At 40.6% G+C, this 57671-nt stretch carries 59 protein-coding genes (1 of these 59 cut by a window edge); 42 read left to right on the top strand and 17 right to left on the bottom strand.

The window, feature by feature from the left end; genetic code table 11:
• Positions 1 to 51: 51 nt before the first annotated feature.
• From IGK63_RS08300 to IGK63_RS08275, 6 genes are all read left to right on the top strand, one after another.
• Entirely contained in the window at positions 52 to 747 is a 696-nt protein-coding gene (locus IGK63_RS08300; RefSeq protein WP_034872664.1) for a tRNA (adenine(22)-N(1))-methyltransferase, read from the top strand.
• Positions 744 to 1862 carry a Nif3-like dinuclear metal center hexameric protein gene (locus IGK63_RS08295; RefSeq protein WP_301280254.1) on the top strand — a complete coding sequence of 373 codons (1119 nt, stop codon included), beginning with the start codon at positions 744 to 746 and terminating at the stop codon, positions 1860 to 1862. Before IGK63_RS08300 ends, IGK63_RS08295 begins: the two co-directional genes overlap by 4 nt.
• Positions 1863 to 1873: 11 nt before the next feature.
• Entirely contained in the window at positions 1874 to 3106 is a 1233-nt protein-coding gene (pepT, locus tag IGK63_RS08290; RefSeq protein ID WP_016611839.1) for a peptidase T, read from the top strand.
• Between the two features lie 101 nt (positions 3107 to 3207).
• Positions 3208 to 4116: a diacylglycerol/lipid kinase family protein gene (locus IGK63_RS08285; protein WP_016611838.1), complete on the top strand. Its 909-nt coding sequence runs from the start codon at positions 3208 to 3210 to the stop codon at positions 4114 to 4116.
• 33 nt (positions 4117 to 4149) lie between these two features.
• The gene (locus tag IGK63_RS08280; RefSeq protein ID WP_005235800.1) at positions 4150 to 4422 is read left to right on the top strand and encodes a DUF1294 domain-containing protein; all 273 of its coding nucleotides are present in this window, start codon (positions 4150 to 4152) and stop codon (positions 4420 to 4422) included.
• 27 nt (positions 4423 to 4449) lie between these two features.
• Positions 4450 to 5481 (top strand): lysylphosphatidylglycerol synthase transmembrane domain-containing protein, encoded by a 1032-nt coding sequence (locus tag IGK63_RS08275; protein WP_016611837.1) that lies wholly within the window; start codon positions 4450 to 4452, stop codon positions 5479 to 5481.
• Positions 5482 to 5521: 40 nt separating this feature from the next.
• On the opposite strand, the gene IGK63_RS08270 is transcribed toward IGK63_RS08275, so the two are convergent.
• Positions 5522 to 7048 (bottom strand): ABC-F family ATP-binding cassette domain-containing protein, encoded by a 1527-nt coding sequence (locus tag IGK63_RS08270; protein WP_034872663.1) that lies wholly within the window; start codon positions 7046 to 7048, stop codon positions 5522 to 5524.
• A 308-nt stretch (positions 7049 to 7356) separates the two neighbouring features.
• Between IGK63_RS08270 and clpB the strand changes: the two genes are divergently transcribed.
• The 4 genes from clpB (at position 7357) to lepB (ending at position 13355) form a co-directional block, all read left to right on the top strand.
• A complete protein-coding gene (gene clpB / locus IGK63_RS08265) occupies positions 7357 to 9963 on the top strand; it encodes an ATP-dependent chaperone ClpB (protein WP_016611833.1) in 2607 nt (868 codons plus the stop codon).
• Positions 9964 to 10126: 163 nt separating this feature from the next.
• Positions 10127 to 11668 carry an ABC transporter permease/substrate-binding protein gene (locus IGK63_RS08260; protein WP_016611832.1) on the top strand — a complete coding sequence of 514 codons (1542 nt, stop codon included), beginning with the start codon at positions 10127 to 10129 and terminating at the stop codon, positions 11666 to 11668.
• On the top strand, positions 11665 to 12618 hold the full coding sequence (locus tag IGK63_RS08255) for an ABC transporter ATP-binding protein (RefSeq protein ID WP_005235811.1): 954 nt from the start codon (positions 11665 to 11667) through the stop codon (positions 12616 to 12618). The genes IGK63_RS08260 and IGK63_RS08255 overlap by 4 nt, the downstream gene beginning before the upstream one ends.
• Before the next feature lie 167 nt (positions 12619 to 12785).
• On the top strand, positions 12786 to 13355 hold the full coding sequence (gene lepB, locus IGK63_RS08250) for a signal peptidase I (protein WP_016611831.1): 570 nt from the start codon (positions 12786 to 12788) through the stop codon (positions 13353 to 13355).
• Between the two features lie 59 nt (positions 13356 to 13414).
• Here the strand turns inward: lepB and IGK63_RS08245 are convergent, their stop codons facing one another.
• The 4 genes from IGK63_RS08245 to IGK63_RS08230 form a co-directional block, all read right to left on the bottom strand.
• Complete coding sequence (locus tag IGK63_RS08245; RefSeq protein ID WP_005226019.1) at positions 13415 to 13600, bottom strand: hypothetical protein; 186 nt, start codon at positions 13598 to 13600, stop codon at positions 13415 to 13417.
• 276 nt (positions 13601 to 13876) lie between these two features.
• Positions 13877 to 14542, bottom strand: a complete 666-nt coding sequence (locus tag IGK63_RS08240; protein WP_008380055.1) for a hypothetical protein — start codon at positions 14540 to 14542, stop codon at positions 13877 to 13879.
• Positions 14543 to 15028: a nucleoside 2-deoxyribosyltransferase gene (locus IGK63_RS08235; RefSeq protein ID WP_010748216.1), complete on the bottom strand. Its 486-nt coding sequence runs from the start codon at positions 15026 to 15028 to the stop codon at positions 14543 to 14545.
• Between the two features lie 51 nt (positions 15029 to 15079).
• A complete protein-coding gene (locus IGK63_RS08230; RefSeq protein WP_016611829.1) occupies positions 15080 to 16294 on the bottom strand; it encodes a GNAT family N-acetyltransferase in 1215 nt (404 codons plus the stop codon).
• Between the two features lie 145 nt (positions 16295 to 16439).
• Between IGK63_RS08230 and lepA the strand changes: the two genes are divergently transcribed.
• On the top strand, positions 16440 to 18275 hold the full coding sequence (gene lepA / locus IGK63_RS08225) for a translation elongation factor 4 (protein WP_429972474.1): 1836 nt from the start codon (positions 16440 to 16442) through the stop codon (positions 18273 to 18275).
• A 1109-nt stretch (positions 18276 to 19384) separates the two neighbouring features.
• Here the strand turns inward: lepA and IGK63_RS08220 are convergent.
• Positions 19385 to 19852, bottom strand: coding sequence for an Rrf2 family transcriptional regulator (locus IGK63_RS08220; RefSeq protein WP_008380035.1), 468 nt, complete (start codon positions 19850 to 19852; stop codon positions 19385 to 19387).
• Between the two features lie 115 nt (positions 19853 to 19967).
• Here IGK63_RS08220 and IGK63_RS08215 point away from each other — a divergent pair, with 115 nt between their 5' ends.
• The 7 genes from IGK63_RS08215 (at position 19968) to IGK63_RS08185 (ending at position 25541) form a co-directional block, all read left to right on the top strand.
• A complete protein-coding gene (locus tag IGK63_RS08215; RefSeq protein ID WP_016611828.1) occupies positions 19968 to 20813 on the top strand; it encodes an SDR family oxidoreductase in 846 nt (281 codons plus the stop codon).
• Positions 20814 to 20873: 60 nt separating this feature from the next.
• Complete coding sequence (locus tag IGK63_RS08210; RefSeq protein WP_016611826.1) at positions 20874 to 21683, top strand: protein-ADP-ribose hydrolase; 810 nt, start codon at positions 20874 to 20876, stop codon at positions 21681 to 21683.
• Positions 21637 to 22482, top strand: a complete 846-nt coding sequence (locus tag IGK63_RS08205; RefSeq protein ID WP_086332399.1) for an SIR2 family NAD-dependent protein deacylase — start codon at positions 21637 to 21639, stop codon at positions 22480 to 22482. Before IGK63_RS08210 ends, IGK63_RS08205 begins: the two co-directional genes overlap by 47 nt.
• Before the next feature lie 10 nt (positions 22483 to 22492).
• On the top strand, positions 22493 to 22942 hold the full coding sequence (locus IGK63_RS08200) for a pyridoxamine 5'-phosphate oxidase family protein (protein ID WP_275626677.1): 450 nt from the start codon (positions 22493 to 22495) through the stop codon (positions 22940 to 22942).
• Positions 22943 to 22966: 24 nt separating this feature from the next.
• Complete coding sequence (locus tag IGK63_RS08195) at positions 22967 to 23536, top strand: NUDIX domain-containing protein (RefSeq protein ID WP_016611823.1); 570 nt, start codon at positions 22967 to 22969, stop codon at positions 23534 to 23536.
• A gap of 529 nt (positions 23537 to 24065) precedes the next feature.
• Positions 24066 to 25016: a zinc-binding dehydrogenase gene (locus tag IGK63_RS08190; RefSeq protein WP_016611822.1), complete on the top strand. Its 951-nt coding sequence runs from the start codon at positions 24066 to 24068 to the stop codon at positions 25014 to 25016.
• Positions 25017 to 25289: 273 nt separating this feature from the next.
• Complete coding sequence (locus tag IGK63_RS08185) at positions 25290 to 25541, top strand: hypothetical protein (RefSeq protein WP_015509648.1); 252 nt, start codon at positions 25290 to 25292, stop codon at positions 25539 to 25541.
• A gap of 92 nt (positions 25542 to 25633) precedes the next feature.
• Here the strand turns inward: IGK63_RS08185 and IGK63_RS08180 are convergent, their stop codons facing one another.
• Complete coding sequence (locus IGK63_RS08180) at positions 25634 to 26146, bottom strand: GNAT family N-acetyltransferase (RefSeq protein ID WP_016611821.1); 513 nt, start codon at positions 26144 to 26146, stop codon at positions 25634 to 25636.
• 345 nt (positions 26147 to 26491) lie between these two features.
• Between IGK63_RS08180 and IGK63_RS08175 the strand changes: the two genes are divergently transcribed.
• The 11 genes from IGK63_RS08175 (at position 26492) to IGK63_RS08125 (ending at position 37776) form a co-directional block, all read left to right on the top strand.
• Positions 26492 to 27199 carry a flavodoxin gene (locus tag IGK63_RS08175; RefSeq protein WP_176256997.1) on the top strand — a complete coding sequence of 236 codons (708 nt, stop codon included), beginning with the start codon at positions 26492 to 26494 and terminating at the stop codon, positions 27197 to 27199.
• Between the two features lie 287 nt (positions 27200 to 27486).
• A complete protein-coding gene (locus IGK63_RS08170; protein WP_016611818.1) occupies positions 27487 to 28248 on the top strand; it encodes a GntR family transcriptional regulator in 762 nt (253 codons plus the stop codon).
• 156 nt (positions 28249 to 28404) lie between these two features.
• Positions 28405 to 29592, top strand: coding sequence for a glycoside hydrolase family 88 protein (locus IGK63_RS08165; protein WP_086332397.1), 1188 nt, complete (start codon positions 28405 to 28407; stop codon positions 29590 to 29592).
• Between the two features lie 22 nt (positions 29593 to 29614).
• Positions 29615 to 30112 carry a PTS system mannose/fructose/N-acetylgalactosamine-transporter subunit IIB gene (locus IGK63_RS08160; RefSeq protein WP_086372990.1) on the top strand — a complete coding sequence of 166 codons (498 nt, stop codon included), beginning with the start codon at positions 29615 to 29617 and terminating at the stop codon, positions 30110 to 30112.
• Positions 30113 to 30123: 11 nt separating this feature from the next.
• A complete protein-coding gene (locus IGK63_RS08155) occupies positions 30124 to 30918 on the top strand; it encodes a PTS mannose/fructose/sorbose/N-acetylgalactosamine transporter subunit IIC (RefSeq protein ID WP_016611815.1) in 795 nt (264 codons plus the stop codon).
• Positions 30908 to 31720: a PTS system mannose/fructose/sorbose family transporter subunit IID gene (locus IGK63_RS08150; RefSeq protein ID WP_016611814.1), complete on the top strand. Its 813-nt coding sequence runs from the start codon at positions 30908 to 30910 to the stop codon at positions 31718 to 31720. The genes IGK63_RS08155 and IGK63_RS08150 overlap by 11 nt, the downstream gene beginning before the upstream one ends.
• Positions 31721 to 31847: 127 nt before the next feature.
• Positions 31848 to 35165: a polysaccharide lyase family 8 super-sandwich domain-containing protein gene (locus IGK63_RS08145; protein WP_429972473.1), complete on the top strand. Its 3318-nt coding sequence runs from the start codon at positions 31848 to 31850 to the stop codon at positions 35163 to 35165.
• A 265-nt stretch (positions 35166 to 35430) separates the two neighbouring features.
• A complete protein-coding gene (locus IGK63_RS08140) occupies positions 35431 to 36312 on the top strand; it encodes a LysR family transcriptional regulator (RefSeq protein ID WP_034872660.1) in 882 nt (293 codons plus the stop codon).
• Between the two features lie 164 nt (positions 36313 to 36476).
• Positions 36477 to 37043, top strand: coding sequence for a flavodoxin (locus IGK63_RS08135; RefSeq protein WP_016611811.1), 567 nt, complete (start codon positions 36477 to 36479; stop codon positions 37041 to 37043).
• On the top strand, positions 37012 to 37356 hold the full coding sequence (locus IGK63_RS08130; RefSeq protein WP_016611809.1) for a carboxymuconolactone decarboxylase family protein: 345 nt from the start codon (positions 37012 to 37014) through the stop codon (positions 37354 to 37356). The genes IGK63_RS08135 and IGK63_RS08130 overlap by 32 nt, the downstream gene beginning before the upstream one ends.
• Positions 37357 to 37776, top strand: a complete 420-nt coding sequence (locus tag IGK63_RS08125) for a cupin domain-containing protein (protein WP_008379994.1) — start codon at positions 37357 to 37359, stop codon at positions 37774 to 37776.
• A gap of 209 nt (positions 37777 to 37985) precedes the next feature.
• On the opposite strand, the gene IGK63_RS08120 is transcribed toward IGK63_RS08125, so the two are convergent.
• A complete protein-coding gene (locus IGK63_RS08120) occupies positions 37986 to 38840 on the bottom strand; it encodes a LysR family transcriptional regulator (RefSeq protein ID WP_034872658.1) in 855 nt (284 codons plus the stop codon).
• Between the two features lie 117 nt (positions 38841 to 38957).
• On the opposite strand from IGK63_RS08120, the gene IGK63_RS08115 reads away from it, so the two are divergent.
• From IGK63_RS08115 to IGK63_RS08080, 8 genes are all read left to right on the top strand, one after another.
• Positions 38958 to 39872: an ACP S-malonyltransferase gene (locus IGK63_RS08115; protein WP_016611807.1), complete on the top strand. Its 915-nt coding sequence runs from the start codon at positions 38958 to 38960 to the stop codon at positions 39870 to 39872.
• A 5-nt stretch (positions 39873 to 39877) separates the two neighbouring features.
• The gene (mdcA, locus tag IGK63_RS08110; RefSeq protein WP_008379988.1) at positions 39878 to 41524 is read left to right on the top strand and encodes a malonate decarboxylase subunit alpha; all 1647 of its coding nucleotides are present in this window, start codon (positions 39878 to 39880) and stop codon (positions 41522 to 41524) included.
• 25 nt (positions 41525 to 41549) lie between these two features.
• Positions 41550 to 41849 (top strand): malonate decarboxylase subunit delta, encoded by a 300-nt coding sequence (locus IGK63_RS08105; protein WP_005226050.1) that lies wholly within the window; start codon positions 41550 to 41552, stop codon positions 41847 to 41849.
• Positions 41839 to 43521, top strand: a complete 1683-nt coding sequence (mdcD, locus tag IGK63_RS08100; RefSeq protein WP_016611805.1) for a biotin-independent malonate decarboxylase subunit beta — start codon at positions 41839 to 41841, stop codon at positions 43519 to 43521. The genes IGK63_RS08105 and mdcD overlap by 11 nt, the downstream gene beginning before the upstream one ends.
• Positions 43522 to 43524: 3 nt before the next feature.
• A complete protein-coding gene (locus IGK63_RS08095; protein WP_016611804.1) occupies positions 43525 to 44118 on the top strand; it encodes a malonate decarboxylase holo-ACP synthase in 594 nt (197 codons plus the stop codon).
• Positions 44119 to 44142: 24 nt separating this feature from the next.
• Positions 44143 to 45228, top strand: a complete 1086-nt coding sequence (locus IGK63_RS08090) for an acyltransferase family protein (RefSeq protein ID WP_016611803.1) — start codon at positions 44143 to 44145, stop codon at positions 45226 to 45228.
• 12 nt (positions 45229 to 45240) lie between these two features.
• Entirely contained in the window at positions 45241 to 46098 is an 858-nt protein-coding gene (locus tag IGK63_RS08085) for a triphosphoribosyl-dephospho-CoA synthase (protein ID WP_016611802.1), read from the top strand.
• Between the two features lie 172 nt (positions 46099 to 46270).
• A complete protein-coding gene (locus IGK63_RS08080; protein ID WP_008379977.1) occupies positions 46271 to 47314 on the top strand; it encodes an AI-2E family transporter in 1044 nt (347 codons plus the stop codon).
• A gap of 69 nt (positions 47315 to 47383) precedes the next feature.
• Here the strand turns inward: IGK63_RS08080 and IGK63_RS08075 are convergent, their stop codons facing one another.
• The 4 genes from IGK63_RS08075 to IGK63_RS08060 form a co-directional block, all read right to left on the bottom strand.
• Complete coding sequence (locus IGK63_RS08075) at positions 47384 to 47860, bottom strand: GNAT family N-acetyltransferase (RefSeq protein WP_016611801.1); 477 nt, start codon at positions 47858 to 47860, stop codon at positions 47384 to 47386.
• 176 nt (positions 47861 to 48036) lie between these two features.
• Positions 48037 to 48261 (bottom strand): hypothetical protein, encoded by a 225-nt coding sequence (locus tag IGK63_RS08070; protein WP_005235901.1) that lies wholly within the window; start codon positions 48259 to 48261, stop codon positions 48037 to 48039.
• A gap of 159 nt (positions 48262 to 48420) precedes the next feature.
• Positions 48421 to 49386, bottom strand: coding sequence for a Gfo/Idh/MocA family protein (locus tag IGK63_RS08065; RefSeq protein ID WP_008379972.1), 966 nt, complete (start codon positions 49384 to 49386; stop codon positions 48421 to 48423).
• Positions 49383 to 50276 (bottom strand): MurR/RpiR family transcriptional regulator, encoded by an 894-nt coding sequence (locus tag IGK63_RS08060; RefSeq protein WP_016611800.1) that lies wholly within the window; start codon positions 50274 to 50276, stop codon positions 49383 to 49385. Before IGK63_RS08060 ends, IGK63_RS08065 begins: the two co-directional genes overlap by 4 nt.
• 204 nt (positions 50277 to 50480) lie before the next feature.
• Here IGK63_RS08060 and IGK63_RS08055 point away from each other — a divergent pair, with 204 nt between their 5' ends.
• From IGK63_RS08055 to IGK63_RS08045, 3 genes are all read left to right on the top strand, one after another.
• Positions 50481 to 51506: a Gfo/Idh/MocA family oxidoreductase gene (locus IGK63_RS08055; RefSeq protein ID WP_016611799.1), complete on the top strand. Its 1026-nt coding sequence runs from the start codon at positions 50481 to 50483 to the stop codon at positions 51504 to 51506.
• 72 nt (positions 51507 to 51578) lie between these two features.
• The gene (locus tag IGK63_RS08050; RefSeq protein WP_315042034.1) at positions 51579 to 52019 is read left to right on the top strand and encodes a heme-binding protein; all 441 of its coding nucleotides are present in this window, start codon (positions 51579 to 51581) and stop codon (positions 52017 to 52019) included.
• A gap of 23 nt (positions 52020 to 52042) precedes the next feature.
• A complete protein-coding gene (locus IGK63_RS08045) occupies positions 52043 to 53020 on the top strand; it encodes a Gfo/Idh/MocA family protein (RefSeq protein ID WP_008379967.1) in 978 nt (325 codons plus the stop codon).
• A 62-nt stretch (positions 53021 to 53082) separates the two neighbouring features.
• Here IGK63_RS08045 and IGK63_RS08040 read toward each other — a convergent pair whose 3' ends face one another.
• Positions 53083 to 53271: a hypothetical protein gene (locus IGK63_RS08040; RefSeq protein ID WP_005226063.1), complete on the bottom strand. Its 189-nt coding sequence runs from the start codon at positions 53269 to 53271 to the stop codon at positions 53083 to 53085.
• Between the two features lie 180 nt (positions 53272 to 53451).
• On the opposite strand from IGK63_RS08040, the gene IGK63_RS08035 reads away from it, so the two are divergent.
• Complete coding sequence (locus IGK63_RS08035) at positions 53452 to 54777, top strand: dihydrolipoyl dehydrogenase family protein (protein WP_008379964.1); 1326 nt, start codon at positions 53452 to 53454, stop codon at positions 54775 to 54777.
• 242 nt (positions 54778 to 55019) lie between these two features.
• Here the strand turns inward: IGK63_RS08035 and IGK63_RS08030 are convergent, their stop codons facing one another.
• From IGK63_RS08030 to IGK63_RS08015, 4 genes are all read right to left on the bottom strand, one after another.
• Positions 55020 to 55187 (bottom strand): hypothetical protein, encoded by a 168-nt coding sequence (locus IGK63_RS08030; RefSeq protein WP_170920176.1) that lies wholly within the window; start codon positions 55185 to 55187, stop codon positions 55020 to 55022.
• Between the two features lie 307 nt (positions 55188 to 55494).
• On the bottom strand, positions 55495 to 56289 hold the full coding sequence (locus IGK63_RS08025) for a hypothetical protein (RefSeq protein ID WP_005235915.1): 795 nt from the start codon (positions 56287 to 56289) through the stop codon (positions 55495 to 55497).
• On the bottom strand, positions 56279 to 56818 hold the full coding sequence (locus IGK63_RS08020; RefSeq protein ID WP_016611795.1) for a sigma-70 family RNA polymerase sigma factor: 540 nt from the start codon (positions 56816 to 56818) through the stop codon (positions 56279 to 56281). Before IGK63_RS08020 ends, IGK63_RS08025 begins: the two co-directional genes overlap by 11 nt.
• A gap of 61 nt (positions 56819 to 56879) precedes the next feature.
• The gene (locus IGK63_RS08015; RefSeq protein ID WP_016611794.1) at positions 56880 to 57272 is read right to left on the bottom strand and encodes a hypothetical protein; all 393 of its coding nucleotides are present in this window, start codon (positions 57270 to 57272) and stop codon (positions 56880 to 56882) included.
• Between the two features lie 161 nt (positions 57273 to 57433).
• On the opposite strand from IGK63_RS08015, the gene IGK63_RS08010 reads away from it, so the two are divergent.
• Positions 57434 to 57671 carry the start of a glycosyl transferase gene (locus IGK63_RS08010; RefSeq protein ID WP_034872653.1) on the top strand. 1007 nt of this gene lie beyond the right edge of the window, so the window shows 238 of its 1245 coding nt (coding positions 1–238); the start codon lies at positions 57434 to 57436; its stop codon lies beyond the right edge, outside the window.

The raw sequence follows: 57671 nt of genomic DNA, 5'->3' as shown, positions 1-57671 counted from the left end.
TTTTTTCTATTTTTGGAAAGCGTGATATACTACGAGAGAAGGAGTGACAATATGAACGAACATGCATTATCGGATCGTTTGGCTTGTGTGGGCGCACAAATTCCCGACCAAGCACGTTTCGCCGACATCGGTTCCGACCATGCTTACTTGCCTGTTGCATTGATGCTGCAGAACAAAATCTCTTATGCTGTAGCCGGAGAAGTTGTTCAAGGACCTTATGATTCTGCTAGCAAACAAGTGCGTAAGAACGGGTTAGCTGATAAAATCGTGGTTCGTTTGGCAGACGGACTGGACGCGATTCAACCTGAAGACAACATCGACACCGTTGTCATTGCTGGAATGGGTGGCACACTGATACGTTCGATTTTAGAAGAAGGTAGCCGGAAAAATCGCTTAGCCGGAGTCAAACGCTTGGTTTTACAACCGAATGTTGGGGAACGGACTTTGCGAGAATGGCTCGTTAGCAACAACTTTATAATCATTCATGAAGTACTTTTAGAAGAAAACGACAAAAACTATGAAATTATCGTTGCCGAAACTGGAAAAACGACGTATACGTCCCAGCAATTATTTTTTGGTCCTTTTTTATTAAAAGAAAAAAATCCAGTTTTCCTTAAAAAATGGCAACATGAATTAAAGCAACGACAACGCGTCATTAAAGAGTTAGAGAAAGCCAAAGAACCACCTGCTGAAAAAATCAATGAATTAAAGGATCAGATCGAATGGATCAAGGAGGTGTTGGCATGATTTCTGGTCAAGAATTTATCAAACGCTTTGAAGCATACTGCCCTTTGTGGTTGGCAGAAGAAGGCGATCCTGTTGGTCTACATGTTGGCACATTAAACAAACCGCTCGAGCGAGTCATGATGACTCTTGATGTACGTCCAGAAGTGGTTGCAGAAGCCATCGAGAAAAAGATCGACTTGATCATTGCCAAACACCCACCGATCTTTCGGCCTTTGAACCGCTTGCTGACAGATGATCCACAACAAAAGATGCTAATGGATCTCGTCAAGCATGATATTGCCGTTTACGCCGCCCACACCAATATGGATATTATTGAAGATGGTTTGAACGATTGGTTTTGTGAACTATTAGAAGTTGAACCCGACACGTATTTGAAGCAAACCCATCAAGTAAAAATGAAGAAGCTAGCTGTTTTTACCCCTGTTGAATCGGCACCAGCGTTACGAAAGGCATTAGGTAAAGCAGGTGCTGGTCAGCAAGGTAATTACCAAAATACCAGCTATTCCTTGATTGGTACCGGTCGCTTTACGCCACAGCAAGCGGCACATCCTGCCATTGGTGAGATTGGAAAAGAAGAACAGGTGCAAGAAGCGAAGATCGAAGTCATTTTTCCAGAAACGATCGAGAATAAAGTGCTTTCGGCAATGATCGCTGCTCATCCTTACGAAGAGCCAGCTTATGATCTGTATGCCTTAGACAATTTGCCGAAAACCTATGGAATCGGACGGGTTGGCAACCTCGCTGAGCCTCTTTCCCTTGATCAGTTTGTCGAACGTGTCAAAGAGCGCTTTGGTTTGACTGCTTTACGCCTCGTCAGCTTTCCTGGTGCACCTGAAAAAATTCAGCGAATCGCCATTTGCGGCGGCAGTGGCCAATCGTTTTATTCGGATGCCTTACGCCATCAAGCGGATGTGTACATCACTGGCGATATCAGTTACCATTTCGCCCATGACATGCAAGCCAATGGGTTGATTGGGATCGATCCAGGGCACAACATCGAAAAGGAATGTATTCCTCGGTTTATTGAGAAATTCAACCAGTGGAAAGCAGAAGAGAACTGGGCTGTGACCTTTGTTCCTTCCACCACTTCAACAAATCCATTTGACTATAGATAGGAGAATCTTTTATGTACGAAAATTTATTGCCTCGCTTTTTGAATTATGTAAAAACAGAAACTCGCTCTGATGCGACAAGCACGACAACACCTTCTACCCAAACACAGGTCGCGTTTGCCAAAGAACTGCAAAAAGAACTTGAAGAATTAGGATTAAGCGATGTTCATTACAATGAATCAAATGGTTTTGTGATCGCAACATTACCAAGTAACGTGGATCATGACGTACGCTCCATCGGTTTTATCGCCCATATGGATACCGCCGATTTTAATGCAGAGAATGTTGATCCGCAGATCATCGAAAATTACGATGGCGAATCAACCATTAAATTAGATAAAGAAGGAAAATACACATTAAACACAAAAGATTTTCCGAATTTAAAAAATTATGCTGGGGAAACCTTGATCACTACTGATGGTACTACTTTATTAGGTTCTGATGATAAGTCAGGTATTGCAGAAATCATGACAGCCATGGAAATTTTACTTAAAAACCCAACGATCAAACATGGGGAAATCAAAGTCGCATTTGGCCCTGATGAAGAAATTGGGGTTGGTGCAGATAAATTCGATGTTGAAGATTTCAATGTTGATTTTGCGTATACAATGGATGGCGGTCCAGTAGGAGAATTGCAATACGAGACCTTTAATGCGGCGCAAGCTGAAATTACGATCCAAGGAAAAAATGTCCACCCAGGAACTGCTAAAGACACCATGATCAACGCTTTGCAACTAGCAGTCGATTTTCAAAATGCGCTACCGGCTGATGAAGTTCCTGAGAAAACCGAAGGGACAGAAGGGTTCTTCCATTTGATGAGTCTCAGCGGCTCAGTAGAAGAAGCGAAAATGGCATACATTATTCGAGACCATGACCGGACCCGTTTTGAAGAAAGAAAAGCACAATTATTAGTGGTTCAAGAAAGCTTGAATGCCCGCTTTGATGAACCGAGAGTACACGTTCATCTATATGATCAATACTACAACATGAAAGAAATCATCGAAAAAGATATGAGTATCATTGATCTAGCAAAAGATGCGATGGAAGCAGTGGGAATCACTCCGATCACAGAACCTGTTCGTGGTGGAACCGATGGCTCGAAAATCTCCTATTTAGGGATTCCAACACCGAATATCTTTGCTGGTGGAGAAAATATGCACGGACGTTATGAGTTCGTCTCACTACAATCAATGATGAAAGCGACCGATGTGATTGTGAAAATCGCCGAACTGAATGCTCAAGCATAAACGTTGATTTTTGATTTGTTGGAATAAATGAAAAACTCTTGGGCTGGGAACTCTTCACGCAGGTCTTGCGTAAGACCCGGCCTTTTTAGGATGTGAATAGGATGAAAATTCTCGTTTTATACAATGATACAGCGGGGAAAAGTGAAGCAAAAGAAACAGCAGAAAAATTCCAAGCCTATGTGAAAGAACAAGGCGAAGAGCATCAAGCGTTCTTGCAGGCCTCAAATCCAGACGTGGATCCCAAAGACGTTCGAGAGGCTGCCGAAAAACACGCAGTCGATACGATTGTGATCATTGGTGGAGATGGGACGATCCATCATGGATTGCAAACCTTTAAAGAAAAGTTAGATGTGTTGAAGGTCGGCATCATTCCTGGTGGAACCGTAAATAATTTTGCCAGAATGTTGGGGATACCGGTGAAGCCCGAAGAGGCCTTCGAGACGATCTTAACGGGGGTTGAGCGATCAATCGACTACGGGACGGTCAATGATCAAGTCATGATCTCGACCATGACCATTGGTCTTCTGGCAGATACCGCCGCAGCCACTTCCCAAGAAGAAAAACAGCAATATGGGCCGTTAGCGTTTATGAAACGGTTCATTCATCTGTTGATCAAAAAGAAACAATACAAATTAGAAGTCATTGCTGACGAACGGAAATGGCAGGGGAAAACTCAATTACTGACGATCGTCATGTCGAATTCAGCAGGTGGGTTTAAGAACTTCGATGAAGAAGCAAAGCCTGATGACGGATTGTTTCATATCATTCTTTTGCCAAAACTGAATATTTTACGATTTATTTTGTATTTACCAAGAATTATTCGTGGTAGAATTGCCAAAGTACCAAGTGTTGAATATTTCACTGCCGCAAAGGTCTCAATAAAGGCCAAAGAAAAAACGGTTCATACTCGAACCGATGGCGACCCAACGGATGATCTACCGATTGAGATGAAAGTTATCAAACATGGTTTGACGATGCTGGTACCTGAAGAAGCACAAGAATCAAAATAATGATCCCTACGATCAATCATATGGAGGAAATGGATGAATGCACTGATTTACAATCCATTGTGGTTTTATTTAATTGCAGTCAATCTTTATCTTTTCTGTCTGATGGGGTATGATAAATATCAGGCAGTGAAACAAGGTTGGCGGGTTCCCGAAGCAAATCTCCTTTTTATGGGGGCGATTGGCGGAGGATTAGGCGGTTTAATTGCGCAACGCGTATTTCGCCACAAAACAAGAAAGAAGAAGTTTCACCTCTTTTTTGCTTTTGGCACCGTTTTTGCTATCCTGCTGATGGTCTTTTTTGCATAAATTCGGTATAACAAGCAAGGAGTTAATATGAAAACTAAAGTGAAGTTCGCCCTTAATTTACTTTTACTAGTAGGGATTCTGGGTGTGATGTATTTTTTTGTCCGTAACTCGATGATGGATATTTTGGCGGGGCTAAGAGAGACCAGCTTTCTCGTCGTCTTACTGGTTATGGGGCTTGGCACATTGTACCTAGTGATTGAAGGACGAACAGTCAAAGAGATTGCCGTGACTTTCCAACCGGAATTCACAACCAAGGCGGGGTTTCTGACCGTCTGTTACAGTGGTTTTTATCGGATTGTGACGTTTGGGGCAGGCACCTTAATCTCAGAGGTGAATTTTTACCGTAAAAATGGCTTGCAGTTGTCACAGGGCGTTGGGGTCACCACCTTACACATGGTGATGTATAAGTTCGCCATATTGACTTATGCAATCGCTGGGTTGATCATTCAATTTTCGCTATTCTATGACAATGCACCCAATATGATTTGGGTAATTTTAGCGGGGATCGTACTCGTTTTTTTGATCATTGCCGCTTTGTTAGCACTTTCGGTCAGCATCAACATCCAAGTCTTTTTCGTGATCGTCAGCAATAAGCTGTTCAAAAGTGCGACATTAAGAGGATTGGTTGACAAATGCAACACCCAAATTTATTCTTTACGAGAAACAGTCAATGCGATTATTACCGACCGCACCGCTTTCTTGCGCATCTATTTGTGGAATCTTTTGAAGATGCTGCCTTGGTATTTGATTCCTTATGTGATTCTTGTTGTGCAGCATCCAGAGATCGATTTCTTGTTGACGTTATCCTTCATCAGTTTTGCCGTCGTCTTGTCCGGGGTGATTCCAACACCGGCAGGGATCGGATCATTTGAATTTATTTATATGCTGCTTTTTGGTCCATTAGTTGGCACGGTCGATGCTGCGTCTTCCATGCTACTGTACCGTTTAGCAACATTCATTTGGCCCTTCATAATTGGTTTTGCTTATGTAATGAAAGAAAAACGCAAAGATATTAGCCAAGAGTTGACTGAATTAAGAAAAGAAAAAGTGGAAAGTTAAAAACACGCTTATCTTCGAATAGAGGATAAGCGTGTTTTTTTCAGTCTTTCAAATCAATGATCCGATCAACAAAGGATTCATAAAACTCGCCTTCATGGGAAACGATCAAAACTGTTCCAGGAAAGGCCGCTAGGGTTTCTTCCAAATTGTTTTTCGTATCTTGATCGATATGGTTGGTCGGTTCATCAAGAATCAAGAAGTTACTTTTGATCAACATCATTTCGGCTAGTTTGACTTTTGTCTGTTCACCACCACTTAATAGCTTCAATTCTTCCTGGGCTAATTGGCTAGGTAAACCTGCCCGAGAAAGTTGCCGTCGCAATTCTTTGTTGGTGGCCTTCGGAAAAAGATCCTCAAGGTATTGAAGAGGGGTCTGCAATGGATATTCCCAGTCAAGGTCTTGAGAAAAGTAATTGAATTTTGTATGCTGTGGGTAAGAAACGGATCCCTCAATTGCTGGGATCACACCAAGAATCGTTTTGATCAATGTTGATTTACCGATCCCATTAAATCCCCGTATAGCAATTTTTTCGCCATAGCGGATCGTTAGGTTGATCGGGGAGAGTAAGGGCTTTTGGTCGTATCCAATGACTAGATTGGTGGTTTCTAAGGCCAAGGTGGTAACGATTGGTGCCAAATCAAATCCTAAATGGGGTTTAGGGACATCTTGCGGTGGGGTCAAACGATCAATTTTTGCCAACTGCTTTTCACGACTCTTTGCCATCGTTGAACGAGAACCAGCTTTGTATTTACGAATATAGCTTTCGGTTTTCTTGATATGCTCTTGTTGTGCTTCGTATTGCTTCATATAGCTTTCATTTTGCAGCGTTTTTAGTTTTAATGCTTTGTCTAAATTCCCCGTATACTTAGAAAGCTTGCCAAATTCGATATCAATGATATGGGTCGTGATTTCGTTAAGGAATTGACGATCATGAGAAACGACTAAATAGGTACCAGTAAAGTCCTGTAAAAACTCAACTAGCCATTTGATGTGCTCATCATCTAAGTGGTTGGTCGGTTCATCTAAAATCAGCATGTCGGGTTTTTCTAGCAGCATTTTTGCCAAGATCAGTTTTGAGCGTTGACCACCACTTAAAGAAGCGAGGGGGGTATCCATTCCGAGAACCGAAATACCTAACCCTTCTGCTAAATCATCGATCAATGTATCCATTTGGTAGAAATTTCCTTGATCCAATTGATTTTGCAATTCGCCCGCTTTTTCTAAAAGCTTATCGTCGAGGCTTTCGCCATAAGAAGTATAAAGATCGGCAATCTGTTGCTCTTTTTCAAAGTCTTCTGCAAAGGCAGAGCGCAAAAAATCACGGATCGATTGCGTTTCATCAACATTGACGTATTGATCCAAATAGCCCATTTTCAAATTTTTCGGAAATTGGACGAAGCCATCATCGGGGAGAATTTCTCCTGTAATGATTTTGATTAAAGTACTTTTGCCAGCGCCGTTCCGTCCAATCAAACCGACTTTTTCACCACGGTTGATTTGAACGGAAACGTCTTCGTAAAGCAATTTGTCGCCAAATTGTTGGCTAATATTCGTTAATGTTAACATCATTTCCTCCATATAAAAAAGCTGTAAACAGTAGACGTTACAGCTAAGTAGATAATCTTACTGAATAAAAATCGCCAAAGAGCGATCAAAACGATCAGGAAAATCGATTGTTCCTGACCAATCATGACCTAGCATACCATTGCTGCTTCCCATCTGTCAATTTTCATGAAAGAATACTGAAAAAAATCTTGATGTTCGAGGGAAATATTTTGACCATTACTGACCAACGTTGTATAATAAAAGAGTAGAAAAAAGGATACTGCTTGCAGTGTACTTATTTTCTGACTACCATTTTGGGAGGGAAAAGTATGAACCCAGAAAAAATGACGACTACAATACAAAGTGCTATCGCTGAAGCCCAGCAGATTGCCATGACCCGTCACCATCAAGAAATTGATATTCCACATTTATGGAAGATTTTATTGCAAGCCAATCAATTCGGCCGCAATTTTTACACGGACACAGGTCTCGATGTCGATGCTTTTGAAAAAGAAGTTGACCGACTATTAGATGAACTTCCTTCGGTTGAAGGAGGAAATGTTCGTTATGGTCAATCTATGAGTCAAAATCTGTTTCATCTTTTGTCTGAGGCAGATCAATTAAAAAATGAATTTCAAGACGAGTATCTTTCCACAGAAATCGTCCTTTATGCGTTGATGAAATTGAAAAATCATCCATTGACGGTGTATTTAAAGAAACAAGGAATCAGCGCGAAAGAAATCAAGCAAACGATCGAAACATTAAGAGGAGGGGATCGTGTGACCTCACAAAATCAAGAAGAACAATACAAAGCTTTAGAAAAATACGGCGTTGACCTGGTGCAACAAGTCCGCAGCGGAAAAATGGACCCAATTATCGGACGAGACGAAGAAATTCGCGATGTGATTCGCATCCTTTCTCGGAAGACAAAAAACAATCCCGTTTTGATTGGTGAACCAGGGGTTGGTAAAACAGCCATCGTTGAAGGATTGGCACAACGGATCGTGCGAAAAGACGTCCCAGAAAACCTAAAAGACAAAACGATCTTTTCTCTGGATATGGGTGCCTTGATCGCAGGTGCTAAATTCAGAGGTGAATTTGAAGAGCGTTTGAAAGCTGTCTTACAAGAAGTGAAAAAAGCCGATGGACGGATCATTCTCTTTATTGATGAGATCCACAATATTGTAGGTGCTGGTAAGACGGAAGGCAGCATGGATGCTGGAAACTTACTAAAACCAATGCTGGCACGGGGAGAATTGCATACGATTGGCGCAACCACCCTTGATGAATACCGTCAATACATGGAAAAGGATAAAGCTTTGGAACGTCGTTTCCAAAAAGTGCTGGTACAGGAACCAACCGTTCAAGACACGATTTCGATTTTACGTGGCTTGAAAGAACGGTTCGAGATCCATCATGGCGTCAACATCCATGACAACGCGCTTGTTGCTGCGGCGACCTTATCTGATCGGTATATCACGGACCGCTTTTTACCAGATAAAGCCATTGACTTGATCGATGAGGCGAGTGCCACAATTCGGGTGGAAATGAATTCGATGCCTACTGAGCTCGACCAAGTTACCCGTCGTTTGATGCAACTTGAGATCGAAGAAGCCGCATTGAAAAAGGAATCCGATGATGCATCGAAAAAACGCTTAGGCATTTTACAAGAAGAATTGGCGGAATTGCGTGAAGAAGTCAATACCATGAAAATGCAGTGGGAAACGGAAAAAGAAGAAGTCAATGCAGTTTCCAACAAACGGGCAGAGATCGATAAAGCCAAGCATGAGTTGGAAGATGCTGAAAATAACTATGATTTGGAACGGGCAGCTGTTCTTCGTCATGGGACGATTCCACAACTGGAAAAAGAACTAGCTGAACTGGAAGAAAAAAATCAAGATGAAGGCATTCGGATGGTCCAAGAATCAGTGACCGAAAATGAGATTGCCCTAGTCGTTGGACGTTTGACAGGGATTCCTGTTGCGAAATTAGTGGAAGGCGAACGGGAAAAACTGTTGAAATTAAATGAGACCTTGCATCAACGAGTGATCGGACAAGACGAAGCCGTCGATGCCGTCAGTGATGCCGTCATTCGTTCACGAGCTGGCCTGCAAGATCCAAATCGACCATTAGGTTCCTTCTTATTCTTAGGTCCGACCGGCGTCGGTAAGACCGAATTAGCGAAAGCGTTGGCGGTCAATCTCTTTGATTCAGAAGAGCATATGGTTCGGATCGATATGAGCGAATACATGGAAAAACATTCGGTGTCTCGCTTAGTCGGTGCCCCTCCAGGCTATGTAGGGTTTGAAGAAGGTGGCCAATTGACTGAAGCTGTTCGACGCAATCCATACACGATCGTCTTATTGGATGAGATCGAAAAAGCCCATCCTGATGTTTTCAATATCTTATTACAAGTGCTTGATGATGGCCGTTTGACAGATTCAAAAGGGCGAGTCGTTGATTTCAAAAATACAGTCTTGATCATGACTAGCAATATCGGCTCTCAAGTCTTGCTAGATGGCGTGACCGCAGAAGGGACGATCCCAGAAAACGTTGCTGAAAATGTCCGTAATCTCTTGAGAGGGCATTTTAAACCAGAATTCTTAAATCGGATCGACGACACGATTTTGTTCACACCGCTTAGTCTAAACGATGTGACAGGCATCGTCGACAAGATCATCGCACAGCTTTCACAACGACTGGAAGTCCAAGATATTCTGCTGACGATCACTGAAGAAGCCAAACGTTGGATTGCTGAAAATGCTTATGAGCCAGCATATGGTGCGCGACCTCTCCGTCGGTTTATTACGAGAGAAGTCGAAACCCCATTGGCAAAAGAAATCGTTGCCGGCAGAGTCTTACCAAAGACCCAAGTTACGATCGAATTATTGAACGATCAGCTGGTTTTTGAAAATACGCCAATTACCGAGGAATAAAAAGATAAAAAAAGGATAAATGCAAAACGATGGTTGCCGTTTCATTGGTAGCCATCGTTTTTTTGTCGCTCAACATAAGACAAAAAAATCCCCTTGCTTGTTGTTTGGAGGAAATTCGTACTTCGATTATACTGTTCTTATGGAGTAGGAGAGGAATGAAAAGATGAATACTTTTTTTGAAACGTTAAATGAGCGAAAAGGGGAATTGCTGACAGCTGTCTTTGAGCATTTGTCATTGTCGATCATTGCGCTGCTGGTGGCGATCGTTATTGCTGTCCCGTTAGCCATTTGGCTGGTTAATCATAAACGGGCAGCGGAAGTCGGCCTACAAATAACGAGTGTGCTACAAACGATTCCATCACTGGCACTGTTAGGTTTATTGATTCCATTTGTGGGGATCGGAACGCCGCCTGCGTTGATCGCACTAGTTATTTATGCGTTATTGCCGATCTTTCAAAATACCTATATTGGCCTTTCGGAGATCGATCCATCAATCGAAGAAGCTGCGGCGGCATTTGGTATGTCTCGGATGCGCCGATTGATCAAAGTCGAATTGCCGATTGCCTTGCCTGTCATAATTTCTGGGATTCGCACGGCGTTGGTCTTGATCATCGGAACAGCGACTTTAGCCGCTCTGATTGGCGCTGGTGGGCTAGGTTCCTTTATTTTGTTGGGGATCGATCGGAATGCCCCTGAATTAACCTTGATCGGCGCGATCGGGTCTGCTTTACTGGCTATTATTTTCAGTACGTTGATCCGTTATCTACAACACCTGAAACCGCGCTATACCTTGATTACGCTGGCAGCGATCATCTTGCTGATTGGCGGCGTTTCTTTTTCACAGAGCGGATTTTTCGCGCCGAAAACCATTACCATCGCTGGGAAGTTAGGGTCTGAGCCTGATATCTTGATCAACATGTACAAAGAATTAATTGAACAAGAAGATCCTGATGCACAGGTTGAATTGGAACCTAACTTTGGGAAAACTTCTTTCTTATTCAGTGCTTTAGACAATGACCAAGTCGACATTTATCCAGAGTTTACTGGAACTGTGTTGGAGAGTTTAGTGGATGTACCGGAAAAAACCGCTAGTCAAAAACTTGACTCTGACGAAACCTATACCGAAGCAGTCAATCTGTTACAGGATCAGTTTGAGATGACCTTGCTTCAGCCGATGGCGTATCAAAATACCTATGCGTTGGCTGTGAAAAAAGAATTTGCTGAGGAAAATGGACTAACCACGATCTCTGATTTGAAGAAAATCGAAAATCAAATCAAAGCCGGCTTTACCCTCGAATTCATTGATCGGACGGACGGTTATGCGGGCATCCAAGAACTCTATGGGCTAGATTTTCCAAGTGTCCAAAGTATGGAACCAGCATTGCGTTATCAAGCCATCAATAATGGCGACATCAATCTACTGGATGCCTATTCCACGGACAGTGAATTGCGTCAATATGGCTTAGTTATTCTAGAAGACGATCAAGAACTATTTCCACCTTATCAAGGAGCGCCTTTGATGAAAGAAGCCTTTGCCAAGGAACATCCAGAAGTCGTCCGTGCATTGGAAAAGCTGGCAGGTAAAATCACCGAAGAACAAATGAGTGAAATGAATTATCAGGTCAATGTCGAAGGAAAAAATCCAGCAGAAGTCGCGCGTACCTTCCTGATAGATGAAGGATTAATTAAGGAGGGACAAGAATGACACCAATTATTGAATTTAAAAACGTCAGTAAAAAGTTTGATCAAAAAATAGTGATCGATCAATTAGATCTGAGCATCAATAAAGGGGAAATCTTTGTTTTGGTCGGTCCTTCTGGGAGTGGGAAAACGACGACTTTGAAGATGATCAACGCGTTGTCAGAACCAACGGATGGCGATATTTACTTCAAAGAAAAACGAATCAAAGAATACAATATCCAAAAAATGCGTTGGCAAATGGGGTATGTTCTCCAACAAATCGCCCTGTTTCCGACAATGGATGTGAAGCAAAATATTGAAGTAATCCCAGAGATGTTAGGGTGGTCGAAAAAAGATCGCTCAGAAGCCGTGGATCGTTTGCTGACACAGGTCAAACTTGACCCAGAGCAATACCGCCATCGAATGCCTAAAGAGTTGTCAGGAGGAGAACAGCAGCGGATCGGGATTTTAAGAGCGTTAGCTGCTAACCCAGAAATTATTCTGATGGACGAGCCCTTTAGTGCTCTTGATCCAATTTCTCGAAATTCCTTACAGGAGTTAGTCCTCGATTTGCACCAAGAGCTTGGGACGACGATTATTTTTGTCACGCATAACATGAAAGAAGCGGTAAAACTAGGTACGCGCATTGCTGTCATGAATCAAGGGAAGATCGTCCAATGTGATACACCGGAAGTGATTGTCTCGCAACCAAAAACTGCTTTTGTGAAAAGTTTTTTTGAAGAGACCGGTGAAGACGAAGCAAAACTGGTCACTGCAGGGGATTTGATGCGGATGAACTTTTTCAGCGATGAAGTCAACCCAGTGGCTCCTCAAATCGCTGCATCTACTACTTTAAATGAGTTGTATACCTTATTTGCAACTCATGACACGGTAGTGATTGAAGAAGAGCAGAAACTCGTAGGGAGTCTAAGTCGAAAAGATGTGTTTGCTTTCTTGAGTCGTGATCGAACGTAAAAGGTTCTTTATGGCCACTAGAAATGTCATATTTTTTTAAAAATCGATGATTTCTCTTGCTCAATGTAAAAATTCCACGTAAGATTGAGGAAGATATCTTTTGTCAGAATGCCAGAAACGAGCTTTGATAATGACAAAAGATGCAGTAAAGGAGCGAAAGAGCAGCTATGGTAAAAATCCTAAAAGAGAATTGGTTACTGCTTTTCTTTATCGTCACCGTGGTTCTCATCCGTTTGTTTGTCCTGACGCCAGTTCAAGTCAGTGGCCATTCTATGGATCCAACTTTGGCCGATAAGCAGCGTTTGATTGCATCAAAAATTTCTTCATATGACCGCCAAGACATCGTGATATGTGTTGAACCAGATGATCCAAGCAAAATTGCTGTCAAGCGGCTGATTGGTTTACCCGGTGATACGATTGAGATGAAAGATGATGTCCTAACAATCAATGGAGAAGTATACGAAGAACCCTATTTAGATGAGTTTAAAGAGAAATTTGCGGACGATCAATTACAAGACGAATATTCTTATCGCGAAATGTTTCAGCAAATCGCCGCTGGTGCCGAACACTTTACCGATGATTTCACGGTAACGGTTCCTGAAGGCAGCTATTTTGTGATGGGAGACAATCGTTTGATCTCTCGGGACAGTCGTAGTTTCGGGGTCGTAACAGAAGATCAAATGGAAGGGAAAGTGCTGCTGCGTTTTTGGCCTTTGAATCAAATCAAACTTTTCTAACCACAAAAAAACATTCTTGCCAATGCAGCGAAAACGCCGCAACTGGCAAGAATGTTTTTTTAGATGACCCAAGCGACAAATGCAACCATTGAAAAGAACATTGTCCAAACCGCAATAATAGCTGATGCGATAAAAATAATTTTGATTGATAAAGGTTGGACAAATTTTCGGGCATCTTTAGAGAACGCATAGGTGATCGATGAAAAAATCAAGCAGCATAAAATAAAAAACACTGTTAGAACCATAAGCCTCTCCTTTACTGACGCAATGTCAAATGAATAATGTAATTATAACAGACCATGGTTTTTTGGGGAAATAAAAATGATTAAACGAGGGAATTTTCTTGTAGTTGTAACCGTTTTATAGGGAAGTGTAAGAAAGGTCGAACCTTGTTAGACAGCGAAATTATAAAAATAAGCCGTGTTATTTAAGTATTTTTATAAATTTTTCTTTATCAATAAAAGAACAAAAGAAAAAAGCTTGTTGAAAAACGATGGTTTCAACAAGCTTTTAAAGGTTGGTTATGATAATTTTTTAATCCGATAACTTTCAAAGTAATCAGGTTTGCCTCGTCCTTGAACATACGCGATCACGCCCATCAAAGCAGCACCAATCGTGTTGGTTAGTAAATCGCCCATCGTATCCATCAATGCTTCACGACCAATAAACGGGGTGCCATCTAAGGTTGCATAACGTTGGAGATTCATTCCACCAACAGAGTCGCAGATGAATTCCCAAAACTCCCAGAAAACACCACACAAGCCAGCAAAAGCAAAGCCCATCAGTAAAAATAACCAAGGCGAAACTTTTGAAACGGGCACTTCTTTTAGTAAGAGACAGATCAATCCATAGCCTACAGCCGTCAAGACCATTGGGCTTACCGCATGCAGAATTTTATCCCAGAAAGCAATGGTTTCGATCAAATGTAAGATCGTCCCCATGAATACGGAGATCAGCAAGAAAAACCAATAAAAGTAGACGGTGGCATTTGGTAGCTGGATTTTTAAGAACTTTTTACTCATTTCTGGGACAAAGATCAATAAAATCCCAAGTAATGCTTGACCCAAGAAAATCAGTCCTTGTGTTTGCGGATAGACGCCACGGAAAAATTCCCACAAAGAAAAACAAAACACGAGAATACCGAAAATAGTGAATACCTTTTGCAGTCGCTGATAATTTTGCCCCATTTAGTTGTCCTCCGAAAGATAGTCTGCTAAGCCAGCTAAAAGGGCTGCTTCAGAGGAATAAATCTCACCGTTTAGCTTGATCAAACCCACCGTATAAAGATTGACATAGTGGAACTGATTTTCCGCAACGGTTTGTAATGCTGCCAGCTTTTGCTGATTGTCGGCACCTTGTTGGCGACTATCCGTATAAAGCCCTAAAACAGGAATACCTTTTGCATAAGCCACCCCGATCTCAGAGGCAACGCCAGCATCGATGGTTAAACCATCCAGCAATGCAATCATCAAATCACTTTCTAGTACTTTTTCGGTATCTGCCAACGCGATCATTTTGCTATCCGCATAGGCGGACTTATCATTGATCGCGGCATTTTCTTGAGGTAAATAAATCTCCAGCTGCGGATACTGCTGACGAATCGACGCAACAAGTTCGGCGTTGTAGCGAAGGTCACTAGCAGCAAACAGGGGAGCAGCAAAATATAGTTTCATTCAAAAACACTCCTTAATCATTCATAGTTGTACGTTTTGTTGATTCGTTGTTTAGAAATAATCACTGAAATAGGCTTCCATATCAGGGATGATCGATTCTAGTAATGCCAGTGTTTCTGAATCGGTATTTAGCCGTTCCACACGCTCTAAGTAAGCTGGACGGCGGTAATTCATCAACAGACACGACAATGTCTGAATATCCAACTGGACCGCTTTTCCGATGGCTTCTCTTGAAACCACGATCTCCCCGTGATTGTATTGGACACCGAAGATTCCGTTGTTCCAATCGGCAACTGGGTCAGAAACAACAAAGTGAAAGGGTGTTTGAAAGGCTTCAAATGGGAAGTTTTTCAAAAAATGTTCAACATCGACGATCCGCGCCATGTAATAAGGCTCAATGGTTTCTTTGATTTGGCTATCATCCAGGTAGAAGGACAGGGGTTCATTTGAATAAATGTCTCCTTTGACCCAATAGACCATTGAGAAATGAGCAGAGATAAAATTCCAAAGACCATTGCGGGCTTCTTGATTTAAGTAGAACATTTCCTTTACATGGAAGACTTCTTCGGCTACCCAATAAAAAAGTACACCAGTCGGATGACCACTGGCATTGTAATAGACAGCCGCGGTGCGCTCTTCTTCATTTTCATAGCGCCAATACTCTTCCCAGTGAAAAGAGGTCCGCTGCAAGGCGCCATGGTTTTCCCGGGAGAATTGGTTATAGACAGTAAAGACATCAGGGTCATCTACTTCTTTGCGCTCTACGATCCCAGGGACTTCTTTGGTTTTCGGAAGCTGGGTATCACGAATTTTGAAGGTCAGCTTGTCGGACATGATCTCCCAGCCTTTGCGACGATAGTAGGGCACATTGTATGGATAAAGGTAGGAGATCCATTGCTGATCTTCCCGCATGGTTTCTAAGGCAAGCTTGATCAAGTCTTTCATCAGGCCATGTCCGGCATATTCAGGGTAGGTCCCAACACCGGTCACTCCGCCCATTTTGATCAATTTGCCGTGTATATTGACTTCACAAGGATAAACGGCGATTTGCGAGATCAACTTGTCTTCATTGAACCAGCCAAAGACCTTGGAAAGCTCTAAGATCGGGCGCTTAGATTTAATCATTTCCCGTTTGCTCTCATAGCCGCTTTCTTCAATATCCGATTCAGTGATCTGAAAAACGTAGCTTAACAGTTCATTGAACTGATCAACGTCTTTTTCATCCACCGCTCGAATATGTAGATTTTGATGAAAATTATTGTCCATTCTTTCAACTCCAATTTATTTGCTAGCTCTAGTATAGCAAAACCTGAATGAATATGTCTAAATAACGGTTAAGAAAAATACTTTAACTATTGGCGTTTCGTTGGTATAATAGAAAAGCTGACTAAAAGAAATGAGGAACGTATCCATGAACATAGAAGAAATGAAAAAACGACAGGAGAAGATTCGTAATTTCTCCATTATCGCCCATATCGACCATGGGAAATCAACACTGGCGGACCGTATTTTGGAACAAACCCATACGGTGACGTCTCGGGAAATGCAAAACCAATTATTGGACTCCATGGATCTTGAACGTGAACGAGGAATCACGATCAAATTAAATGCTGTGGAACTTAACTATACCGCCAAAGATGGAGAAACCTACATCTTCCATTTGATCGACACCCCAGGGCACGTCGATTTCACCTATGAAGTTTCCCGCAGTTTGGCCGCTTGTGAAGGCGCCGTACTCGTCGTTGATGCGGCTCAAGGGATCGAAGCACAGACATTGGCAAACGTCTACTTGGCGTTAGACAATGATTTAGAGATCCTACCAGTCATTAATAAAATAGACTTGCCAGCTGCCGATCCTGAGCGGGTACGAACAGAGATCGAAGATGTTATCGGAATCGATGCCAGTGAAGCTGTTTTAGCGAGTGCCAAAGCAGGTATTGGGATCGAAGACATTTTGGAACAAATCGTTGAGTATGTCCCAGCTCCAGCAGGTGATATTGAAGCACCGTTAAAAGCGTTGATCTTTGACTCCGTGTACGATTCCTATCGTGGGGTGGTCTTAAACGTCCGCATTATGGACGGGATGGTCAAACCTGGAGATAAAATCAAAATGATGAGCAATGGCAAGACCTTTGATGTCACGGAAGTCGGCGTCTTTTCACCCAAAGCCATTCAACGAGATGCGTTGATGGTGGGTGATGTTGGTTATATCACTGCTGCCATCAAGACTGTTAAAGATACGCAAGTCGGAGATACGGTGACTTTAGCCAACAATCCAGCAGCCGAAGCATTGGAAGGCTACCGCCAAATGAATCCAATGGTTTATTGCGGATTGTACCCAATCGATACCTCACGCTACAACGACCTTCGAGAAGCATTGGAAAAATTACAACTGAATGATGCAGCATTGCAATTTGAGCCAGAAACCTCTCAAGCGTTAGGATTTGGGTTCCGCTGCGGCTTCTTAGGCCTATTACACATGGATGTCGTGCAAGAACGGCTAGAACGTGAATTTAACCTTGAGCTGATTACGACTGCACCATCCGTAATCTATCATGTCAACAAGACAGATGGCTCAATGGTCGTCGTTGATAACCCAGCAGAATTTCCTGAACCAGTCACGATCGACAACGTGCAAGAACCTTACGTCAAAGCACAAATCATGGTCCCTAATGATTACGTCGGTGCTGTAATGGAATTGTCCCAACGCAAACGGGGAGACTTTGTCACGATGGATTACTTGGATGATTATCGAGTAAACGTCGCTTATGAGATCCCATTATCGGAAATCGTCTTTGATTTCTTTGATAAATTGAAATCCAGCACGAAAGGGTATGCATCACTCGATTACGAAATGTCTGGTTACCGCACTAGCAAGCTAGTGAAGATGGACATCTTGCTGAACACTGAAAAAGTCGATGCGTTGAGCTTTATCGTTCACCGTGACTTTGCTTATGAACGAGGCAAAGCCATCGTTGAAAAACTGAAGAAACTGATTCCACGACAACAATTTGAAGTACCGATCCAAGCAGCCATCGGACAAAAAATCGTTGCCCGTTCAGACATTAAAGCCTTGCGTAAAAACGTATTGGCGAAGTGTTACGGCGGTGACGTTTCTCGAAAACGCAAACTTCTGGAGAAACAAAAAGAAGGGAAGAAGCGGATGAAACAAATCGGCTCTGTCGAAGTACCGCAAGAAGCCTTCATGGCAGTTCTTAAGATGGATGAGGATGAACCGAAGAAGTAACTCGTTTCAATTTGAAAAGTCTAATAAAGCAATCTTTTCTTGTGTTAGAAAAAAGTGATTTAACCGTTTATAAAATTTAAACAGTTATACGGATTGTCACAGTTGAATAAAAGGACAACTAAAAATCTCTTGCTTGAGAATTTTTAGTTGTCAGTGTATGAAAGAGCATCTCATAAGGAGGTGCTTTTTTCATACCATTACATAAAAATGAATGAATCCATAGAGGAAAGCATTTAAAGAAAAGCAGATTATCCAATCGATCAACTCTGGAATATTTAGCGATGAAGAAAATTCTTTTCAAGCTGCTATTGAAAAAAGAAAATGGGTTGAGTGACCTATCTTAGCAGTGTGATAAAGTTTTGAGTATGATACAAATGTATAAGAGAAGTAGCTCAAAAAAAAGTCTCGGCTATTAACAGAGATAAAGAAATAGCAGCGTATTAATTACTTCTCTCTTGAAACACTATCAAAAAACTAAATTGAGATGCCACTTTTAAATGATCATCAAGAAAGCACGCTAGAAAAAGAGAAGAAGCTTTATTTCTTGACGGCGATCACCAAATCGTTCTACTATCAAATTGATAGTCCTCTGTAAGATTCGATAATGGAATGAAAGGTGAGCAATCAACGCCAGCTCTCTCAAATATAGTCAATTGAGAATTCAGATAGGAACTAATTTTTTGGATGCAAAATCCGTATTGAAATGACATCGATCAGTCAGAGGAAAACAAACATGTTTTACAGGTATTTGAACTTTAAGAAGGAAATGTTTCTGTAGTTGATTTAAGTAGCAGGTCGATAGATTAAGCTGTTTTTACATCCACGAGTAAAAGAAAAGAGGAACGGAAATGAAGTATGCAGTGACTGGTGCCACAGGGAATTTAGGCAGTCGAGTAGTGAAAGAATTTAGTCGTTTGGTCGATAAGAAAGAAATATTTGCTCTTGTGCATACACTGTCTCTATGAGAAATAGTCAGAGCTGCAGAAAAAGCAAGTGAATGACAACGCTATTTCTTATGAGTGGTGTCGAAAGATGTGAAGACGTAAATCAATTTCATTTGTAACGAAAAAGCCCACTGAGATGTCAGTATCTCAATGGGTTTTTTGGTTTTATAAAAATGGCTCAAGAAAAGATTTGTTTTCCGGTCGTTTGCTTTCCTCTAAACTTGCAATACTTGTTAATAGAGAGAACAGATTGATTTTCGCCATTTTTTCTTCGACAGTTACTTGCAATTCATTATACGCACCATCCAGTACTTCTTGTATATTTGCACCAACAATGCAGTCTGGATTCGTTTTAGGATCGACTTGAATGAGATTTGTGTTTCCATGAATACTTTTATATATATCAAGTAGACTAATATCTTTGGGGTCCTTTGCTAAATAGGGCTTTGGTTTCCCAGTAGTTGTTCGAATCAGTCCAGATTTTTTTAAGTTTGCCATTATTTTTCTGACATTTGCAGCATTAGTTTCTACACTTTGAGCAATCATCTCACTTGAGAGCATATTAGTATCTTTATAGATGACGATATAACACATAATATGAATTGCATCACTGAGTTGAATAGAATATTTCAAGTGAATTCAGTCCTTTTTAGATTTTCTTCTTGACTTATCTTAACATACTATTTATTATATAGGTGTATCTTATAATTGTACAGCTGAATGTACGAACTAAAAAGGAGTGTTTTATATGACATATTTAGTAACAGGATCTACTGGTGGTTTTGGAGGATATGCACTTGAATTCTTGAAAGATTTAGTTTCTAAAGATCAGATCTATGCTTTGGTACGATCTGAAGAAAAAGCAGCTACACTAAAAGCGAAAGGCTACAATGTAAGAGTAGGGGATTATTCTGACATCAATTCGTTGAGTAACGCTTTTGACGGCATTGACCGCTTGCTTTTTGTGTCTGGCGCACCAGGCAATCGTCAAGAAGAACATGCTAATGTGGTTAAGGCAGCCAAAGACGCTGGTGTTCAGTATATTGCTTATACAAGTTTTGCTGATGCAGATCACTCAACAAGTGCATTAGCTGCTGATCACATCTTTACTGAAAAACAAATCAAAGAAGCGGGAATTGCGCATACATTTTTACGTAATAACTGGTATTTAGAAAATGAAATGCCGATTATTGGCGGTGCTTTAGCTAGTGGGAAATTCGTTTACGCAGCTAAAGAAGGCAAAACCGGCTGGGCTTTGAAGCGCGAATATGCTGAGGTTGCTGCAAAAGCACTAGCAGGAACAGAATACCCTGAAATCCTTGAATTATCGAGCAGCCCTATTACTTATGCTGAATTAGCAGCAGCTTTAAAAGAAGCAACAAGGAAGGAAATCGAAGTAGTTTCATCTGATGATCAAACCTTTGTAGATAGTTTGACAGCAGGCGGTTTACCACAACCTGTTGCAGAAATGTTCTTGTCTTTCCAACATGATATTAAAAATAATCAATTAGATGTGACATCTAGTGACTTTGAACAAGCTTTGGGTAAGCCTTTGACGAGTCGCGTAGAAGCAATCAAAGAGTTGTTAAATTAGTCTTGCTATTTCCCGATTATCGAAAATAATCGGGAAATTTTTATAAAGAAGGTGTTGACGATGAACCATAGCGAAAAGAGGAAATGGCTGATTAACTATTTATTAGAGGAAAACAGTCACTTAAGTAAAATAGTAGATGCTAGCTCGGATGATCCGAAAGAACAAAATGATTTATTGCGATGCTTATTAAATATAAGAGAAGCGCGACCTATTCATAAGGACTTTATTGACATTCAAAATCAATTTCTTTTAGAAGAAAGAGCTGAAAATCAGATTTTTTCACTAAACGATGCGCAACAGTATACAAAAAACCTTTATCTCTGGCAAGGAGATATCACGAAGTTGGAAGTGGACGCCATCGTAAACGCTGCAAACGCACAGCTACTAGGATGTTTTGTTCCATTACACAGGTGCATCGACAATGCGATCCACTCTGCAGCAGGTATTCAATTAAGACTAGCATGCAAAGAAATCATGGACGCACAAGGGCATTTGGAAGAAACCGGCTATGCAAAAATCACCGACGGCTATAACTTGCCTGCAAAAAAAGTGATACATACTGTTGGGCCAATCATAAAAGATACCGTAACTAAAGAACACGTATCCTTATTGGCTGACTGTTATCGTCGCGTCTTGTTGCTTTGCGAAGAGTATCAATTGAAGAGCGTCGCTTTTTGTTGTATCTCAACAGGAGAATTTCGTTTTCCCAATGAGTTAGCTGCAGAGATCGCTATCAAAACAACGCAAGAATATGTAACGCGTGTTCATTCACCTATAAAAATTATTTTCAATGTGTTTAAAGACATTGATAAGGAGTTGTACCATGAAAAACTACAACAATTATCAGAAAGCTTATCAAAAGATAACTGAAGCAGAGGCAATCGTTATCGGTGCTGGATCAGGCCTTTCTGCTGCTGCCGGGTTAACCTATTCTGGTGAACGGTTCAAAAAATATTTCAGAGACTATATTGATCATTATCATTTAACCGATATGTATTCTGCCGGATTTTATCCCTTCGATTCATTAGAGACGTATTGGGGTTATTGGAGTAAACATGTTTTTCATAATCGATATCAGCCTGAGGCTTTGCCGCTATATAAAGAGCTTCTATCTTTGGTAGAAGAAAAAAATTACTTTGTCATTACTACTAATGTAGATCATCAGTTCCAAAAGACGGGCTTTGATAAGAGACGATTATTTTATACACAAGGTGATTATGGGTTATTTCAATGTTCACGTGCCTGCCATAACAAGACTTACGAGAATGAATCATTGATTATGCAAATGGTCCATCAGCAGAGTCAGTTCAAAATTCCCAAGCACCTCATACCATATTGCCCCAAATGTGGACAACCGATGCGGGTCAATTTACGGATAGATCAATTTTTTGTACAAGATGATGGTTGGGAAAGCGCAGCTAACCGATACAAAGAATTTCTAGAAAATTATTTAGGTACTAAAATCGTTTTTTGGGAGATCGGCATTGGTAACAACACGCCTTCCATTATAAAATATCCATTCCAAGAAATGACGAGGGCAACGAATCAGTCGACCTATATCGTCTGTAACCAACAAGCACAACGCATACCAGATGAACTCATGGATAAAACGATTATTCTGCAAGGAAATATAGTTGAAACGATCAGAGAAATCGATCATTTTAGATAGGAGCGCATTCATGGACCATTCAAAAATGAAGACAGAAGATTATTTGAATTATTTAAAAAATGAGATTCATTCTACTGTGTTCGCCACAGTAGACGAAAACGGAAATCCGGTCACCAGAGTAATCGATATTATGTTGGTGAAAGAAACGAAGCTGTATTTTTTGACTGCAATATCCAAGCCGTTTTATAAACAGCTCAAAATGAACCCGGTCGTTTCCATCACAGGTATAGAAGGAGAAACATCAATGGAATCGTTTTCTATTACCTTACAAGGGAGCGTAAATGAAATAGGCTCTACCTATTTAGATGAAATTTTCGAGAAAAATCCTTACATGGCAAAAATATACCCCTCTGTAGAAGACCGAAATGTTTTACGAGTCTTTGAAATTTATAAAGGCGTTATGTCAATCTTTGATTTAAGCAAAAAGCCTATCTATCAAAACGTTAAATCTTTCGGATAACTCAAAGCAAAAGGAGACAATCACATGGCAAATAAAGTATCAGAAGAGGAAATGAACGAAGAAGAGTGGTTAAGCTGGTATAAGAAGCAGGAATTACCACAATATCCAAAACCAGCATTTACTGTTGACAATTTGATATTCAATGTCACGTCGGATGCAGTATACATTTTACTTGTCAAAAGAAAAAATCATCCTTTCAAAGGACGGTTCGCTTTGCCAGGTGGCTTCGTTAACGAAGGAGAAAATATCATTAAGGCCGCTATCAGAGAGTTAAAGGAAGAAACGGGCGTGGAAGTGCAGGAAGTTTCTTTATTAGGTGTATATGGAGATAAAAATCGGGATCCCCGTGGATGGACCGTTTCTGCTGTCTATATAACTGTTCTACAGCAGATGAAGATTCTTTATGCAGGAGATGATGCTTCTGAGGCTTTTTGGTATAGGGTTGATAAGGATAAAGTACTCTATCAATATGTTACGTCAAAAGAACGATCCTCTACGGAGAACTGGGAATCTCTTTTTGCTTTTGATCATGCGCAAATCATCCATGACGGATTTAAGTGGTTGAACGACGAATTAAGGCAAAGAGGCCTTTAACAAGTAGAAGCGATGTGGCTTAATTTTTTTCGAGTGGGGATATTGATTTATACGATACAACTGATTGATCGCCGGGCGACTTTTGCCATCGCTTTCCTGTTATCCTCTAAAAACCATGGATAGTCAGTTTGGTTCCGTTGTAATGAGCTACTTCTGAGGATTTGTCAGACTTAAAAGTTGATGGATTCCAATCCCCACTTGTTTCTCTTAGTAATAGTCAGCTTTGTTATAATCCTGTTTTACACAAAAGTAGTTGATTTATCTAGGAATAAGGTGAGTTAGACATAACTGGGAATTTATAAGGATGATCTGAACGAATAATCTACTTTGACGAATCTCATCTAGAAGAATAGAATGAAAGTACCTTCGTGAGAAGGTGCTTTTTTTTATAGTAAAGAAATGACCAAAAGAACTTAATCTATTTTTTTTATGATTTCAATCTAATGATAGTTGGCTAAGTGATAGAGCCTTGGTTTCATAAAGAAAATCACACGATTTTGATTGGCAAAAGATAGGAGATGTTTTGTGCATGAAGGCATTGTACTTTAAAGAATTTGGCGATTCAGATGTGTTAACTTATGGTGAATTGCCTGATCCAGTCATTCAAAAAAATGAGCTAATGATAGAAATGATGTATATTGGGTTAAATTATGCAGATATTTATCGAAGAAAGGGCACCTATCATATTGAATCCCGAGAGCCTCTTATTAATGGCTATGAAGGGGTAGGGAGGATTATTCAAAAAGGAACATCTGTCTCCAAGTTTCAGCTAGGGGAAACGATTCTTTTTGTGGATGTTCCTTTTGCTCATGCAGAATTGGTGGCTGTTCCTGAGGAAAATGCCATCCGTATCCCATCAGGTATATCACCTAAATTAGCAGCCAGTATTGGACTGCAAGGGTTGACAGCTGATTTTTTAGCTCATGATCTTGGCAATAATGTGAATCATAGTAAGGTATTCGTTCATGGAATAAGTGGTGGCGTCGGACAAATTTTATCGCAATTATTAACCGCAGATGATCTAGAAGTTTATGGCGTCACTTCTACGGAAGAAAAGCGACAACTGGCTTTAGACCAAGGCGCAAAACAAGTCTTTTTAAGAAATACAGAATGGCAAGAAACCTATACTTCTTTCTTTGATACCGTTTATGATGGCATTGGGCGTACATTAGCCGAAAGTGCCGACCTGATCAAAAATAGAGGGAAGGTTATCTTTTTTGGCATGGCCGGCGGAAATCCGCCAGCGATTGACTTTATTCCCTTGTTATCTAAATCAAAAAGTATTTTGACAGGGGATCTCTGGGATTACTTGACAAGTTTTCAAGAGCGGGAGAGAAGAAGCACCCGACTGTTTACTTACTTTAGCAAGGATCAAATGAAAATCAGTCAACCAACCATTTTTTCATTAGCTGACGGAAAAGCTGCCCATGATTATTTAGAATCTGGAAAAAGTGTCGGGAAAATTTTGCTGCAACCATAAGAAAGTAAAAAAGCTAAATGACTTTATCACAAAAGATACACCGAATGTTTGCTAATTCACTAAATTATCTTTTTATATAATCGATACTTTTCTTATGATAAATCATTAAGGATAAAAATAAGTATAAAATGAGTAGAATATTGCAAGAATCTAATGTTTTCTGTTTCTTCAGTGAGAATCAGATAAAACTTTGTGATAAACAGTACATTTAATTTGAAAATATTTAATTACAGCAGTAAGATAAATATATCAAATACTTAAGGAGTGATATCTATGACAAACTATGAAGAAAAGGAAGCAAAAGCATTGGTAAAGATTGCCGAGGTTCTTGATAAGTTAGATGAGAATTTAGCTGAATTAGACACACTAGATGCTGACGCAAAAAAACATAGTATGAAGAAATGGATCGTTGAGAAAAAAGCGATTCACGAAATCAAAAAGATCGCACACGAAGCCGGTAAGTATGAAAAGTACGATGAAAAAGCACTACAAAAAGAAATTGATGAAGTTGAGAAGTATATGTAATTGAAGATAATATTAATAAGCCCATGATCTTATGAGTATGGGCTTATTTGTGTTAGTGTTTTTGATGGTGGTTATCTAGTATGCAGTTTTTATTAGAATTCATTAGGCGTATCGTCCAACTCTAGCACCATATTATACCAAGCAACACCCGCATGTTGTGATTCTGACAGTCCTTCTAGTTGATAGCCGTGCTTTTTGTAATATGGAATCAATGATTCTAAACAAGTTAATGTGATTCCTTTTCTATTTTGAAGACGACATTGTTGTTCAAGAACTGACAGTAGTTTACTACCAATCTGGCAGTTTCTATAACCAGGAGCGACAGTCAAGCTAAGAATACTTTGGTAGCCACCAAAAGGCTGATTAGGACGAGTACTTTCAAAAAGATCGTCAGAGAGATAACGTTTAGAAATAATGGGCCCAACAACGTAGCCGATCGGACAATCCGTCTCATTTATAGCAACAATAAAACTGTCACTTAGTATACGTATTCGATCCATCATCGCTGTTTTGGATGCTGCTTCATCCGCTGTAAATCCTGCATTTTCAATCTGCATGATTTGATCAATATCATCTTCTTTTGGTGGTCTGAAAAAAACGTTCATTCAATCACTCCTATACTATTTAGGAATAGTTTATCATATAATGATCCTTTTAAAATCCGTCTTACGCGCTTCTATTTTATTTTTGCTTGTCTAACGTTTTTTACCATAAATGCATTGACTTTTTCGCCACATATTTGAGGAAAATCGGAAGATAAATGGAAAAGTCGTCAACAAATTATTGTTTATGTCTTTTTGAGTGCTTTTGCAGGAATGACTTTTTGTGAGGGAGTTGTGAGAAAGGTGTAAAAATTAAGACAAATTTTATCTGAGTGTCTTGCCTTAAAGTCCACTTCAAGAAATATACTGAAACTACCATTACTTATGGAAGATGAAAGGAGCAATACGATGAGAAAATGGACAAAAGGACTTTATCTGGCTATGATCTTTCTTGCAGGATGCAGCAGTGATCCAACGAATGAAGAATTAGACACTAATTCAGGTGAAACAAGCAATCGTGACTTAGTAGCACAAGAAAATGAAGAAATCTCTTTGATTGATAGCACGGATGACATTTTAATTGCCTACTTTACACGACCTGAAAACTTGGAGCAAGAGCCCGCAGTCGAAGCAGTTTCTGGAAGTAGTTTTAATGTGATCGATAACACTTTAATAGGAGATGTCCAAGTCATAGCAGAGATGATCGCTGAACAGACAGGAGGTGAGTTATTTTCGATTCAAACAGAAGTAGGTTACCCTAACGTTTACGATGAACATACAGCTTTTGCTACTAGAGAGGTGGAAGAAGATGCTCGACCAATGTTGATGGCTGACGTTGCACAGATGTCTGATTTTGATGTTATTTTTATCGGCTTTCCTGTTTGGTGGAACCGTGCACCGCGAGCTGTTTTAACATTTCTTGAAGCCTATGATCTTGCTGATAAACAAATCATTCCCTTTGCAACCCACGGTGGAAGTGGATTGACCAATAGTCGAAACGAACTTCGAACATTGTATCCAGATTACCAGTTTCTCGAAGGGTTTGCAGCTAGAGCGGGAAGTGTTGAAGATGCTGAACCAGAAGTATTAGAGTGGCTAAATCATTTGGGATTATAGAAAAAGCATCAATAAAGAATAAAAGAATATCTTTAATTATAGAGGGAGCCTTGTTAAAGGCTTCTTCTTTGTTTTATTTTTCTATGAGACTGTTAGACGTCTATTTGAGATATATGATATGATTAATCTAATGATTTAGCGTAAAAGCAAAGAATCTTATTTTCAGCTATAATACTCGTCGATTCAATAAAAATTTTTAATCAATTGCTGTCTTAATTTAGGTAAATTAAATATTATTCCATTTAGCTAAAATTGCGTACATAAAGATTGTTTTAGGGGGACTAAAAGTGGCTGTATTAAAATATGAAAAAATCAAACAAGATATTCTTCGAGATATTGAAGCTGGTAAATTTAAACCGGGGGACCGTATCTATTCAGAGGGAGACTTGAAAGCAAAATATGGGGTAAGTAATACAACCGTCATCAAAGTGATGAATGATCTGGTTGCACAAGGTTATCTCATTCGGAGACAAGGCGAAGGAACATTTGTACGAAAAAACATTCTAAATAAACGTGTTTTCTTTAGTGAAAATACACGCCCCTTGACTAATGATAAAAAAGAACCAATATCTGAAAAGACTGTCGTGGAAGCGGTAGATCTCATTCAACAAATAACGAATTCAGATATAGCAAAGATTTTACATGCTCCTTCGTTTGAAGAGACAAAAGTACCGTTTTTAAAACTAAGTCAAGTTGCATTTATTAATAATAAGCCGTGGAAACTTCAATTTAGATATGCACATATCAGTGGACCGACAGATATTCCAATCGCTCAGCTGAAAAAGGGGCTGTCATTTACTAAAGTACTAGAAGATTTAAACCAAATACCAGAATCAGAGAAAATGACAATCTCTGTATCTGACTTTGAATCGATCATAGATAGTTTATCAGAGAAAGATCAGAAAATAATGAAAAGCTATTTTAAGAATAATCGACCAGCAGCTTTGTTTGTGAGGAATCGAATTGTTTATGATCGTTTTGAAAATGCTATTGAATATGACCAGGCATTTATTCATCCTGATTACTATAGTATTGATATTATTAATTAGTTAACATCTATATTTCAAAAGCATATAGCTGCGTTATATGCTTTTTTTATTCCATTAAAATAAATAATCTTGAAAACGCTTGCGTAGCAAACGAGAATATTATATACTGCAATCAGATAACACGTTAACGCTATAAGTTGTGAATGGAGGAAAAACATGCTTTTGAAAAGAATTGAACCTTTAAAGGAGAATTATCAAAAACTAGAAGTATCAGAATTAAGTACGAAAGAAATTGATCAAGCGATTAACGAGTGTTTACAAAAAATTGATCAAAATATGGCTATATTTGGAGAGAAATTTCCTGCACCTGCCACTAAAAACCAAAATTACCAAGTTATTGATAACACAGAATGGACGACGGCTTTTTGGACAGGCATTTTATGGATTGCATATGATATTACCAAGGAAAATAAGTATAAGGATTTAGCAGAAAAGCATATAGAAAGCTTTTCCAGAAGATTGTCTCAAAATATAGAAATCAATCATCATGATCTAGGTTTCCTTTATACTCTTTCGTGTGTCAGTTGTTACAAAATCACAGGCAATTCCCAAGCTAGAGAACTTTCCATTAGCGCAGCTGACAAACTCGTTGAGCGATTTCAAAATAAAGGGAAATTTATACAAGCTTGGGGAGATTTGGATGACTCTAATGAATATCGTTTAATTGTTGACTGTCTCTTAAATCTACCATTATTGCATTGGTCATATGAGGAGACAGGTGACGATATCTATAAAGCTGTGGCAGAGAAACATTATAAGACCACCATTAAATATGCGATTCGAGAAAATGCTTCAGCATTCCATACTTATTATTTCGATCCCACAACAGGTCAGCCCCTATATGGTAAAACGAAGCAAGGATTTTCTGACGACTCCAGTTGGGCACGCGGTCAAAGCTGGTTGATTTATGGAATAGCATTAAATCAGCATTATTGTAGAAAGGAGGAAGATATAAAGCTTTATGAAGCTGTAACGAATTACTTTTTAAATCGTTTGCCTAGTGATTTAATCTGTTTTTGGGATTTGATTTTTGAAGAGGGATCTGACCAACCTCGGGATACTTCTGCTAGTGCAATAACCCTTTGTGGTATGAATGAAATGGAAAAATATCTAGCGGACAACCATCCTATGAAAGAAATGTATCACAATATCCAACAAGTTATGCTAAGAAATTTAATAAACCGTTACACAGAAAAAAAGGGCACAGGGGCTGTAGCGCTCATCAATGAAGGGGTCTATTCCTGGCATTCCGGAAAGGGTGTGAATGAAGGGAATATCTGGGGAGATTACTTCTATATGGAAGCACTGGTAAGACATAAAAAAAACTGGCAATTATTTTGGTAAAAAGACTAAAGGAGGGAATCAAATGGCACAACCAAATATTAAAATGACACGAATTGATGAACGCTTGATACATGGTCAAGGTCAAATGTGGATCAAATCATTGGGTGTCAACTTATGTATCGTAGCTAACGATCAAGCCGCAAATGATCCATTTCAACAACAATTGATGAAAGCGGTGGCACAAAATGTGAGCATGCGCTTTTTCACGATTCAACAAACATGCGAAATCATTCATAAAGCCTCGCCTAAGCAAATGATTTTTATCGTTGTGGCTAATCCGCAGGATGCATTAGTACTTGTCAAAGGTGGTGTACCGATTAAGCAAATCAATGTGGGGAACATTCACAATGCAGTAGGAAAAACGAAAATATCCAACTATATTTTTATCGGTGAAGAAGATAAAAGAGCGTTAAAAGAATTAAAGAATACATTCCACATCAAGTTTGATACTCGTACCTCACCGATGGCTCCAGACGTTGATTCATTGAAACAACTCATGTCTCATCTTGAAAAAGAATAGGAGATAATAAAATGAATATATCAATTATGCAAGCTTTTTTACTGGCACTTATGGCAGGCGTTTGTTATTCGGGTCTATTGCTAGGCATTTTTACAAATCGTTGCATTGTCCTTTCCTTTTTTGTAGGGTTGATTCTTGGTGATGTTCAGACTGGATTAATGATGGGTGCCATTGGTGAACTTGCTTTTATGGGATTTGGCGTTGGCGCTGGGGGAACGGTTCCGCCTAATCCTTTAGGTCCAGGAGTGGTGGGGACCATAATGGCGATAACTTTAAAAGATCAAGGGGTCACACCTGAAAGTGCCTTGGCATTATCTTATCCATTTGCAGTATTATTTCAAATTTGCCAGACACTCATTTATACAGTATGTGCTGGTTCATCCGAAGCTGCAAGAGTTGCGGTAGAAAATGGCCGTTTCAAACGCTTTAAATGGTTTGCACATACAACTTTCATTAGTTTTTTCTTTGTGGGATTCTTTATTGCATTACTTTCTGCTTTAAGTATGGAGCCTCTTAGAAAATTTGTCGAAATGATTCCGAATGAATTGGTTCAAGCACTGACTGTTGCTGGAGGCTTACTACCCGCAATCGGTTTTGCGATGATTCTATCGGTCATGGTTTCCAAAGACGTTATTCCTTACGTGATCTTAGGCTACATTTGTATTGCGTATTTAGATTTACCTGTTATGGCGATTGCATTAGTAGGAGCAGTATTTGCAATGATCGATTACTATAATCAAGAAAAAAGACAAGAACTTTCAATGACTTTCGCTCAACAAGGAGGAATCGAAGAAGATGGAATCTAAAGAACAAAAACTAACGAAAAACGATTATTTTATAGCAACTATGCGCTCATATTTCCTCCAAAATGGCTTCAACTATAACACGTATCAAGGAACGGGTTATGCAAATATTATTTTTCCGGGATTAAAAAAGATCTACAAAGATGATCAGGAAGCATTGAAAAAAGCCACTATTGATAACTTGGAATTTTATAATGTCAATCCTCAAACAGTTCCCTTTGTTACTAGCTTACAATTAGCAATGCTTGATCACGGGGAAGATGTATCAAAAATTAGAAGTATAAAAATGGCATTAATGGGTCCATTGGCAGGAATTGGGGATGCAATATCTCAATTTGGTGTAGCACCGTTATTTTCAACGATTTTTGCTAGCATGGCGATTGCGGGTATTACTGCTAGTCCAATCATGTTTTTGGTTTGTATGATTGGCTTTAATCTGTTTCTTAAGTGTCTTTTAGGCTGGCTAGGTTATCGAATGGGCACAAGTGCGATTGAAATGCTCAGCCAAAAAATCAACCAAATCTCTCGGGCAGCGAATATTGTAGGAGTCACAGTTATCTCTGGTTTAGCGGTGAGCTTCGTAAAAGCTGAAATGGCGATCGAGTACGCAACAACAATTGATGGCGAACAACAAGTAGTAGCGCTCCAAACTGTTTTTGATCAAATTTTGCCTCGGCTCTTGCCTGGATTAGTTACGATTATGGTTTATTATCTAATTAAAAAGAAGAATTGGAATGTTTACAAGCTGCTCATTTTATTGTTTGTTTTGGGTATTTTAGGGTCGCTGTCAGGTATCCTTGGATGACTTTTCATGTAGTTATTAGACCATAGTTCTATCAATTTAATAGTTATTCGGTTTTTATTCAACTCAATGACAGTTTCTTTATGTATATGATGACAAGAAGCCTCCGCCTAATGCAGAAAGGAAAAATATGAAAATACTTGCTTTATTTCTGTTTCTGATCCATTTGCTTATACTACCAATCAATGTTCACAGCACAACGATTGAACATAATTTATTATTGAACGGGGACTTTTCACAACAATCTGAGAATACGAATGGGTGGCATGATTCAATTGGAGCAGATCACTGGCGCCTTTGGTTCCCTTCAGATATCCGTCCAAAAGTGAGAGTAACAGAAGAAAACAGCATTGAAATTTCTTCCAATCAAGTCAGTCGTGCAGCAGTTTTTCAAGAAGGTATACCTGTTCGTCCAAATACAGAATATCGCGCAATTGTCGAGGTGAAAGCAACAGATATTTCTAATGCACTTGGTGGAAGAATAAGGGTTCAGTACATGGAAAATGGAACTCAGATATCTCTTTACTCTAGTGAAGCTGTTTCAGGAACTTCGGGATGGGAAAGCCTTGCAGTTACTTTTACGACTGGATCAGATACGGAACAAGTAAAATTGGAGCTTTTTTTTGATAATACCTCGGGATTAATTGAATACAGAAATGCACGTTTGTATGATCGCATATATGAAGAAATTCAAGAGATTATCATTTCTCAAGAAGAGCTGCATTTGCAAATTGGTGAACGCCAGTTAATCGAGCTGGAAACTTACCCCGAAGATTTCCCTCGGAAAAACCTATCTTTTTCTTCAAGTGATCCAAAGGTAGCTCAAGTAAATGAGCGGGGGTATGTTACTGGTGTAGCATCAGGGACCAGTGAGATCATTATTAGCGATAAAAATGAGACTATTCAAGTAAGTATCCCCATTTTTGTTACAAAAGATAGACATGATAATGTACATCTTACATTAGATCAAATGCATATCATACCTCTCTTCCAACCACTTGAAGAATTAGACGTTTTTGTGGAAAACCAAGATTTATTAGAGGTCTTTGATGGGATTATTCTGCCTAAAAGAGAGGGAACAACACGAATAAAAATAACCAATACAAGTGGTGAGCTGATCGTTCTCGTTGATGTATCTATTGATAAAGGTGACCACAACAAATTTGATGACATGAGAACAAAGTGGCACGAAATGATTCTGGGAGCTAACTATTTTAATTCTGATGATTCGTTAATGATTGATAAGCAAAGATCAATGGATAGAACAGCCAACCTATTATGGGAAACATTGAATAAAGATGAAGATAAGGAAGCTTTGTGGGAAGAACAATCTGAATTGACAGCATCAGCTAATTTAACAACTAGTTTTAGAAATTTAACGACTTTAGCTCTGTCAGCAACCAATCCTTGTTCAGAATATTTTCTCAACAGAAATTTATTAGAGGATGTCTTTTCGGGATTAGAATGGATGTACATTTATAAGTATAATCTCTCTGTCCAAACGTATGGAAACTGGTGGGATTGGGAAATTGGCGTTCCGCGAGCAATTAATGACTTAGTTACCACTTTACATCCTTTTTTATCACAAGAACAAATTGGCGATTTTTTAAGACCGATTGAACGTTTTTTGCCAGATGTCAATTATAATAGATATAGTGTAAATCCAGAACTTGCACTTGAAGCAACTGGAGCTAATCAAGTGGATAATACCCGAATAATACTAATTAAAAGCATCTTGGAAGAAAATGATTCTGGTGTTAGTGAAGCGATAAGCGCATTAGAAAAAGTTTATCCTTTTGTAACCGAGGGTGATGGCTTTTATACTGATGGTTCGTTTTTACAACATGACAACGTTCCTTATATTGGTTCATATGGAAATGTTCTTCTTGATGGTATCTCACAGATATTCACAATGACTCAGTCAACAGACTATTTTCCAGCTGATAGTATAGTTAAAGTGATAGATTTCTGGATTCAAGAATCAATCGTCTCGTTCATGTATAAAGGAAATATGATGGATATGGTCAGAGGAAGAGCTATCTCAAGGAGCCAAATGGAGAGCAATGTTGCTGGAGCTGAAATGACAAAAGCGATGATTCGTTTTGCGAGTATTCCAGAACTATCGAACAGCGAAAGATATTTTCATTTTGCTAAGCATTGGATAGAAGCAAATAGTGCGAATTTTGACTACTTAAATAGTTTATCAAGCTTTAGAGATATTGCACTAGCAAAAACAATATTATCTAATCCTGATATAGCCTCCGATAGTCCTTACACAACAAAACTTACAAATTTTGCGAATATGGATCGAATGACCTATTTTAATAAAGATTTTGATTTTAGTTTTGGGTTAAGTATGTCCTCTAGTAGAATCAAACGATACGAAACAATGAATAATGAAAACCTTCAAGGATGGCATACGGGCGATGGAATGCTTTATCTATATAATGATGATCTAAATCAATTTAATAAAGACTTTTGGGCGACAGTTGATCCCTATAGATTGCCAGGTATTACTGTGGATAAGCAAATTCGACTTGATCAAAGCGGTTATAGTGTAGCGGAAACAGACTTCGTGGGAGGTTCCACCGTTGATGATCGTTATGGTAGTTTTGTCATGGATTTTATCAATTATGAAAGAACGTTGACAGCTCAAAAGTCATGGTTCATCCTTGGTGACGAGCTTGTTGCTATTGGAAGTAATATAAACTTTCAAAATGACCGTATCATTGAAACAGTTATAGAGAACCGAAAGCTAAATGAGACGATTGATTACAGATTATTTGTGAATAATGAACAGATTGATTTATCAAATGGACAACAAAGCTTTTCTAATGTTGAAAGTGTTTATTTGGAGGCTTCTGATCCGCAACAATCTATCGGATATAAATTTATCAACCCTCAAGATTTAACTTTGATGATTGAAGAACGTACAGATAGTTGGAATCGGATCAATGGATCAGGGAGCATTGACCCGATTACGAGAAGCTACTTTACAATGTGGAAAACGCATATCCATCAAGAAGATGAGTACAACTATGCTATCTATCCTAATAGGGACAGAACTGAATTCGAAAAAATTGAACCCGCTAAAATATTGCGCAATGATAAAAACATTCATGCAGTACAGTCAAATAATGTAATTGGTATTAATGTCTATAATGAAACCGAAGTCGAAATCCTTGATATGAAATTTCAAACCCCAATGGCACTTACACGAGTGGACAGCGATGAAACGATTATACTTTCACATTCAGATCCTACAATGAAGCGTGCTCAAAAGGATTTGATTCATCTAAAAGACGATGGTTATCGTATTAAAGAAGCAGATAGTAATATTTCAGCGAAAAAAATCACTTCTTTAGATGGTCTCGATTACTGGGAAATCGAAATTGATCCAACAGGTTCAAATGGTCAAAATAGCCAGATTCTATTTAACAAAAAGTAAAGAAAACCAAATAATAGCTTAACTTGATTGGCTATCATAATAGTGGGGCAAGTCTTTTTGTCCCTCTATTATTAATGTGCGAACAATTTTCTCATGTCATTCCATAAAACGATCTTCTTAAAATTCTACAGTCTTCTCCGCTTTTTTAGCATGATTCGCTGAATTAGCGATTCTTTGTTATTATTAAAAATGAATAGACCAAGAAGTAGGATGATTCTTTTCATTGCTAAGAGTCACAATGTTGCAAAAAAGAGGAGGCGATTTAGTGGAATTTCGTTTATTAAAATATTTCTTCACGATTGCAGAGGAAGGGACAATTTCTCAAGCTGCAGAAGTGCTCCACATCACCCAACCGACATTGAGCCGCCAATTAAAAGAATTAGAAGATGAATTAGGGACGGCTCTTTTCATTCGTGATAATCGTACAATGCTCTTAACCGAAGCAGGTCGTTTTTTAAAAAGCCGTGCCGAGGAGATATTGAGTCTAACGGATCAAACCATGCAAGAGTTTGAAGATCGTAAGAGACAGTTGTTTAGTGGTCATTTCACAATTGGCTGTGTGGAAGCAGATAATTCCGACACGCTTTCCTTAATGTTGGAAGAATTTATCAGTGACTATCCAGATGTCCGCTTTCATATTCACAGCGGCACAGGAGATGATATCAACGAGCGTTTGGAGAAAGGCTTATTGGATTTGGCGATTTTGATCGAACCCATCAAAATCGAGAAATACGAAAAAGTCGTTCTACCAAGAAAAGAAACTTGGGGCATGCTGACATCAGCTGATTCTTTTCTCGCCCATAAAGAGGAGATCACACCAGAAGATATTAAAGGGGTGCCTTTGCTAGTGTCAAGGCGTCCGGAAGTGCAGCAAATGTTTAGTCAATGGTCAAAAATACCAATAGAAGAATTACCGATCGTTGGAACATATAACTTGATTTTCAATGTCTTTTCCTTAGTAGAAAACCATGTTGGTTCGGCGTTGACCATCAGCGGAGCAGTCGGAGAACGGAGGGATGAAACGATCAAATTTTTGCCTTTAGTCCCTCAAATCGAAACCAGCTGTGTCTTGGTGTGGAAAAGAAATCGTGTAATGTCGCCGGTTGTGACGGCGTTCATTGCCCGCTTTCGTGACGCTTTTGAATAATTGCATCCTAAAAGCCAAAAGAAGTGGAGTGATCCGCTTCTTTTGGCTTCCACCTCTCCCTATGCTTCGTAAGCATAGGGACTTTTTATAGAAAGCATTATTCAACGGCTCCGCTTTGCCTTACTATTAAATATACCAAGAAGAGAAACCAAGGAGGTGACAAAATGCCGGCAATACTTGTGTATTCACGAGCAGGGGAGAATCTTATTGAAGGGCAGCGAAAAAAGCTGATAGTGGGAAATACGCGGGTTCTAGCAGAGAAAATAGCAGAGAAATTACAATGCCCGCTTTATTCTCTTGAACCGACTTATCCTTACCCTGAAAGCTATCAAGCAATGGTCGAGCTAGCAAAAAAAGAAAAGGCGGCTAATGATTTCCCTTTCTATCAAGAGATATCGGCAGCGTTTTTTAAAGAACGGGTCTTGTTTATCGGTTTTCCCAATTGGTGGGGCACATACCCGATGATCCTAGCGAGTTTTTTAAAAGATCACCGATTGGAAGGGAAGATTATTTTTCCGTTTTGTACTCATGAAGGCTCAGGATTCGGCAATAGCATTGAAGACTTTAAAAAGACTTGTCCTGATGCAGTTGTTTATCCTGGATTAGCTGTTCGTGGTTCAAGAATAGAGAAAGCGGATACAGCTATTCGAAATTGGTTAAATCAGCATTTCATTAAAATAGATGAAGGAGTCGATCGATATGGTCAAGAAACAAACAGCAGGAAGAGATAACTTAGGCAACTTTGCGCCGAAATTTGCGCAACTGAATGATGATGTGTTATTTGGTGAAGTTTGGTCACGTGAGGCAGAATTGGCTCCTCATACGAGAAGTTTATTGACGATATCTGCCTTGATTTCCGGTGGCAATTTTGAACAGTTGACTGCCCATTTAACGATTGGCAAGGAAAACGGGATCACTGTAGAGGAAATTGCAGAAGTAATCACTCATCTGGCTTTCTATGTTGGCTGGCCCAAAGCTTGGTCTGCTTTTAACATCGCCAAAACGGTTTATCAAGAAGAGCTAGCTGAATTGGAGGAAAAATAAATGTCAAAAGCTGATGCAGCAAAAGAAGCAGGAATCTTTTTATTGGGCAACACAAATGATGCCTATGCGCAATATTTTAGCGGTCAGAGTTACTTGAATCCTTTAGTAGCTGATTCAGCGATTCCAGTCAACGTTGGCAATGTGACCTTTGAACCGGGTTGTCGCAACAATTGGCATCGGCATATCGATGGTGGGTATCAATTGTTGTTGGTGACTTCAGGAGAAGGCTGGTACCAAGAAGCAGGTAAGAAACCGCAAAAACTTACTGTTGGTGATGTCGTAGTCATCAAGGAAGGGGTCAAACATTGGCATGGTGCAGCAAAAAATAGTTGGTTTGCCCATGTAGCGATTACTGCTGGTGCTTCAGAATGGTTAGAAGCAGTCAGTGATGAAGAATACGATCAATTGCCTGACGCATAAGTGATGGTAAGGCAGCCGTACTTGAAGGCGTGTAACAAATCTTATGGGGTCTCACTTGACTGCAGCCAATACTGTGGCTAGTCAAAAGAGATTGAAGAGATCAATGTGAATGAATGTACGGTCGATTCGATGATTCAACCGGGGTAAATAGGAAACAAAAAGAAGTGTCCACTTGCACAATTAACGTGCGAGTGGACGCTTCTTTTTGTTTAACCAAGATAAAATTCAATCAAGGTTTTTGCAATCAATTTTGTCATGGGGTGACCTTTCGTAAAGCTTGATGCCAAATAGATCGTCCTTGATAAGGGGAAATCTGCTAGTTCACGTAAAACGAAAGGTGCCTCATCTTCATAACCCCAAGTAATTTTAGGAAAGAAGGTGATTCCTAGTCCTTGATTGATAAAGGAGCGCAGCGTCGCTGGATCGTCCGTCGTTGAGCCGATAGTCAAACTGATTTTTTTGGCTTCAAAAGCTTCGTCAATGGTTCTGCGCAGCGGGCTGTTTTCAACCAGCATCAGCAAAGGCACGTGTTGGATATCGGCAACTTGCAAGTCTTTTTTTTCTGCCAAGGGGTGCTTTTGGGGGATCGCCAGTAAGATGGGTTCCGTGAATATCGGCAGATTAGTCAAGCCGTTCTTTGGCTCTGAGGTAATGTAGAAGGCTTGTTCTTTGTTGGTCTCCTTACTGCCGTGCTGCTTGATCGAAAGTTGGATCTCAGGGTGCTTTTCAACGAATGTCGCCACCAGGTTAGGCAAGGAAACGGATGCGACTTCAGAGTAGATCGTCACTGCCGGGACCATTTCTCCATTTAAGGCTTGGATCGCACTCATTCCTTCGTCGAAACGTGCTAACGTCTCAACGACATAGGGATAAAATTCTTCAGCATACATCGTCAACTCGATATGCCGACCGGCATGATAGAACAAAGGAACGCCTAGTTCACTTTCTAAGTGTTTCATGGCACGGCTCAAGGCAGGTTGCGAGATGTATAATTCTTGTGCAGATTGGGTAATATTTTTCGATTCGGCTACTTTTTTAAAGTAGCGTAAATGATCAAGGTTCATCAGATACTCCTCTTTCCATACCTTTTGGTTATGGATATTCACGAAACTGGTATTTTTTATTATAACAAACTTCCGTTATTATGACACAGGAAAGAGAAATTGCTTAGGAGGTGTTTCATGAGTACAGGTTTCGTATACCCAGGACAAGGCAGTCAGACCAGCAAGATGCTTGAAGACGTACCTGCCAGTTATTTCCATCGGCTAGAACAGGCGACAGGCTTTGATTTACACCGTCTATCGGAGAATCTCGAACAAGATACCGTCTCTATTCAGTTGGCGCTTTTAGTAAAAGCGGCTTTTTACACGGACCAGATGAAAGCCTCTGGTGTGCAACCTCAGCTTGTGGCGGGGCATTCGATTGGCGCTTTTTCCGCTGCGTTAGCTTGTGAAAGCTTAAGTTTCGAAAATGCCGCTAGCTTGGTCTATCATCGGGCGACATTGATGAAAGAAGCCTATCCGACTGATTATGCCATGGGGGTACTTGTTGGTGTAACGAGAAGTGAAGCAGAAGCGCTCGTGGCAAAAACATTTGATCCTGCTGCTTCCGTCTATTTGTCAAATGAAAATTGCCCCATGCAGCATACGATCTCTGGTCATCTCAAAGGCTTGCGCAAGACGCTGGCTCAAGCGAAAGACTATCATGCGCAAACCGCCAAACTTTTAGCAGTGCCTGTGCCGTCCCATTGTGTGTTGATGACAGAACCCGTGAAACGGTTTGCGCCATTTATGAACACGGTATCCCTTGATGTGCCTATCTGTCCGTACCTCAAAAATACAGATGGGCGGATGACCATGAATCCTGAAGAGATCCGTCGTGATTTGCTGCAAAATATTGCTTTTCCGGTGCAGTGGAACAAGATCATGGATGTTGCCTACGAAGCAGGACTTGATTTGGCTCTTGAATTTCCTCCGGGCAATACCTTAACAAAACTGATCCAAGCAAAATTTGGTGAAAACAAAGCGATCCGTGTGATCAATTTGGATCAACATGGCATGGATGATGCTTTATTCCTATATCAAAAATGGAGATGAATACAATGGAAAAACCTGCAAGAAACTGGGCAAGTAAACGTGAAAAGAAAGCCCAAACCATGAAAAAAATCGAGCATCTTCTCGATGGAAAATATGTCCCAACGGAAGCAATCATTGAAGTCTTAGAACAGTTGATCCGTCCGGGAGACAAAGTGGTCCTTGAAGGCGACAATCAAAAACAAGCAAGCTTTCTATCAAAAAGCTTAGAACAAGTCGATGCTCAAAAAGTCAACAATTTGCATATGATCATGTCGAGTATCTCCCGTCCAGAACATTTGACGATATTTGAAAAAGGCATTGCAACGAAAATCGATTTTTCTTATGCAGGCGCACAAAGTACGCGCGTTGCCCAAATGATTGAAGACAAAACCATGAAATTAGGGGACATTCATACGTATTTGGAATTATATGGTCGCTTATTTATCGACTTGATTCCGAATGTGGTCCTTGTGGCGGCGGACAAAGCCGATCGCCAAGGAAATCTTTATACAGGTTACAATACGGAAGAAACGCCAACGATCGTCGAAGCAGCAGCCTTTAAAGATGGGATTGTGATCGTCCAAGTTAATGAAGTGGTCGATCGTTTGCCGCGGGTCGACATTCCCAGCGATTGGATCGATGTCGTCGTGGTAGCAGACCAACCGTATCAATTAGAAGCCCTCTTTACGAGAGATCCGCAAAACATTACGGAATTACAAATTTTGATGGCGATGATGGCATTAAAAGGAATCTATGCAGAACATGAAGTACAATCGTTGAATCATGGGATCGGTTTTAATACCGCTGCGATCGAGTTACTTTTACCAACCTATGGAGAAACGCTTGGAATCAAAGGAAAAGTAGCGAAAAACTGGGTCTTGAATCCTCATCCAACGATGATTCCAGCTATCGAATCTGGTTGGGTCGAAAGCATCCACAGTTTTGGTGGGGAAGTTGGTATGGAAAAATACATTGCCGCTCGTCCAGATGTATTCTTTGTCGGAAAAGACGGCTCGATGCGCAGCAATCGAGCATTATCCCAAACTGCAGGTCAATATGCCATCGATATGTTTATCGGTTCGACCTTACAACTGGATTATCAAGGAAATTCTTCTACAGTGACGAAAGGCCGCTTATCTGGATTTGGTGGTGCACCAAATATGGGGCATAATCCGGGGGGCCGTCGGCATTCGACTCCAGCTTGGCAATCCTTACGGGATGAAACAGATCCTTTAGCAAAAGGACAAAAATTAGTCGTTCAAATGGTTGAAACGTATGGTTCCAATAAAAAACCTGTTTTTGTAGAAACGTTAGATGCGTTGGCTGTCCAAAAGCAAGCTGGTTTAGCCAATGCCCCAATTATGATCTATAGCGAAGATACGACGCATATCGTGACAGAAGAAGGCATCGCTTATCTTTATAAAGCAAACTCAAAAGAGGAAAAACAAGCAGCAATCGCAGCCATCGGTGGTGTAACCCCACTAGGAATGACCAGCACAAAAGCTTCTCTGGATGCCTTGCGCAAAGCGGGAATCGTGAAATTACCAGAAGACTTAGGGATCAAACGCAGTGATGCCAAACGATCATTGCTAGCAGCTCAAACCGTTGATGATTTGATCGAATGGTCCGATGGGTTGTATGAACCGCCAATGAAATTCAGAACGTGGTCTTAATAAGAGCAAGAGGAGAGAAGAAGAGATGGAAAAATTAGCTTATACGTATCAAACAACGAAACCAGTCACCAAAAAAGTCCATGTTGGCGTGGTTGGTTCTGGTGACTTGGAAATTCTGCTTTTTCCAACGGACAAACAAGAAACCACCGTTTCAGTTTGTACAGGAAGTGATGGCTTTGGCGATGTGTGGCAAAATGTCTTGACACGTTTTTTTGAGCGCTATCCAATCAGTGCGCAAATAGTGATCAACGACTTTGGCGCCACTCCCGGTGTGGTTTACCTACGATTAACCCAAGCAATGGAGGAACTAGCAGATGAAGAATAGTTTTGTAGAATTAAATGCCCGAGAACGGGTGCACGCATTATTGGATGCCAAGAGCGGTCGTGAATTGATCGATCCATTCGACCAAATGATCGCACCCAATCTGGTGGCTCAAGACATCGTGCCACAAAGCGATGATGGGATCGTTGTTTGCCGTGGAACGATTTCTGGAGAAAACGTGGTCGTGATCGCTATGGAAGGAAAATTCCAAGGTGGCGGGATCGGTGAAGTTTCTGGTGCTAAAATCATCGCGGCATTGACTCATGTGTTGGAAGAAAACCAAAAGGGCAATCCGATCACACCGATCATCATCCTCGATACTGGTGGCGTACGCCTCCAAGAAGCGAATTACGGCTTATTGTCGATTGCAGAAATCGGCAATTTGATCGTTGCAATAAAATCGTATGTGCCAGTGATTGGCTTAGTGCCAGGTCGGGTGGGTTCTTTTGGCGGTATGTCGATTACCTCAGCACTTATGAGCTACTTGATAGCGACGAAGAAAGCCCGTATCGGTTTGAACGGTCCTGAAGTCATCGAACAAGAAGCTGGAGTGAGAGAATTTGATTCCAGTGATAAAGATTTGATTTGGAACACCATTGGCGCCAAACAACGTTTGGCAGCACAAATGATCGATGAACTAGTGACTGACAGTGTCGAATCGATCCAAGAAGCTGTGATTGCGGCGATGGTTAAAAAGAAAGACAGTCATCGCAGCGAAAAAAGTGGTTTTTATCTTTCTCTTTTAAACGAACTTGATCTATCAAAGCCGCTGACTATCGAGGCATACAATAAGGCTCTTGCAGCGCATAAAGCAACTGGAGTGGCACCTATTACTGTAACAGAAGGCAAAGAAGCTGCTGCTGACAGTATCGGTTATCACTGGTTTTCAGCATTGACGAATCTGCAATTCCCAACCTCAACTAGTGCAACTGTCTATGCAGCTGCATCTGACCTTTTTACTGAAGAAGTCGTTGTTACAGCGATCGTGCCAAACCCAACTAATCCGATGTATCGGGTACGCAAGGGAGAAGTTGGTTTAGTCGAAGGGTATGAGATGGGCCACCTGTTAGAAACTGTTTATCAAGAAGACAAAGAGAAAGCAGTCAAACGACCAATCATTGCGGTCATCGATGTCCCTAGCCAAGCGTATGGCTACAATGAAGAATTGATTGGTATTCATGCAGCTTTAGCAAACAGTGCGGCAGCTTATGCCAAACTACGCCAAGCGGGTCATCCAGTGATCGGTTTTATCGCTGGTAATGCGATCTCTGGGGCTTTCTTAGCGCATGGCTTGCAATCAAGTCGTCTGATCGCACTAAATAGTGAAAAAATCACTGTTCAGGCAATGTCAAAAGAAAGTGCAAGTCGGGTCACCAAACGGTCGATTGCCGCGATTGAAGCCGCTGCGGAAAAAGTACCAAGTATTGCTTATGATATCAAAAATTATACGAAACTTGGGGCAATCTTCACTTTCTTATCCTCCATTACGGATCAGTCTGTCACCTCTGAAAGCAAAGCGACTGTAATTGAAGCGATCAATGAGGCGATTGATGATGTGCGTAAAACGAATGACACGATGTTGACCAGTCGCTACACCAATCCGATCGCTAAAAAGAGCGGCCGGCTGGAAACGAATAACGTATTTGAAAAAATGAATGCAGAATGGAATGAGTAACGAATGAACCGTGCCCACGATATCGTTCAATTAGATAAAGAAGTTCTTGATATGATTGATATTCCGAAATGGTTTTCTGAAAAAGAACAGCTTTTTGCGACCGTCCGTCGTGGGAAACCCAGCAACCCTAGCTATTTACCCGTGGGGTTGCGCGGGGAAAAGCGGCAAGAACGGTTTGCCTTTGAGGCACCCTGTAACATGATCAAACGAACGATCCATCCTTGGGAATTGACCAGTCGTGAGAGCTTCCGATTCAATGAAGTAGCCAATTATCCAGTTTACCGCAGCTATCAAAAAGCACGGCTTTTATTGAAGTACTATTCTTGGGGAATTGGTGGCAGTTTGGGTTTTGAATTAGCTGCAAAACAGGCAGCAATCAAGCCGACAAGTGATTTAGATCTGTTGCTTTATGCCGACACGAAAGAAAAGCTGCCATTGGAACTATTGGAAAAGCAGGCAGCCTTTTTTCAACAGATCGATGTTCAAGTTATCACAAAACAAGGCGGGTTTGCCTTAAAGGAGTATTTGGAACATCCATCAAAAAAAATCTTAGTAAAAACAGACGAAGGGCCAAAACTCACCACTGAGATTTGGTAATTATTAGAAAAGTGAGCGAAAAACATGTTTGAGAACAACGATTTAAAAATCAACATCAGTGATTTCCAAAAAGTATTTGCCGTGACAGCAGTAATGATGCAAACGATTTTGACTTTTGCCTTATCCAATACCCAAGATGAAAAGACTGCAGCATTCATCGGTACCTTTTATGTCTTGGTGAAATTTACCGCACCCCTGTTTATTTTTGCTATTGTTTATAACATGGTTAAGACAAGTCAACATCTGTCTTATCTAGAATTTTTGAAAGAAAAGTTTTTTGAACTTGTCGTGCCATATGTGCTTTGGACGACGGCTTATTTATGGCTCTTTCCCGCTGTCCAACAAGGAAAACCTTATACTGATACAGCAACGTTTTTACTGAAATATGTGACGGGGGATGCGGCGCCACACTTGTGGTATACGATCATGATGCTGCAGATCCAATTGTTGATGCCGTTTTTTGTCTGGTTAGGTTACAAAGTGTTGACGAAGAAAAAAGCTGTTTGGCCAGTATTGATCGTCGCAACTGCTTTGTATGCCGCTTGGTATGTGTTTTATGATCGCCAAGTTTTTGAAGGACCGCATCATGAAAACTGGTATTTATTGGATCGGTTTGTCTTTAGCTTTGCGATCTATGGGATCTATGGCGAAGCCGCTTTGATTTATCACGAAACTGTCTATCGCTTCCTATACAAGATTCGCTATGCTTTCTTGCCAGTGGGTTTAGCATTGGGGCTATTATCTGCCAATCATCTGCTACATTATGCAGGTGATCTAAGTTTCGCTCATGCACCGTATTTAAATACATTGCAAAGCTTATATAGCTTAGTATTGATTTTTGCAGTCTTTATGTTTGGGTCAACTATGATCAAGAACAATGCCCCTCAGTTAGGGACATTTAAGTGGCTATCTACTTATGCGTATCGAACCTATCTTGCCAATGTTTTTGTCTTTCAAGTTTTGTTGCTATGCTTCAAAGATTTGTTGCTGCAACTGCCAATGGGCATCATGATCATCGTCGCTTATTTGGCAACTGCCAGCTGTGGTTTTTTAACAAGCTATGTTTTGCATGTTTTATGGGTAACGATCAAAGGTCAAATCAAAAAATAGAGGAGGAGTTGGATGTTTGCATTTGCTGTAGAAGAAAATTGTCGACGACTCGCCCAATTGGTAGAAGAAGCCTTGATTGCAGAAGTGACATTGTCCCCAAAACCTGGGTTAGTGGATGCCATTGATTCAGGTGCCCATCACGATATGGATCAAGCACTCTTTCTGCGATCAGCTCGAGCATTGACGCCATACTTTGAAGAAATGGCCTTGGTGTCTTGGGGAAGCAGCATGTCTCAAGAGTTGCGGGAAGCAATCGCTGCAATCGGTCGGAAGGCAGAACAGGCGATGTTGGCAGCCACTGGTGGCATCAACACTCATAAAGGAGCCATTTGGGCATTAGGCTTGCTCATCAGCGCCGTCAGTAGCCAACTTAGTCGCAAACAGCGGATTTTTTTGCCAGAAGTCTTTTCTGACATCCAGCTTCTCACTGCATTTCCTGATCATGCGCTGACTCAACAAACGGAAAGTCATGGCAAAACTGTTCAAGCCAAATATGGACATCTCGGTGCGTATGGGGAAGCTGCTGCTGGGTTCCCCCATGTTCAAATCGCTCTAGCGGATTATTTTTCTCGGGATTGTTCCAATGAGACTGAAAAAAGGCTCCACATGCTGTTGGCGATCATCGCTACACTGGACGATACGTGTATTTTATACCGCAGCAATCAAGAGGTACTGGCACTGGTTCAGCAACTCGCACAAAAAGCCAATCAGCAAGCGTTGCCGAACCCAGCATTTCATGCACTAGCAGCCTTCTGCCAGTCAGAAAATGTGTCTCCAGGCGGCAGTGCTGATCTGTTGGCTGCCAGCTTCTTTTTATTGTCCATCAACTCGGTTTTACCCGTAAACGAAGGAAAGACCGTTTACCAATAACTCTTTTCCTTAGAAGAAAGCCAACGATTCTTCTAAGGATTTTTTGTTTCATTTTTTCGCTCGATTAAGAAAAATAAAATCTCTTGCTATTTGCATAGTTTAATGATTAGATAATTCTTAGGCACTACTGAAATGCTTCGTTGCTCCATTGCAACGAATAAAGGAGTTACAGATGAAATACTATAATGCTTTTCTTCAAAATCTTGTGTTGCGGCGCTGGACGGTCCTGTTTATGCTTGCGGGCATTCTTTTTTTGTTTCGCAGTATGATGACCATTCTGTTGCTGACCTTTATCTTTACGTATCTGATTTATCGGCTGGTTCTTTTGCTCCATCGAAAAAGTCATCTGCCCATTAAGCTTACGAGCATCCTGACTTACAGCTTGATTGTTTTTATTCTTTATTTAGTAGCAACAAATTATGTACCAATCATCATCAAACAATCCGTCCAATTAGTCAATTCCGTTGCTGATTTCTACCAACGGACAGACTCCAACAATGAATTGATCGAATATGTCTTGAATTTATTGCAAACCAGTGAATATATTCAGAAATTACAAAGCGGCGTTCTAGTCGTGATCAATTATCTGTATAATTTCGGTGAGTTGGCATTGACGGTGCTGATCTCATTTCTGCTTAGTTTCTTCTTTATGATCGATAACAAAAAGACCGTTGCGTTTTCTCGGCTATTTTTGCAAGGGCGAGGGGCGTGGTTCTTTGAAGATGTTTACTATTTAGGAGCTAAGTTTACGCGTGCTTTCGGAAATGTGATTGAGACGCAGTTGGTGATCGCCTTAGTTAATACAGCAATCACTGTCTTCGCCTTAGCGGTGATGGGCTTTCCGCAGCTGTTGAGTTTGGCGTTGATGATTTTCTTTCTCAGCTTGATTCCTGTTGCTGGTGTGATCATCTCGTGTATTCCATTGACGTTTATTGCCTATTCTATCGGCGGATTTAATGACGTGATCTATATTCTTTTGATCATAGTATTTGTTCATGCGTTGGAATCCTATATCTTAAATCCCCGCTTGATGGCCAATAAAACAGAGATTCCGATGTTTTACACGTTTATTCTCCTGTATCTTAGCGAACATCTCTTTGGTTTGTGGGGCTTGATCATTGGGATCCCATTGTTTACTTTCTTTTTAGATTTAATGAATGTGAAAGAGATTCCGCGATTGCGTAAAAAAACCGATGACACCTTGCAGGACCAATAAAATGATTGCTGTAAAGGATGGCAATTGATAGAAAAACCATCTCTGCCGATGAAAGGCGAGATGGCTTTTTTATTTCGCAGCAATTTTTTTCGTAAAGGAGACAAAGCAGATTGCTGAAGAGGTGCTTTGAAACCTGCCTGTTGGGGAATACCCCAAAGAATGATAAAAGTGAACCAGCTTGGGTTCTTGCAGGATCGTATTCAAATGTATCGTATCTGTTTGTACGTTCCTTTCAATCAAGGTCATTGCTTGTCTACCGATCCCGCGGTTCTCGTAGGAGGGAAGAAGGGCGATGGAAGATAGCTTCGTCGTATGCTCCTGCTCAACCGTCAGTTTTAGGAAGCCCACGGTTTTCTGAGCGGTCATGATTAAATAATAAGTGGTATTCGACGCAGAAAACTTTGCGTTTAGCTTCTCAAAACTTTGTAAATAGGGAGAAGTTTCTCCATCTTGATAACGGAGAAAGAGAGATTTGAAGGCAGCTTTTTGTATCAAGTAGATAGAAAGTAAATCGGAAAGCTTCGCTTCTTTAAGCTGAATGAGCATGCACACTCCATAAAAAGTCAGACATCATTTGTTGAAAGACATTGATTCGGTATAGAAGGTCCTGATGAAAAAGCCATCGAAGAGCAGTCTTTCATTGGCTCGTTTCCGTTTTGATCCTTCCCTCAACCAGAGGTTCAAAAACGAAGAGATCCGCAGGGCTTCGTGCCAACGGTGTTTTATTGAAAAAGATCATTTATCGATGTAACCAAGTCGTCATAGGTTTGACCGGTAGCGATTGCATAAACGGAAAGCAAAAAGACGAGGGCTGCTGCCAGCACGTAAAAAATTCGGAGGCGATAACCGTCACCTGTCCGGCGATTTTTTACAAAAGTAAAAATCGTCACAGCTAGATAAGCGAAGGTCAATAAACAAATAAGATACGTAATAATTTCTGGTGTCATGGGCGTTTTCCTTTCTTTTTCTATTTGTATAAAAATATACTCAATAAATATAATATAACCATTTCGATACCGTCAAAGAAAGCGCTCAATTTTTGATACAAAAAACTGACCGAGTGGTAGCCACTGGTCAGTTCTATTCAAAAACGATGGGGCATGATCTTAATTGTCTTTTTTTTCCGCATCTAGCAAGCTTCTTAGTTCATCTGCTAAAGCGATACAGGCAATACTATCCGTTAAGGACATCAGGGAATTTTCGAGTTGTCCTTGTGCAAGAGCGGTGTGAACTGCTTGAATCTCTGAATGGAAATCATCGATCTCGTACCCAATATCATAGACCGTGTCTTCTTGGTCAATCGTCACGGTAAAAGAAGCGGGGCGATGGAAGTTGGGGATCGTGATTTTCCCTTTTGTTCCTTGTAATTCCGCCACCGTCTCTTTTGTTTGGTCAAATCCAGTCTCAATCACTGCAACAAAGTCTTCACTGACAAAGCGTGCTTCAACATAGGTATCAACCCCAGTTTCATAAAGGCTGTAATCGATCATTTCGGCAGTTAAATTTTCTGGTGAAAAATCTTGGATAAAGGCTAAGTTATAGATCCCCATATCCAGTAAAGCACCCCCTTGTTTTGGCAGATAATGGTAAGAACTGCCTTCGACTGGTAAATGGCGGCGAAAAGTAGTCGTGACACTTGTTAGCTCACCGATATGACCACCATCCACAAGTTCTTTTAGTTTGCGATACGCTGGGGTGAAGCGTGGCTTCATGGCTTCCATAAAGAAGACTTCGTGTGCTTGGGCTTGTTTTTGTACATCGCGCATTTCTTGTGCAGTCAAGGTTGCTGGTTTTTCACATAAAACAGCTTTTTTTGCTTGAAAGGCTTTGATGATCCATTCATAGTGATACAAATGCGGCAAAGCAATATAAACGATATCGATAGCTGGATCATCTAATAGGTTTTGGTAGTTATCAAAGACGGCATCACACGGAAATTTTGCTTGAAACGCTTGCGCTTTTTCCATCGTACGACAAGCAACCCCATAAAGCTGGGCATCTTGAAAATTTTCTAAACTTGCAGCAAAGCGATTGGCGATATTTCCGGCACCAATAATTCCCCAATTGATCATTTCATTTCCCTCTTTTCTTCAGTTGACGGGTATTCTGAGAGAATCCCTGATTCCAAAACAGATTGTTTTTTTCTTAACTCGACAATATTTTTTTGATATTCTTTGGCATACAGCAAGGCAAACAGTGAATCTAAAATATACTCAAAGGCGACCTGTGAAGAAAAGGTACCGACTTTGAGAAAATCACGTTCATCATGAGAAGCGATGATCGCATGGGTCGCTAATGGGATGATTTTCGCATGGGCGTTGCCAGAGATTACGATCACTGGTACCCCAACATCACGAAAGTGTTGCATGATTTTTTCGTATTGTGTATTTTTCCCACGATAGGTAATAAACACGGCACAATCATTTTGCGTGACGTTCGATGCATTCCACGCATCATCCCCATATTCATCCGCAATGATCAGATACTTATTGATTTTGACCAACTTATTTTGAAAACTTCTTGCCCGGATCTGAGAATCACCGCGAGCAAATAAGAAAATCCGCTGCGCAGCTTCCAACGATTGCACCACTGCTTCCATCGTTTCTGGAGCGACCTGAGCGTGGGTTTTGTGGATCGAGTTGATCGTTAGATCGGCCATTTTTTTCATAATATCAGGTGTTTGATCCTTGGGCGAAAAGGGAAAATTCGCGTCAACAAAGGTTGGGTTGAACATCTGATTATGGGCAATTTCAGCCAGACCTAAGCGAAAACTTTTAAATCCTTCATACCCCATCTTTTTGGCTAGACGAATGACGGAAGAGTGGGATGTGTATGTATGCTTAGCGATGACTTCAATCGTCAACGAAGGCACATCATTGATATTTTGCAAAATATAATCGGCAAGCCGCTTCTCCGTATTGGTCAATCCTTCTTGAAGCCGTAATTTATCTCCTAATAACATCAAACCACCTCTTTCTAATCATAGCCTAGGACAAAGAAAACCAAAAGCAAAAACTGTACCATTTTGGCAATTTGGTAAAAATGTTCAGAACCACTCAGCAGTTTGCGAAAAAGTCTGGTCAAAAGAACCTGTTTTTGGCAAAAGACTTCTCATTTCGAAGGATATCAGCAATAATCAAGCTATCAATTCATAGGAGGCGTCACAATGTTAACTATCGCATATCTCGGAAACGGAAAAAGCACCAATCGCTACCATCTGCCTTTTTCAACCAAGCTGCAGGATAAGATCAAAGTAAAGACGATCTATTCACCAAGCGGCAAGCTGACCTGGCCAACACTAGAAGGCGTTCATTACACCTCTGACTTAGAGGATATCTACCGTGATCCTGAAATTCAATTAGTTGTGGTCACGACCCCTAGTCATTTGCATTATAAATTAGGCAAGGATGTCTTGCTCCATGGGAAAAATGTCTTGATCGAAAAACCTTTTACGGAAACTTCGGCACAAGCAAAGGAATTGTTCGCACTGGCGCAGGAGAAAGGCTTGTTTGTGCAATGCTATCAAAATCGCCGCTTTGATTCCGATTTTTTGACCACGCAAAAAGTGATCGAAAGCGGCGTGCTCGGAGATCTCTTAGAAGTAGAGATGCATTATGATTATTTTCGCCCAGAGATTCCACGGTCAGTGACCGAATTTTCACTGAATACTAGCTACTTGTATGGACACGCTTGTCATACACTGGATCAAGTGATCTCCTATTTTGGGCAACCAGACGATGTCCATTATGAGGTTCGGCAATTGCTTGGAAAAAATCGCATGAATGATTACTTCGATTTGGATCTGTTTTATGGTCGAATGAAAGTCTCAGTCAAATCTAGTTACTTCCGATTAAAAGAACGGCCTAGTTTCGTCGTTTATGGTGAAAACGGCGTTTTTGTTAAACAAACGAAGGATCGACAAGAAGAGCATCTAAAACAGTTTTATCTCCCGGATCATGCCGATTTTGGGATCGATTTACCGGAACACTATGGCACACTAACTTATATGGATGCTAACGGTGACTACCATGAAGAAAAAGTCATCTCTGAAATTGGTGATTATAGCCGTGTGTACGAGGGCGTCTATGAAACGATCATCAATGGTAAAGAGAAAATCGTGAAAGACGAAGAAACGATTTTACAAATCGAAATGCTAGAAACAGGCATCAATCAAATGATCACTGAGTCATAAGGCAGGGTGATTATGGGGCTTTTGACAAACAAAGCGCCTGGAGGCATCAACTGACTCAACGAAAAGGAGTAGATACGAATCGAACCTTCAGAAATCCTGCAAGAAGAACAGCAGCTGCAGTTTGCTCATTTTGACAATGACCTCGCATTGCGGTTGGTTATTGCCATCGATCAGTACGTTAAAAGGAACTACCCGAAGCCGGTAGGAATCAAAGTTGTTCATCATGGCTTGCCGATCATTCGATTTTTAATGGCAGGGCGAAAAGAAAGCCCTTGGCTTGAAAGAAAAGAACGAACGGTACTAGAAAGCGGGCATAGTTCACTATACGTCTATGCGCAAAAAAATAGAGATATACAATTTGCTAAATGGGCACAAGACGAACATTATGCAATTTGTGGTGGTGGTTTTCCAATTATCGAAGACAGAAATGTAACGGGTGCTATCTGTGTGTCAGGTTTGGCTCATTTAGAGGATCATAAAGTGATCACCGAGGTATTGAAACAAATGATCTAAGAAGATAGAAAAGGGGAAGCAAGATGAACTTAGCGATTTTAGGGGCAGGCATGATCGTCCATGATTTTTTGACGGTGGCAGGGGATGTCCCACAGCTTGAACTGTCCGCTATTTTTGGGACAGAAAATGATTTAGAGAAAATGAATCACTTAAAACAGCAATACGGGATTCAAACCGTCTATACAGAGTTAGGGGCATGTTTGGCGGATCCCTCCGTTGACACCGTGTATGTCGCATTGCCCAATCATTTGCATTATTCCTTTGCCAAAGAAGCGATCCTCGCTGGCAAACACGTCATTTGTGAAAAGCCATTTACGTTGCAGGCACGAGAATTAGTAGAATTAACAGAATTGGCTGCTGCCCATGGGGTGCTTTTGATGGAAGCCATCACGAATCAGTACTTAGCCAACTACCAAGGAATAAAAGCGCAGCTTGAAACATTGGGAGAGCTGAAAGTGATTGAATGCAACTATTCGCAATATTCTTCTCGTTATGATTCATTCAAAGAGGGAACCGTTTTACCTGCATTTAACCCAAAAATGGGTGGTGGGGCATTGATGGATATCAATATCTATAATATTCATTTTGTGGTCGGGCTTTTAGGAAAACCTAAAAGTGTCCGCTATTTTGCTAATGTCGAAGAGGGGATCGATACTTCTGGCATGCTGTTTTTAGACTATGAACAAACAAAAGTCGTTTGTATTGGCGCCAAAGATTCGACAGCGACGATTCGCTCAACGATCCAAGGGACGAAAGGATCGATCATCGTCAATGGACCGACGAATATGCTTGCCAGCTATGACGTTGAACCGGTCAATGGGGCAAAAAGCCATCAGGATCAAAGCGTTCACGGACATCGTATGTTTGAAGAATTTGCCCGTTTTGCACAAGCCATTCACGAAAATGATCATGCCTTTGTCAAGGAACGCCTTGCACATAGCAAGCTGGTGATGGAAGTAGTGGAAAAAGCATTGGCAGATGCCCAGATTGTATTAGGATAATCGCATCAATGTGGAAAGACACCAGCTTCTTAGAGAAGTTGCTGGTGTCTTTGTCTGTTGTCTTATTTTTTCTTCTTTAAACTCAATAAGGTTAGTGGGATACCCAAGGTGAGATAGCCGACAATTGTCATCAAACAGACGACCAGCCAAAAGTTATCTACTGCTAGAAACGCAATCAGGCCATAGGCCACCAGAATCGAGAGGAAATAAAAAAGAAAGAGCTGAAAAAAACGTTTAAAACTCACAGTCATTCATTCTCCTTTGTCGTTAAACTGACAAGAAAAGTATACCATATCAAACGCAATTTTAAGGGATGATTGTGATCATTCGCAGGAGCCGTTAAAGGCGAATTGTTTTGTGGGCTGACCGTGATTCGCTATACTTGAAGGGAAGAGAAAGAGCAGGATTTTTTTAAGAGAAGGAGGAGACAGATGAAAAAGGTGGATGTACTGATTATCGGAGCGGGTCCAGCTGGTACGGCTGCTGCCTACGGGTTAAAAGCCAAAGGAAAGACAGTGGCGATCGTCGAAGCTGATTTATGGGGTGGCACGTGCCCCAATCGCGGGTGCGATCCGAAAAAACTACTGATGCGAGGCGTAGAAGTCAAAACAGAGGCGAAACGTATGCAAGGCAATGGCGTTCAAGGGCAGGTAGCCATTGATTGGCCGGCACTGATGGCGTTTAAGCGCTCGTATACTGATCGTGTGCCGGAGTCAACCAAACAAGGGTTACTAGCAGAAGGAATCACTACTTACTACGGACAAGCCGCTTTTCGTGATGCCCATACGGTCGTCGTGGACGCCGAAGAGATTCAAGCAGAAAAAATAATCATTGCGACAGGACAGCGTCCAGCCGTACTACCAATCGTCGGCAAGGAGCATTTACAAAACAGTACTGATTTTCTTTCCTTTGAAAAGATGCCAGCAACGATTGCTTTCATAGGTGCTGGATATATTACCTTCGAATTGGCGATGATCGCTCAAGCAGCAGGTGCTGAAGTTCATGTGATTCATCATAATGACCAGCCACTAAAAGGATTTGATGCTGAATTGACCGCAGAAATGGTTCGTTCAATGCAGGACCAAGGTGTTTCGTTTCACTTTAACCAGAACACACAGCGAATCATGAAAGAACAAAACCACTATACAATTCAGACACAAGCGTTGTCTCTCACCGTAGAAGCAGTGATTGGTGCCACGGGACGCAGACCCAATAGCGATCAGCTGCAACTGGAAAAGGCAGGGGTAGAAACGTCAAAACAAGGGATCGTTGTAAATGAGTTTTTGCAGACTAGTCAAACACACATCTACGCAATCGGAGATGTGCTAGCGAAAAAGCAGCCAAAACTGACGCCTGTTGCTAGCTTTGAAGCCGCCTATCTTGTCGAGCATATAGATGACCAGAAAACGCCCATCCGCTATCCGCTAATCCCTACGCTGGTTTTTGGTGCGGAAAAACTGGCAAGAATCGGAATCAGTGAGCAAGAGATTGCCGATCATGCCTCAGAATATCATAGCGAGGTGATGGATCTTTCTTCTTGGTACACCTATCGACGAATCAATGATCAAGAGGCAAAAATCAAATTGGTTTATGACACATCTGATACAATCGTTGCTGTCACGATTTTTTCTGCATTGGCGGATGAGTTGATCAACCACTTCGTTTTTGTGTTGGAAAATCAGCTATCGAAAGAAGCACTGGCACAAATGATTTTTGCCTACCCCACACCTGCTAGCGATTTGTCCTATTTTCTATAAATAAACAAACAAGCCTGCGCTAGTTTCCGCTAGCACAGGCTCTAAATTATTATGTCCGTATTGACTATAGTCTGCCAACCTTAAATGAACCTTAAAGTTAGGCTGGGTTTCATTTAAGCAATGTCTTTGTTTTCTAGTAACCCTAGGTTTAGGCTTTTTTTGAAAGCCGACGGACAGCAACAATCAGTACGATCGATGACAAGAAGAGTCCGATCAAATAGATGATGAAAATAAAATCCGGCTCATAATGCCGATAATTGAATATTTTTATCATAAAAAAGAGAAACGGGATCGCTGCAATAAGGGTTGAAACGAAACGTTTCCGCCATTGTATGAAAAACGATCCAATCACTAGAAAAAGACAAAATGGGACCCAGAAGATCAGATGTCCGATAAGTTCGATTTTTCACACCTCCTAGCAAGTAAAATCATCATAACGTTTCTTCCTAAAAAGCAAGCGTGAATGAAAAAATAATCCCATTAGGCACGTATGAAATTATGAGTGGAGTCTTCTGAAAAGTTCACAAGAAATCTGAGAATTTCAAAAGGAAATGAAAATCGAGCAATTAGGAATGTCCCAATAGTCCGAGACAAGAAAGCACCTGTTGCAGCATTCGTTTTCACTTGAATCCTGCAAGAGGTGCTCTTCCGTAGAAAATCTGGTGCTTTATTCAATTGATATCAAAGAAATGATTAGGAAGGAACGGCAGTCTTTTTTTATGGCAAGATATTCTTACTATACAAAAGGGAAATGATCATACCTATATCCAATAGATCCTTATAATAAAATCCTTTCAGTGGACCAAAGTGTAAGAAAAATCCGAGAATCAGTAATACAAACAGCAGCAGAAAAAGCAGGTTGAAAATGGTCATCAAGCGAAAACTGAAATGCCAATTACTCAAGAAATACTGATATTTGGCTGCTCTGTAAATTTTGTTTTGAATTGGAATTTTCTTGAGTGCAGGGATCGATTCATGATAGGACGTAAATAATTCGTAGTCTTTTTTCGTCAGCACTTCTGAGAAAATGTGCGTCCCCGCTTGAAAGTCGAAATAGCCCCAATGGAATTGTTCTTTATCCTCTGGTGATTCGTGCTTCATCAGCTTTCTTGGCTTGATGGTGAACGCCTTGATGTTCTCATAGGGGTAACTGAAATAGGTGTTACTTTCTAAATAGTCGATGATGACCAGAAAAAGCATTCGGGTTTCTGTGAAAACCAACAAACGATTGCCGCGGGTATCATGAAAGATGTCACGGTATGCTTTTGCTTTCTCAGTTGTTGCATACGCATAGGCGCCAAGCCCTTGGTTGGCGAAGGCGAGGTTTCCATCTGGCGTCAAAGGCAGATAGCCAAGAATCGTTTCGTCTTTTGCTAAAAGCGTCCGAAGCTCCTCTAATAGATCTTGCAAGAAAACATATTGTTTGGACAGCTCGAAGGTTGTTGCTTTTTCTTGTTCAGTTACTTTTATCAGTGATTTATTTTCATTTAAGACTAACTGTTTAAAATCCATCGATAGTCATCCTTTCTTTTAAGCGTTTGCGGCCACGGGAAAGACGATTGTAGATTGCTGAGACATTTAAGTCCGTCTGCTCTGCGATGGTTTCGGGTGATTCCTGATAAAAATAGTAGAGCAGAAAGATCCTTTGATCAAGGGCTTCAAGGTCTTCAATAAAGCCCAAAAAGTTTTCCTTTGTTAAAGGTGATTCTTCAATAGCTAGTTCCTGCTCATCAACAGGTTTTTCTTCCAATGAGCGCTTGTTCAACTTTCGCTTGTGGTCAATCGCACGACTACGACTGATCAAAAGCAGCCAAGTAATCAAGCGGCTTCTGTCAGGTTGATACGCAGCAATCTTTTGCCAAACCTCGTAAAAAACTTCGTTCGCTACATCTTGGCGCTCGCTCACTTCATGCGGTTGGGAGAGGACACTATGAATCGTCCTCAGCATGCTATCACCATAAACAGCTAACAGTTCTTCTAAGCCGACATAGTCTTTCTTTTTGATTCGTTTAATGATTTCTTCATCCTGCACCTTTTTCACCCCTTCACACTATATACGAAGAATTTTTGTCTTTTCTATCAGAAAAAGAAAAAAACCTCTGTTAACGAGGTTCATGTTCTTTGGCCAGAAGATCTGTTGCTAAGCGCTGTGCCAAATACTCCCAAAGAATGCCACCAAAAAAAGCGCCTATCATATAAAGAGTGGCTGCTTGCAGCTCCAATGGATTATTTGCTAGCCGGAAAGAAAACAGCGAGCCGATGATGAATAGGTAGCTGCCAAAAAGCACTTGCCGCCACGAGCGTTTTTTAACAAACTTGCTAATGAGAAAGGTTGAAAGGATCATCAAGAGAATTTGGATGAATGCCAGAGAAGGAAAAAGTGCAAAGTCAGAAACAACCATTTCCCTCAATTGTTGAATCAAGAAAAAGAAAGCAAAGAGAATGAGCCCGCGTGAGAATATACTAAGCCGCAAGGAAGATATTTTTTTTCGCATTGGTTTACTCCTTGAAAGGTTTTCTTTATTATAGCAAATTTTTAGTTAAACAATGTAAAAAGATGAACGAGAAGGTCTGCAAAAAACTTCTCCTAAGTATGCGCTCTTTTAGTATACTTGTAAGAAACGAGTGGATGGACTCGATACATGAGGAGGATTGCATGCCAATGATTCTTTTTGCACCTGCGGTATTCAACTTGGCTGAAACGACACGGATGATCGAAGTCGCTAAACAAATGCAAGGAAATCACCACTGTGAGTTCTTTGGTTTTTCAAAGACCTTTGCTTCACTTATCATTGAAAGTGGTTTTACGTACCATTTATTGACGCCGACTCTGACAGAAAAACAAGAGGAACAGATCATAAAATTAGATCAACTGCGCTCATTCAAAAATCCCT

This window comes from Enterococcus sp. AZ040, assembly GCF_050499185.1.
Classification (GTDB): domain Bacteria; phylum Bacillota; class Bacilli; order Lactobacillales; family Enterococcaceae; genus Enterococcus_D; species Enterococcus_D entomosocium.
Note: the sequence above shows the minus strand (reverse complement) of the source record. Positions and strands in the feature narration are given on the sequence as shown.

Excerpts from the sequence above, each read along its gene's own strand:
- IGK63_RS08115 (WP_016611807.1), top strand. The coding sequence starts at position 38,958 with ATGAGTACAGGTTTCGTATACCCAGGACAAGGCAGTCAGACCAGCAAG.
- IGK63_RS08295 (WP_301280254.1), top strand. The coding sequence starts at position 744 with ATGATTTCTGGTCAAGAATTTATCAAACGCTTTGAAGCATACTGCCCT.
- IGK63_RS08270 (WP_034872663.1), bottom strand. The coding sequence starts at position 7,048 with ATGTTAACATTAACGAATATTAGCCAACAATTTGGCGACAAATTGCTT.
- IGK63_RS08135 (WP_016611811.1), top strand. The coding sequence starts at position 36,477 with ATGCCGGCAATACTTGTGTATTCACGAGCAGGGGAGAATCTTATTGAA.
- IGK63_RS08035 (WP_008379964.1), top strand. The coding sequence starts at position 53,452 with ATGAAAAAGGTGGATGTACTGATTATCGGAGCGGGTCCAGCTGGTACG.
- IGK63_RS08025 (WP_005235915.1), bottom strand. The coding sequence starts at position 56,289 with ATGGATTTTAAACAGTTAGTCTTAAATGAAAATAAATCACTGATAAAA.
- IGK63_RS08085 (WP_016611802.1), top strand. The coding sequence starts at position 45,241 with ATGTTTGCATTTGCTGTAGAAGAAAATTGTCGACGACTCGCCCAATTG.
- IGK63_RS08240 (WP_008380055.1), bottom strand. The coding sequence starts at position 14,542 with ATGGGGCAAAATTATCAGCGACTGCAAAAGGTATTCACTATTTTCGGT.
- IGK63_RS08065 (WP_008379972.1), bottom strand. The coding sequence starts at position 49,386 with ATGATCAATTGGGGAATTATTGGTGCCGGAAATATCGCCAATCGCTTT.
- IGK63_RS08150 (WP_016611814.1), top strand. The coding sequence starts at position 30,908 with ATGGAATCTAAAGAACAAAAACTAACGAAAAACGATTATTTTATAGCA.
- IGK63_RS08055 (WP_016611799.1), top strand. The coding sequence starts at position 50,481 with ATGTTAACTATCGCATATCTCGGAAACGGAAAAAGCACCAATCGCTAC.
- IGK63_RS08190 (WP_016611822.1), top strand. The coding sequence starts at position 24,066 with ATGAAGGCATTGTACTTTAAAGAATTTGGCGATTCAGATGTGTTAACT.
- IGK63_RS08130 (WP_016611809.1), top strand. The coding sequence starts at position 37,012 with ATGGTCAAGAAACAAACAGCAGGAAGAGATAACTTAGGCAACTTTGCG.
- IGK63_RS08165 (WP_086332397.1), top strand. The coding sequence starts at position 28,405 with ATGCTTTTGAAAAGAATTGAACCTTTAAAGGAGAATTATCAAAAACTA.
- IGK63_RS08015 (WP_016611794.1), bottom strand. The coding sequence starts at position 57,272 with ATGCGAAAAAAAATATCTTCCTTGCGGCTTAGTATATTCTCACGCGGG.
- IGK63_RS08245 (WP_005226019.1), bottom strand. The coding sequence starts at position 13,600 with ATGGTTCTAACAGTGTTTTTTATTTTATGCTGCTTGATTTTTTCATCG.
- IGK63_RS08175 (WP_176256997.1), top strand. The coding sequence starts at position 26,492 with ATGAGAAAATGGACAAAAGGACTTTATCTGGCTATGATCTTTCTTGCA.
- clpB (WP_016611833.1), top strand. The coding sequence starts at position 7,357 with ATGAACCCAGAAAAAATGACGACTACAATACAAAGTGCTATCGCTGAA.
- IGK63_RS08300 (WP_034872664.1), top strand. The coding sequence starts at position 52 with ATGAACGAACATGCATTATCGGATCGTTTGGCTTGTGTGGGCGCACAA.
- IGK63_RS08195 (WP_016611823.1), top strand. The coding sequence starts at position 22,967 with ATGGCAAATAAAGTATCAGAAGAGGAAATGAACGAAGAAGAGTGGTTA.
- mdcD (WP_016611805.1), top strand. The coding sequence starts at position 41,839 with ATGAAGAATAGTTTTGTAGAATTAAATGCCCGAGAACGGGTGCACGCA.
- IGK63_RS08275 (WP_016611837.1), top strand. The coding sequence starts at position 4,450 with ATGAAAACTAAAGTGAAGTTCGCCCTTAATTTACTTTTACTAGTAGGG.
- pepT (WP_016611839.1), top strand. The coding sequence starts at position 1,874 with ATGTACGAAAATTTATTGCCTCGCTTTTTGAATTATGTAAAAACAGAA.
- IGK63_RS08080 (WP_008379977.1), top strand. The coding sequence starts at position 46,271 with ATGAAATACTATAATGCTTTTCTTCAAAATCTTGTGTTGCGGCGCTGG.
- IGK63_RS08210 (WP_016611826.1), top strand. The coding sequence starts at position 20,874 with ATGAACCATAGCGAAAAGAGGAAATGGCTGATTAACTATTTATTAGAG.
- IGK63_RS08040 (WP_005226063.1), bottom strand. The coding sequence starts at position 53,271 with ATGACTGTGAGTTTTAAACGTTTTTTTCAGCTCTTTCTTTTTTATTTC.
- IGK63_RS08075 (WP_016611801.1), bottom strand. The coding sequence starts at position 47,860 with ATGCTCATTCAGCTTAAAGAAGCGAAGCTTTCCGATTTACTTTCTATC.
- IGK63_RS08230 (WP_016611829.1), bottom strand. The coding sequence starts at position 16,294 with ATGGACAATAATTTTCATCAAAATCTACATATTCGAGCGGTGGATGAA.
- IGK63_RS08160 (WP_086372990.1), top strand. The coding sequence starts at position 29,615 with ATGGCACAACCAAATATTAAAATGACACGAATTGATGAACGCTTGATA.
- IGK63_RS08060 (WP_016611800.1), bottom strand. The coding sequence starts at position 50,276 with ATGTTATTAGGAGATAAATTACGGCTTCAAGAAGGATTGACCAATACG.
- IGK63_RS08090 (WP_016611803.1), top strand. The coding sequence starts at position 44,143 with ATGTTTGAGAACAACGATTTAAAAATCAACATCAGTGATTTCCAAAAA.
- IGK63_RS08215 (WP_016611828.1), top strand. The coding sequence starts at position 19,968 with ATGACATATTTAGTAACAGGATCTACTGGTGGTTTTGGAGGATATGCA.
- mdcA (WP_008379988.1), top strand. The coding sequence starts at position 39,878 with ATGGAAAAACCTGCAAGAAACTGGGCAAGTAAACGTGAAAAGAAAGCC.
- IGK63_RS08205 (WP_086332399.1), top strand. The coding sequence starts at position 21,637 with ATGAAAAACTACAACAATTATCAGAAAGCTTATCAAAAGATAACTGAA.
- IGK63_RS08105 (WP_005226050.1), top strand. The coding sequence starts at position 41,550 with ATGGAAAAATTAGCTTATACGTATCAAACAACGAAACCAGTCACCAAA.
- IGK63_RS08285 (WP_016611838.1), top strand. The coding sequence starts at position 3,208 with ATGAAAATTCTCGTTTTATACAATGATACAGCGGGGAAAAGTGAAGCA.
- lepB (WP_016611831.1), top strand. The coding sequence starts at position 12,786 with ATGGTAAAAATCCTAAAAGAGAATTGGTTACTGCTTTTCTTTATCGTC.
- IGK63_RS08235 (WP_010748216.1), bottom strand. The coding sequence starts at position 15,028 with ATGAAACTATATTTTGCTGCTCCCCTGTTTGCTGCTAGTGACCTTCGC.
- IGK63_RS08155 (WP_016611815.1), top strand. The coding sequence starts at position 30,124 with ATGAATATATCAATTATGCAAGCTTTTTTACTGGCACTTATGGCAGGC.
- IGK63_RS08280 (WP_005235800.1), top strand. The coding sequence starts at position 4,150 with ATGAATGCACTGATTTACAATCCATTGTGGTTTTATTTAATTGCAGTC.
- IGK63_RS08120 (WP_034872658.1), bottom strand. The coding sequence starts at position 38,840 with ATGAACCTTGATCATTTACGCTACTTTAAAAAAGTAGCCGAATCGAAA.
- IGK63_RS08145 (WP_429972473.1), top strand. The coding sequence starts at position 31,848 with ATGAAAATACTTGCTTTATTTCTGTTTCTGATCCATTTGCTTATACTA.
- IGK63_RS08185 (WP_015509648.1), top strand. The coding sequence starts at position 25,290 with ATGACAAACTATGAAGAAAAGGAAGCAAAAGCATTGGTAAAGATTGCC.
- IGK63_RS08045 (WP_008379967.1), top strand. The coding sequence starts at position 52,043 with ATGAACTTAGCGATTTTAGGGGCAGGCATGATCGTCCATGATTTTTTG.
- IGK63_RS08070 (WP_005235901.1), bottom strand. The coding sequence starts at position 48,261 with ATGACACCAGAAATTATTACGTATCTTATTTGTTTATTGACCTTCGCT.
- IGK63_RS08260 (WP_016611832.1), top strand. The coding sequence starts at position 10,127 with ATGAATACTTTTTTTGAAACGTTAAATGAGCGAAAAGGGGAATTGCTG.
- IGK63_RS08180 (WP_016611821.1), bottom strand. The coding sequence starts at position 26,146 with ATGAACGTTTTTTTCAGACCACCAAAAGAAGATGATATTGATCAAATC.
- lepA (WP_429972474.1), top strand. The coding sequence starts at position 16,440 with ATGAACATAGAAGAAATGAAAAAACGACAGGAGAAGATTCGTAATTTC.
- IGK63_RS08125 (WP_008379994.1), top strand. The coding sequence starts at position 37,357 with ATGTCAAAAGCTGATGCAGCAAAAGAAGCAGGAATCTTTTTATTGGGC.
- IGK63_RS08095 (WP_016611804.1), top strand. The coding sequence starts at position 43,525 with ATGAACCGTGCCCACGATATCGTTCAATTAGATAAAGAAGTTCTTGAT.
- IGK63_RS08200 (WP_275626677.1), top strand. The coding sequence starts at position 22,493 with ATGGACCATTCAAAAATGAAGACAGAAGATTATTTGAATTATTTAAAA.
- IGK63_RS08255 (WP_005235811.1), top strand. The coding sequence starts at position 11,665 with ATGACACCAATTATTGAATTTAAAAACGTCAGTAAAAAGTTTGATCAA.